This is a genomic window from Streptomyces sp. NPDC048636 (assembly GCF_040650655.1).
Taxonomy (GTDB): Bacteria; Actinomycetota; Actinomycetes; order Streptomycetales; family Streptomycetaceae; genus Streptomyces.
Map to the genome: position 1 here is coordinate 448745 of NZ_JBEZHR010000005.1, position 56509 is coordinate 505253.

The following is a 56509-nucleotide window of genomic DNA, read 5'->3' on the forward strand; positions in this document are numbered from 1 at the left end:
ACGTCTGGCTGGTCGAGCGGCGGCCGGAGGACTGACGATGACTGACAGCCATGCGGACAAAGACATGACCGTCGGGGCTTCCGGGCCACCACCGTTCCGGCGAGCGGGGCGGGAATCCGGCGGACGTCGGGCGGCCCTCGTGACCGGAGCGGGATCGGGTATCGGTCTCGCCGTCGCCCGGCGGCTCGTCTCGGACGGGTGGACCGTGCTCCTCGCCGACCGGGACGTCGCCGCCGCCGAGGCCGCGAACGCACACATCGGCGGTTCGGCGACCGAGTCCCGCGCGGTGGCACTCGACGTGTCCCGGCGGGCCGATTGGGACCGGGCCGTCCAGGACGTCCGTGACCGGGAGGCCAGGCTCGACCTCCTGGTGAACAACGCCGGCATCACCCGCGACCGGACGGTCGAGAAACTCACGGACGCGGACTGGCACCAGGTCATCGACGTGCATCTGACCGGAACGTGGCTGGGATGTCAGGCGTTCCTGCCGCTGTTGCGCGAGTCGAAGGGGGCGCTCGTCAACCTGTCCTCCATGGGCCGGCACGGATCCTTCGGCCAGGCCAACTACAGCGCGGCCAAGGCGGGTGTGGTCGGGCTGACCCGCACCATCGCTCTCGAGCAGGCCCGCCACGGTGTTCGCGCGAACGCCGTGGCACCTGGTGCGGTGGACACACCCATGCTCGCCGCGGTTCCCGAGAAGGTGGTGAACGGCTGGCTCGAAGAGATCCCCCTCCGCCGACTCGCTCAGCCCGCGGAAGTCGCCGCGGTGGTCGCCTTCCTGGGGTCCGCGGAGTCGTCCTACATCACCGGGCAGGTCATCGCCGCGGACGGCGGCGCGACACCTCCGTGAGGCGGGCGGCGGAGGCGAGCGGGGTTGCCGTGCGAGCCCTGCTGGGGCGCGCCACAAAGCTCATGTGCGACACGTCAGTGACCGTTGACCCCACCGACGAAGCGCCCCTGGTGCCCCACCCATGGGGACACCGGGGGCTTCGTCGGCGGGCCCGACTGCCTCTTTCGAACCGGACCGACTCGGCTCCTCTCAGCCCCCCGCCGTCAGATCGTTCCGCACGATCCGGCCGCCCTTCATCACGAAGCGCACGTCCGTGAAGGCTGATACGTCGGTGCTGGTTCCGCTCACGGCGATCAGGTCGGCGTACTTGCCCGGCGTGATCGAGCCGACCCGGTCCTCCCAGCCCATGCATTCGGCACTGCTGAGGGTGGCCGTCCGGATGGCCTGAAGCGGGGTCATGCCGTACGCGCACATGGTGGCGAGCTGCCGGGCCTGAAGGCCGTGCGGGAAGCATCCGGCGTCGGAGCCGAAGCCGATCTTGACTCCCGCCCGCACCGCCTTGGCGAACGCCTTGCGCTGTGCGTCGGTGGCGTGGTCGTTCTTGGCCCGGGCCTCGGCGTCGTACTCCGCGGCCTCCGCGTTCTCCCTCAGCCAGTCGCTCCACCAGATGTCGGCGGACAGATAGGTGCCGTGGTCCAGCATCAGCTGGATGCCCTCATCGTCGAGATAACAGCCGTGCTCGATGGAGCGCACACCGGCTCGGATCGCCATCTTGATGCCCTCGACGCCATGCGCGTGGGCGGCGACATGGGCCCCGTAGTGGGATGCCTCCTCCACCGCGGCCCGCATCTGTGCCTCGGTGAGCTCAGGGGCGCCGGGTATGGTGCCGGCGGCCATCACCGCGCCCGTGGCCATCAACTTGATCAGATCCGCACCGCCGTGCAGGATCTCCCGGACCCGTTCCCGCATATCGTCCACACCGCGCACCGATCCGAAGCGGTACGCGCGGGGCAGTTCGACGTCATGAGCCAAACCCGTGATCATGCCGCCGCCGGTGGAGGCGGTCACGAAGGCACCGGCGACAGCCATGCGGGGGCCGACGACAATGCCGGCGTTGATCGCGTTTCGCAGCGCGACATCCACGAACGCGCGGTACGCCCCGAGGTCCCTGACGGTGGTGAAACCGGCCCGCAACGTGTCGTGGGCATGTGTGATCGACGCGAACGCCTGCTGGGCGGCGTCCTCTTTGAGCTCCTGCACGGCGTCCCCGCACGCCGCGATCCCGATCAGATGGCTGTGCAGATCGATCAGGCCGGGACTGAGGGTCACCTCGCCCAGATCCAGCACCTCCATGCCCTCGGGGACGGGCGCGGCACCGGGCTGTACCGCGCCGATGCGCTCATCCTCAATCAGCACGGTGCGGTCGGTCAGTACCTCACCCGCCTCGACATCGATCAGCCGAGCGCAACGCAACGCGAGGGCCATCAGTTTCCTCTCCTTCTCAGGTGGTTGATCGGAGGCCGGTCGGTTCCCGGCACCGGGGGAGTGCCCCTCATTTCAGCCACATCCGGTCGTAGTAGCTGCCGGTCTCCCCGCGCGCCTGATAGTTGTGCAGGTGCGGTGAGCGCGCGGCGAGGAAGTTCATATTGCCGACGAAGATCGCGGCGGCGTCGTGGACGAGTTCTTCCTCGACTTCGGCGAGCAGTGAATTCGACGCTTCGAGGGCGGACGCCTTGCGCGCTTTGGCGGTGAGTTGGTCCACACGCGCGTTCTTGTAGCCGACGTAGTTGTAGGTAGCCGTCGAGGTGAAGTTGGAGGAGGCCAGTTCGTAGGCGCTGTTCAGACCGATGTACAGCCGCGACCCGTAGAGGTCGCCCTCGCCCTTGGACGTCGCGAGGTCGAACGCGGACTGACCCATGCCGTCCAGGGTGATGTCCACGTCCACTGCGGCCAGTTGCTGCTGGAGAACCTGTGCGAGAAGGGGCCAGGGGTCCTGACTGCCGTGCAGGAACCTCAGTCGGAGCCGTCCGACCCCTGCCTGCTTGAGGAGAGCGCGAGCGCGGTCCGGGTCGTAGGTGTAGGGACGTGCCGTCCGTCGGTACTGGTCGAGGCGCTTGGGAAACGGGCAGCCCCAGGGATCGGAGAGACCGAAGGTCAGACGCATCAGCTGTTCCCGGTCGATCGCCCAGTTCAGGGCCTGCCGCACGCGTCGGTCGCGAAGTTCCTTCCGCTTGAGGTTCATCGAGATCCACTGTGTGCCCCGGATCGGCACCGGCTTGACGAACCGCTCGCGCAGATCCGCGTCGGCGTTGAACCTGGCCGCCTGGCTGGCCACAAGTCCCTCGCCCAGTACGTCGACCCGGCCGCCGAGAAGCTGAAGCGACTGAAGCGGGTAGTCGATCCCCCAGCGGAACTCCAAGGTGTCGATGAGCGGAGTGCCGCGCCAGAAGTAGTCGTCGAACCGTTTGAAGACGGCTCGTTGGGCCGTGGCGTCGTAGCTGACGATACGCATCGGGCCATTGCCGACCGGGGTCCGACGGAACGCGGACCCCAAGCGTCGGATTTCCTCACCGGGCAGCGCGACCGTGTATGGCTGACACAGCACGGCGGTCAGCAGGACGTCAGGTTCCTTGAGCCGGATGACCAGAGTGTGGGGGTCCGGAGCTTCAAGTCCCCGGATATTCTTCGCCTTCTTCTTGTAGACGTCTTCGGCACCTTCGATCCCGAAGAGATAACTCGACGCCCAGGACGCCAACTCGGGGTCCATCAGGCGGGTCCATGAGTCGATGTAGTCCTGGGCGGTCACATGTCTGCCGTTGTGGAAGCGGACGTTTCGGCGCAGCGGGATCCTGTACACCGTGCCGCGCTCGGTCACCGTGGGCATGGCCGCCGCGGCGTTCGGGGCAGGGCCCCCGGACTGCCCGTCGAAGGCGTAGAGGGGGGAGTAGAGAACCGTGGAAATGGCCTCCCAGCTGTGCAGATCCCAACCGATCGCCGGGTCGTAGGACTGTGCCTCTTCCGCCCACGCCGTGATCACGTGTCCGCGACGGCGGGCCCCCCTCGGGTCGCCCGGGCCGGGCCCCCATTGGGATACGTGGGCCGGCGGGCCGGGATCTGGGGGTTGCCGACCTCGGGTACATCCGCTCAGCAGCACAGCCGCTCCCGCGGATCCGGTGAGGACTCGTCGCCGGGTGGGTGGGTGAATTCCTGTCATAACCGTCCTCTCGTGAAACTCGCTGCGCGAAATGGACCGGACGACAGGAAGATCCACGGCGCCGGAGGCGAGCGGGGCCGGGCGGCGCTCGTGTAGTGGCTGGTTCCGAACGGTAGGTCGCTACTGTCTGGCCAGTCAATAGGCTGCTGACTTTAAAATCAGCTCGCACCGGAACCCCGGGTGGACTAGGGAAATGCCCTGGGGTGGATGCCGCGCACTCGTCGGATTCTGGAACGGTGCTGGACCCGCACCCGGCCCGGCGGGTGCGCGCCGACAATGCGCCGACAGGGCTCCGCCTCCCGCGGGAACCGAGCCCAGCTGCGACGCCGTGCCCGCAACGGGGAGCACGTACGATGTCGAACAACCTGGCTGTGAGCGCCAGGGTGCGACGTCTTCGACGTGGTGGGCATCTCCGGCATGTATGCCGTTTGAGGATCTGCTGCCCTGTATCGCCATCCCATCCCCAGGGCACCGCTGCTCCGACGCGTCCATGAGAGGCCCTGTCCGGGCCAGCGGGCCTGTCCCGACATGTACGAAGGGCTTTCGATCATGCGACGGTACGTTCTCACCGGCACACCGGGCGCGGGTAAGACATCGATCTTGCGGGGCCTGGCCGCGCTCGGCTTCGGAGTCGTGGACGAGGCGGCGACCGCGGTCATCGCACGGGCGCAGGCCCGGGGCGAGGGTGAGCCGTGGACGCGCGCGTCCTTCATCGATGAGGTAGTGACTCTGCAACGACAGCGACAGCGGCAGTCGGAGGCTGCGACTGAGGGTGTCCAGGTATTCGACCGGTCGCCGGTCTGCACCCTCGCGCTCGCCACGTACCTGGGGTGGCCCGTGTCCCCGGCGCTCGCTTCGGAGCTCGAGCGGATCACCTCCGAGGGGATCTACGAGCGGCAGGTGCTCTTCGTTCGCAATCTGGGGTTCTGCGAGCCCACCCCGGCCCGGCGGATCAGCTTCGAGGAGTCGCTGGTCTTCGAAAGGATCCATGAACAGAGCTACCGCGCGTTCGGCTACGACCTCGTCGACATCCCTGCCGACGACGTCGCCCGTCGTGTCGAGAAGGCGAGCTCAGCCCTCGGAGGCTCCGCCGAGCACGGGCACGCAGGGCGAACACCGTGGCAGTACTAGGGCGAATTCCTGGTTCGCCGCGGAGGCTCGTTCGGGAGAGTGAGGACAGCTTCACCCAGCTCCAGGGAGTGACCAGATGCTCGTTCTCCGTTCCCCTTCGGCCCGGGGCGACGTCCGGTCAGTGGTCAGACCTCTTGCCGGTGACTTATGGCGGTGTTACGGTGCGGATCCGGCGAAGGCATGCCACTCCTGAGGTGCCCAACGGAGAGGAAGAAGCATGAGCGCTATACCCGAAACCGGCCTGACGCGCAGACGTCTGGTCCAGCTGCTGGGCGGGGCGTCCGCGACCGCGGCGCTCGCCGCGTGTGCGGGGCCGGGATCGAGCGGGCGGCCGACGGCTTCGGGCGGGCCCAAGCCGCCTGCCACGGGCAAGGCCGAAGGCGCCGTCTCCTTCACCCACTTCCGCGGCGAAGACAAGCAGGCATTCGCAGAGCTGATCAACAAGTTTGAGAGACAGCACAAGGGCGTCACCGTCAACCAGGTGATCTCGACCTCGCAGAACTATCTGGACACCGCCATTCAGAAGGTCCGTGACGGTAGGTCGGGGGACACGCTGCCCGCGGTCCGCGGTGCGCAGTTCCACAGCTTCGTCGAGGCTGGGATCTTCACCGACCTCAGCGACACCAAGGCGGCCCGCTCCTACGTTCCCGATCGCATCACCGTGGGGCGGTCGAAGGGAAAGCAGCTTGGCTTCCCCTACCAGATACTCCTCCTGATGCCGGTCATCAACGAGGACGCGTTCGACAAGGCCGGCGCGACCATCACACCGCGCGACTGGGACGCCTTCCTGGACGTCTGCGACAAGCTCAAGTCCCGGGGATACACCCCGATTGCCTTCCCGGGCGGCGACCTGGGCAACTCGGCCCAGCTGTTCAACTCGCTCGTTCTCGGCGATGCGCCCGTGGACGACATGTGCGCCCGCATCAACGACGGCCGCATGAAGGTGACCGACGACTGGTTCCTGAAGGTCCTTCAGAAGTACAAGGAGCTCGGCCCGTACTTCCAGTCGAACTTCACCGGGACCTCCTATGAGTCGGCGCAGCAGATTTTCGCCTCCGAGAAGGCGGCCATGCTTTCCACCGGCACATACAGCATGGCTACGGTCCGGTCGCTCGGAGCCAAGTATCCGCTCAACATGATATTCCCGAAGACGGGGCCCAAAGTGGCGAAGAAAACGGGGGTGTACAACGCCACCTTCATCCTCGGAGTCAACGCCGCCGGCCGCAACCAGCCTGCCGCCTACGAGTGGCTGGAGTTCTTGTCCGATCCGGAGAACGCGCAGTTCTACGCGAACAAGACCGCTCAGTTCTCGAGCGTCGCGGGGGTTTCGTACGAGAACGCGGATCTGGAGAAGACCGCTGGGTTGCTGGAGGGGGCGGTGCTCGCTCCGCGGTTCCAGATGCTGAACAACGACATCGGCAACGCGGTCTTCGAACTGGCGGTCAAAGCGGCGAACGGGGCGAACATCGAGAAGGCGGCCGAGGAGACCCAGAACACGATCGACCAGAAGCTATGAGCACGACTCTCGGACCGCGTGAAGGCGTCGGCGTGAAGACGGTGCGTCCTCCCCACAGGTCGGGGAAGCGGCGGAGAAGCCCGATGCGGGTGCACTGGGCCATGTATCTCTTCCCTCTTCCCGCGGTCGCGCTCTCGGTAGTGTTCTTTTTCCTGCCGCTGTTGCAGTCGTTCCAGTACGCCCTCACCGACTGGAACGGGTACTCGCCGTCGTTCAACTATGTGGGCTTTGACAACTTCGTCAAGGCGCTGACCGGGGACTCACTGTTCACCAACGCCTTGGAGAACAACCTCAAGTTCCTGATCGTGGTCGTCGTCGTTCAGACGTTCTTCGCGCTTCTGCTGGCCTTGCTGCTGGTCAGGAACACACGGGGGAGTGTGGTCCTGCGGGCGCTGTTCTTCTTCCCGGCGATTCTCTCGTCGATCGCGGTGGGCTTCATATGGAAGTTTGTCTACGACCCGTCTTTCGGGATGGCCAACACGACACTGGAGAAGGTCGGGCTCGGCAGTCTGCAAGGAAGTTACCTCGGTGACCCGGGCAGCGCGATGGTCTGGGTGGCGATCGTCCAGGTCTGGTTCCATGCCGGCCAACTCATGACGGTCTTCATCGCCGGTCTTCAGCTGATTCCGCGTGAGCTCTATGAGGCCGCCGAGTTGGACGGCGCCGGGAGGTGGCAGCAGTTCAAGTCGGTCACCTGGCCGATGATCGCTCCCGCCACGGCAATTGTCGTAGCCTATACGACCATCCAGTGCTTCATGGCGTTCGATCTCATCCTCGGTATGGTCGGAAATCCGCCGAGCAATGCGCAGGACATTCTCTCGACGCGCATCTACTCGACCTTCGCTAATTCCGCATACGGCTATGCGGCTGCTCAGTCGATCATCTTCATGCTGCTGATCGGGATCGTCGTGGTCGTACAGCGCCGGATGCTCCGACTGACGCAGAAGGACACCTAGGAGGACCACTATGGGAGCAAGGCTGGGGCGCCGGGCGATCCTGCTCGTCTACGCACTTCTTATTCTCCTGCCGCTCGTCGTGGTCGTCTTCGGCAGCTTCAAGACGAGCACGCAGCTCTTCGGATCGCCCTTCGCGCCGCCGTCCGCACCCACCCTGCGGAACTACCGGAGCCTGTTCTCGAGCGCGAACATCGGTGTGCCGTTCATGAACAGCGTCATCGTGACGCTGACCGCGCTGGTGCTGACCTTGCTGACCGGCAGCCTCGCGGCGTATGGCGTCGCACGTATTCCGGGCTGGCGCGGGTGGGCGATCTACGGGTTCCTCGTGCTGGGGATGTCCGTGCCGGTGCAGGCGTCGATCGTGCCGCTCTACGTCCTCTTTCAGAATCTCAACCTGACGAACAGTCTCACGGGCCTCATCCTGATCGAGGTGGTCCGCTCGATTCCGGTCGCGGTGTTCATTCTGGGCGGGTTCATGCGGACACTCCCACGGGAGATGTACGAGGCGTCGGCTGTCGATGGTTCGGGGCCGTGGCGGACCTACGCGTCGGTGGTGATGCCGTTGTCGGCGCCATCCGTCGCCGCGACGGCGATCTTCATCTTCGTGATCATGTGGAACGACCTGCTCTACCCGCTGATGCTGACCACCGACCCGTCGGTGCAGACGCTGCCGTTGGCGTTGCTCAGCTTCCAGGGGGAGTACCAGACGAACTATCCCACTCTGTTCTCGGCGGTGATCATCGCGTCGCTGCCGGTGGTGATCGCCTATGTGTTCTTGCAGCGCTACTTCGTCGCCGGCCTGACCGCCGGCGCGACCAAGGGGTGACCGATGGAGCCGACCGATGTCGACGCCGGCCAGACCTCCGCAGTGGCCACGGCTGATCACCTGATCGACGGCCGCCGGGAAGCGGGGGAGCGGCGCCGGGAGGTGCGTGACCCCGGAGACGGCAGCCTGGTGGGCACCGTCGCCTGGGGCGGGGCGAGCGAGGCGGTCCGGGCGGTGGAGGCGGCTGAGCGCGCCTTCGCGGGATGGTCGGGCCGATCCGGACGTGAGCGAGGCGACATCCTGCGGGAGGCGGCGGACCTGCTGCGCTCGCGTATCCCGGAGTTGGCGCCGCTGTTGGCCCGGGAGGCGGGCAAGCGTCTGCCGGAGGCCGAGGGAGAGCTGGCGTTTTCCGCCGAGTACCTGCGGTGGTTCGCCGAGGAGGCGCGGCGGGTGCCGGGGTCTGTTCTGACCCCGGAATCGCCGGGCCGTCGGCATCTGGTGCTCTCCCGTCCCGCGGGAGTGGCCGTGAGCCTGACACCGTGGAACTTCCCGGTCTCCATCCAGGCCAGGAAGATCGCGCCGATGCTCGCCGCCGGCTGCACCGTCGTCGCCCGTGTCGCGGAGGGCACGCCGCTGGCCGTGACGGGGCTGTTCCGGGCTCTTGCGGACGCGGGTGTTCCGGCAGGTGCCCTCAATCTTGTGCACGGGCCGGCGCGTGAGACCACCGAGGCGCTGCTGTCCCAGCCGGCGGTGCGTGTCGTCAGCTTCACCGGTTCCACTCCCGTCGGCTCCGCCATCATGACCGCCGCGGCCCGCAGGATCATACGGCCGCTGCTGGAGCTCGGCGGCAACGCCCCGTTCGTCGTCTTCGCCGACGCCGATCTGGATGCCGCGATCGACGGAGCACTGCTCGGCCGTCTCCGTAACACCGGGCAGTCCTGTGTCGCCGCCAACCGGTTCCTCGTCCACTCCGCGGTCGCCGACGAATTCGCCCACCGCCTGGCCGAGCGCTTCGACGCTCTGTCGGTCGGTCATGGTGTCCCGCAGGGCGGGCCGGTGCCCGACCTCGGCCCGATGATTTCCGGCGAACGTGTTGCCGCGGTGAAGGGGTTGGTCGAGGCCGCGGTCGCCGACGGCGGGCAGGTGCTGACGAAGCGGACGGTGAGCCTTCGGGGGGCGTATCTCGCTCCCGTACTGGTCGACCACGTACCGGTGACCTCTCGCCTGTTCACCGAGGAGGTGTTCGGTCCGGCCGCCGGCGTGACCCGCTTCGAGGAGGACCACCAGGCGCTCACACTCGCCCGTGCCGGCGACTACGGCCTTGCTTCCTATCTCTACACCCGCGACGCGGAGCGGGCCTGGCGGTTCGCCGAGCAACTCGACAGCGGCATCCTGGGTATCAACGACCCGCTCCCCTCAGTGACGTTCGCTCCCATGGGCGGCACCATGCTTTCCGGGCTCGGCCGCGAAGGCGGAGCCGCCGGCATGGCCGAGTTTCTCGAGACGCGACATGTGGCATGGAGGTAGTCACCGTAGGACTGGTCCTGGTGACCGTCCTCGTCGGCGCCGGGATGCAGCGCGTCACCGGCATGGGCTTCGCCCTCGTCGCATCGCCGTTCATCGTCCTGCTGCTCGGAGCCGTCCATGGAGTGATCCTCCTCAACGGATGCGGGGTGGCGGTGTCGGGCATCCTTGCCGTGCGCTCCTTCCGCGATGTCGAATTGCGCAAGTACTGCATTCTCGTCCTCTCGGCCGCTCTCGGTGTGCTTCCCGGGGCGCTCATCGTCACCGCGGTCTCGGAGTCGTGGCTCGAGGTTGTTGTCGGAATGCTGATCCTGGTCGGCATCGGCTCCTCGCTGGTCCTCACTTCCCGGGTGTCGCCGGACCGCGTGATCCCGCTCGGGATCGCCGGACTCTTCAGCGGGCTGATGAATGTCACCGCCGGGGTCGGCGGGCCGCCGCTGGGTGTCTACGGCGCGCTGACCCGCTGGGACCACCGCTCGTTCGCGGCGACGATGCAGCCGGTGTTCTTCACCGTCGGCTGTATCTCGCTCATCGTCAAACTGTCGCTCTCCGGGGCGCCCGGCGAGCCGTTCCCACCGCCGGTGTGGATCGGAGTGATCGCGGTCGCCGTGGTCGGGATGATGGCCGGCGGGGTGGTGGAAAGACGATTGACGCCCACCGCTGCCCGAGCGCTTCTCCTCGGGCTGGCGGTTCTCGGCGCGCTCACCGTCCTCATCCGCGGCGTATGGGAACTGGCGCTCCGATGACCGAGGGGACGGCTGTCTGCTTTCGCACAGAGGTCTGTGGTCAGACCTCTTGCCGCACTGATGTGCCCGATGTAGCGTCAAACCTGTTGACAGGTGAACGGAGTACCTGATGACCCGCCCCCTTCCCGATGGATCGCTCGCAGCGGTGCTCACCCCGCTCACCGCGTCCGGCACCGTCGACCGCGCCGCTCTGGACCGCCTCATCCGCTGGATCGCGGAGGGCGGTGTATCGGGGCTCGTCGTCCTGGGATCCTCCGGAGAGGTCGCGGCGCTCGATCCGGCTCAGCGCCGTGAAGTCGTCACCGTCGCCGTCGAGACCGCGCACACGCGGGGATTGCCGGTCATCGTCGGCGTGGCCAATCCGTGCCAGGCAGGCGCGCTGGAAGACATCACCGCCGCGGGAGCCCTCGGTGCCGACGCGGTACTCGTCGCCCCGCCGTACTACGCGCCCCTCGACCAGCTGTCGGTCCGCCGTTTCTACGACGCCGTCGGGGCCCGCGCCGAGCTCCCGGTGCTCGGATACCACATCCCCGCGTTCACCGGCGTACCGCTGGACCCTGCCACCGTCGCCGCGCTCGCGGCGGACGGCATCCTCGCAGGGGTGAAGGATTCCAACCGGGACCTGGAGTACTTCCAGCAGATGCTCGCGATCGGGGCGGGCCTCACCCGCCCCTGGAGTGTCTATACCGGCACCGACTCGTTGCTGCTGCCGGCGCTCACACTCGGCGCCACCGGAGGGATCACCCTCGCCGCGAACATCGTCCCCTCCTGGACGGCTCGGCTGGCCGTACTGGCACAGGCAGGCGAGATCGCGGCCGCGGCTGACGTGCAAACCCGCCTCACCGATCTCATCCTCACCCTCCGCCGCGGCCCGTTCCCGGCCGGAGGGAAAGCGGCCCTCAGCGTTCTGGGCCTCGCCGGACCCGGTCTCGTCGCGCCTGCTGCGGGACTCGACGAAAAGGAGACAGCAATCTTGGCGGCAGAACTGACCCGCATAGGCGTGACTCCTGACGCGGAGGTGGCCTCGTGACCGCCCCCGGACCGCGGGTGTCCACCCGGCCCGGCATGGTCGCCGCGTCGATCGCCGCCGTCGACGTCTACCCGGTGACCGTCCCGCGCCGCGGGGTCTACGCGTTGCAGCGGGGCAACTCCGCGGTGGACTCGTGGTTCGCCCTGGTGCGCGTCACCGCCGACGACGGCACCTACGGCTGGGGCGAATGCGTCACCCGCGTGAAGTCCATGCACCACATCGCCACCGACCACCTGCGGGGTCGGCTGATCGGGCACGACGTATGCGACATCGAGGGCTACCACCGCGTCGTGGACGAAGAGGAGATGCTCGCGATCGAGCGCCTCTGGCACTGGAACCCGATCCGCGCCGCGATCGAGATGGCGCTCTTCGACATCCAGGGCAAACTGCTCCGCGTCTCCCTCGGCGATCTGCTCGGCGGAGCACGGCGCACGCGCATACCGACGGTCAAGAACATCGGCATCGGCTCCCCCGAGTCGGCCGCCGACATAGCCCGCCGGTACACCGACGAGGGCTACACACTGGTCAAAGCCCGTGTCGGCGGTGACCCGGCCGTCGACGAGGCGCGGCTTGCCGCCATCCGCGACGCCATCCCCGACGACGTCCGCATCCGCATCGACGCCAACCAGGCATGGTCGTGGAAGGAAGCCCTGAGGCTCATCGGCCGCTACAGCGCCTACGGTCTGGAGGCCGTTGAGCAACCCTGTGACTTCTGGGACGTCTCCTCCAACGCGCGCGTCACCGCGGAATCACCGGTGCCGATCATCTCCGACGAGGGATTCGTCAGCGCTTCCGAGGCACAACTGCTGCTCACCGGAGGCGGTGCTGACGTGCTCCACGCCTACCTCGGCAAGTGCGGCGGTATCTCGCCGGTCATGGCGATCTCCACGCTCGCCTCCTCCTTCGGCGCCGTCCTGACGATGGGGGAGCGCGTGCCGCTCGGCGTCTCGGAGGCCGCGCATCTGCACGTCGCCTCGGTCCTCCCCAGCCTGGCGTACCCCTGCGCGCTCGCCTACGACCTCAACGAGGACGACCTCCTCATCGACAGCCCGGCGCGCTCCGGCGGTCACCTCGACGTCCCCCAGGGCCCCGGTCTCGGTGTGGACGTCGACCTCGACAAGGTCGCCTTCTACGCGAGAAAGGACTGACCATGGCCGTCCTCGAACGCATCGACGCCGTCATGGGCGCGACGAAACCGCTCTTCCAGCACATCGTGCGCGGCGACGACCTCTGGCTGTGGATCGACGCCGGGATCGCCGAAACCCCCGATCAGTGGATCCTCCCAGCCCTGGCCGACCGCGGTCTCACACCACCGGCCCGCAACCTCCTCGTCCTGACGCACGTGGACGTCGACCACTTCGGCGGCCTGTCCCGGCTGAGCGCCGCGCTCCCCAACCTCACCGTGATCGGCCACGCCGCCGACGCCCGACTGCTCCACGACCACGACGAGCTGATGCGCATCCGCTACGACGCCTTCGGCGAAGGCGGTCTGCCGCTGCCACACGAGCGAGTCGATCAGCTGCGCGACCGGGCGGGCGCCCCCGTCCCGGCCGACATCTCGCTCACCGAGGAGGCTCGGGTCCACGTCGGTGACGAGGAGTGGCACATCCTGCACCTCCCCGGCCACACGGCCGGGCACCTGGCGGTCTGGAACCCGGCTTCGCGGGTGTTGATCGCCGGAGACGCCGTGATGGGCCGGGGAGTACGAGACGGGGACGGTCGGTTGCAGCCGCCGCATGTCATCGACGCACCCGCTTACCGCGCCACCATCGAGCGCATCCGCGCTCTCGCCCCGGCCGAACTGCGGCTCAGCCACGAGGAAGTTCTCACCGGCCCGGCCGTGCGGACATTCCTCGACGACAGCCTCGCCGCACTCGAAGCCATAGGGCGGGCCGTCGCCGCCGCGCGCGCAGGGGGAGTGCGGCGCCTCGCCGACCTGTGCACGGCCGTGGCCTCCTCCACCGGAGGCTGGCCCGACGCCCCACCCGTGGCGTTCGCGCCCACCGTTGAGGCCCTGGTGTCGGAGGCGGACGGATGAGTCAACATCACCCCGTCGCCGCCGAGGAGTACCGGGACCACCGCGCGTTCGTCGGGCCGGACCGCCAGCTCTGGGAGAACAACGGCTGGAGCGTCCGTGGCCGGGACGACGGTACCGACTACCTGCTGTGGACCTCGCCCTATCTGATCCAGGGACTTGCTGGTCAGAGCTACCGCCCTGGACGGCTGGCGCTGAACCAGACGCTGTTGATCACCCATCCCGCCCAGGCGCCGGACGAGCTCGTCGACAACGACTTCCTCGCCGTCGGCTGGGATCCCGACGACTACCGCGCGTGGGACGACCTCGACGTCACGATCGAGGACGATACGGCCCGATGGTCGCTGGGCGGCCGGACCATGACGGCCGCTCCGCCCCAGTGGCGTATCGACGGCCGTCATGCCGGAGTCGAGACCGACCTCGCGCTGACGGCTCGCTCGGAACCGCAGTGGTTCACCGATCCACAGGAGGGTCTCGACCGCCGCGCCGACCGCTGGTGGATCGCGAACGGTGAGGTCGACGGTGTGATCCGGACGAGTGGCGGCACACTGACCGTCGTCGGCGCGCACGGCGTGCACGAACGGCACATTCACTGCGGCCTGGTGCACGACCCGATCAGTCTCCTGGAGGGCGAGGGGATCGTGTGGTTCACGGTCACCAGCCCGGAACTGTCGGGATACGTCATGGCCCGGCCCAGCCGTGGCGCGTCCTGGGCCCAGTTCGATGTCGACGGCCGCACGGTGGAGCGGGCCGGAGAAGGCATCTCCACCGCCACGACGCGAACGTGGACCGACCCGAAGACGCGCATGGTGGTCGGCCAGACATGGCACGTCGAGGTCGAGCACGACACCACGAGGCTCCAGCTCGACGTGCAAGCCCGCGCCCGCGCCTACTACAGCTGGGACTTCCTCAGCCAGGGACGCACCATCCTCTACTGGTGGCTCTGCACGGCGAACGTGACCATCGAGGACGAGCAAGGGGTACGAAAGCTGGCGGGACTGCCTGCCGAGGCGCATCTGAACAGGACGTACTACCGCAGACACGGAGCCTTCGATGGCTGAGACACCACTCGCCGGCCGTCCCTCCAAGCGCGCCCTGATCACCGGCGCCGCCGCAGGAGTCGGCAGGGCGACCGCGATCCGCCTCGCCGAAGACGGCTACTCGATCGCCCTCAACGATCTCGACGCCGCCCGGCTCACCGGGCTCGCCGACCAACTCCGGAGCTCCGGCACCCACGTCCTGGTCCTCCCGGCCGACCTCGCCGACGACACCATGGTCGCGGCCATGTTCGACACCCTCGCGGACCGCTGGGGAACACTCGACGTGCTGGTGAACAACGCGGCACGCTACGACCACCACGGGCCGGCCACCGACCTCACCGATGACCAGTGGCGCGACATCCTCGACGTCAACCTGCTCGGCACCGTCCGGGTCTCCCGCCGCGCCGTCCGGCTGATGCGCCGCCCCGGCACGGGACGCATCGTGAACCTCACCGCCCTCCAGCTCCACCAGCCGCTGTGGGGCTGGGGAGCGTATGCCGCCTCCAAAGCGGCACTGCAAACCCTGACCCGGTCGATGGCCATCGAACTCGGCTCCGACGGCATCCGGGTGAACGCCGTCGAACCCGGAGCCATCGCCACCGTCGGCTCCCCCGACTCCGCGCGGGGGACCGGCCACAGCCTCCTCGAACGCCTCGGCCGCCCCGAGGAAGTCGCCGACGTGATCGCGTTCCTGGCCTCCGACGCCGCCTCCTTCATCACCGGCACCACGATCCGGGTCGACGGAGGACGCTCCCTCCTTCCCCGGACGAACTTCCAGGCCACATGACAGGCGCGCACCCCGCAGCACGCCACCACGAAAGGAAACCCATGCCCGCCCCAACACTGCGAACCGCCGTCGTCGGCCTCCTCCAGGGCCTCGAGAACGTCTACTCCACCCTCCACCACCCCCGCTACACCCTCTCCGCGCTCTGCGACGTCAGCCGACGCCCGTGGGAATGGCTCACCGGTGAACGGAAGATCGAGGACGAGGGACCCGAGGCGGCGATCTTCCCCCATCACATCCAGTGGGTGAAGCGGTCAGCGGCCCATCCCGACTTCGCCGCCGTGGAGTTCACCTCCGACTACGACGCCCTGCTCACCCGGGAGGACATCGACGCCGTCATCCTGGTGCTCCCGGACGTGCTGCACCGCGAGTACGCCGTCAAGGCGCTCGAGGCGGGCAAGTTCGTACTCTCCACCAAGCCGATGGCCGCCACCGTCGAAGACGCCTTCGAGATCGCCGCCGCGGCCCGGAAGCACACCAACCACTTCATGCTCGGCTTCCAGCTCACCTACAGCCCGTTCACCACCACCGTGCTGGACATCATCGCGAGCGGTGAGATCGGCGCGCCCAGGGTCGTGCGCTTCGACTACCACCGGGGCCCGTGGCGCCCGGTCCACCGCCGGAAGTACGACGAGGTCGACGGCGCCATGCGTAAGGAAGGCGGCCACTGGCTGGACCTCTTCTACCGCCTGAGCGGGCAGCTGCCGTGGCGCGCGATCTCCGGGTTCGGCGCACTCGACAAGCCGGAGAACGACTTCGAGTTCGAGGACAACGGCATACTCGCCATCGACTACGACGGCTTCCGGGCCGCGCACTCCTTCACCTACTTCCGGGACCCGCTCGGCGAGAAGGAGGACTTCCTGCTGGTCGGCGAGAAGGGCCTGATCCGAGGCGACCTCGAGCGGTTCACCGTCGACACCGACGCTGGCGCCCGCGAGGTCGTCGTCCCGTCCAAGGCCCTCCCCGAGCTCTACCACACCGGCTACTACGAGATGCACGACGAGTTCGCGGCCATGGCGCTCGACGGCCGCGAGCCCTACACCAGTTGGCAGACCGGCCTGGAGAACACGCTCACCAGCTACGCCGCCCAGATCGCCGTCGCCGAGGGCCGGACGGTACAGCGCGGCGAGCTGGCCGACATCGACTGGCGCCAGCGCTTCTCCGACACCAAGGCGTGAAGGTGCCAGGCGATCACGCCATCGTCCCGGCCCGCTGGGGCAGCGTTCCCCGCGGGCCGGGCGACCGGCGGTGGCGGGCCGTGCGGAGCCGCCAGCTGCTGAACGCGCGCACGCCGATCCATCCCGTACACGCCACGTCCGTTCGCTTCGCCGACGACGGCGCCGCTCTGTGGGCGTTCTTCGACTGCGCGGCCACGGATCTGCGCGCGACGATGACGCGGTACAAGGACAAAGTGTGGACGGAGGGCGCGGTCGAGATATTCCTCCGTCCATCGGACGCGACGTGGCTGGCGGAATTCCAGCTCAGCCCCATCGGCACGCGGCGCGATCTACGCGTCGAGGATCCGGGCGGCGGGGCACAGACCTACGACGACACCTGGAGCTGTGCCGGCTTCGAGGGGTGGACCACTTTGCGTAGATCGGAGCGCGGCGACCTGACCGGGTGGCAGGCACTCATGCGCATCCCTTGGGACTCCGTATCGCCGGCTCCACGGTCCGACGGCTGGACGATCGGGGCGTTTCGCTGGGAGTACAGCCCGCTCGAATTCAGCGGTCTGGCAATGCATCCCGACCTGGATGCGCACGACGCTCACTTCCTCGTGCCGCTCTCACGCGAGGACGGAGGATGAGATGATCGCGGGTACAATACGGCGGGCCGTGGTTGCGGCCCGCGAGATCGAGCCGATCGAAGAGACAAAGGGGCGAGCCGTGGTGACCTGGCGCGAAGTGGGTGACAAGAGCAGCGTCCCCGAGCGCGTCGCGACGGAGATCCTCCGCTTCATCAATTCCAAGAGCCTCGTCCCGGGTGACCAGCTGCCTCCCGAGCGCACACTCGCGGAGCTGCTCGGGGTCTCCCGCCCGTCCGTGCGCGAGGGGGCGAAGTATCTCGAGGCCCGCGGCCACCTCGTCGTACGGCGTGGCCAAGGTGTGTTCATCCAGCGCCCACCCATCTATGAGGGTCTTCGGCACGGCATGGACGAGCGAAAGATCACCTTCCGCCACCTCTTCGACATGCGGGAGGTTCTGGAGGTTCCCGCGGCCGGATGGGCGGCGGATATCCAGGATCAGACAGCCCTTGACAAGGTCGAGACCGCGCTGGAAGAGCTGAACGCCGCCGCGGCCGCCGACGTGAAGGACTGGAATCTCATTCGCTATCTCGACTCCGAATTCCACATGCGAATCGTCGCCGCCGCCGGAAATCCTTTCCTCGATCAGACCCTGGGCGTGCTCAACGAACTGTTGCGCGGAGGCATGGAGACCACGATCAACCAGCCGGGGCGGCTGGCGAAATCGCGAGCGGAACACGCCAGAATTCTCACCGCCCTCCGATCCGGTGACCCGACAAAGGCGCGGTCCGCGTCCCGAAGCCACATTCGGGCGGCGTACCGGGCCGCCATGTCCGCGAAGTCACGCGAGGACGGCATGCCGTCCGCCTGATCTCGGACCGGACGCGCCGAAGTCCGACGCCTGGCCACCCGCCCTACCCGCAGCTGGCCACCGCCCACCGGGCATGCCCCGCACCGGCGACGACCGCGTCGGCATCGGCCCCCGGGGGCTTGCCGCCGTCCGAGGGCTGCCAAGAGGCGTGGGACCAGGGGGTTCGAGGAAAGGGCGGTCACTCCTCCCTGTCCAGGGTGCGGGCCAGGAGGGGGAGCAGGCGCTCCCAGTGGCGCTTCAGCCCGGAGGCACTGAAAGCGTCGGTGTCGGACATGGTGAAGCCGTGAATGGTGCCGGGGTAGATCTCGGAGGTGTAGCTGACACCTGCGACGTCCAGGGCCTGGTTGAGCTCGCCGAGTGCCTCGGGTGTCATGTCGCCTTCGGCGTGGCCGAGGTGGACCCGGGCGGTGAGCTTGGAGAACAGGTCGGGCCCGTCGACGCCCACGGGGCCGTGGAATGCGGCGGCGGCGGCCACCTGGTCGGGGTGGGCCGCGGCGGTGCGCATCGCGTAGAGGCCGCCTATGCAGTAGCCGGTCACCGCGACCGGACCGGCTCCGACCTCGGGCCGGGTGGTGAGGAACTCGAGGTAGGCGTCGGCGTCGCTCAGAACACGTTCGGTGGTGTGCGCCTCGATCAAGGGCATCAACTGGGCGAAGACCGCGGGCCGGACCTCTTCTCCGATGTGCTCGGGAAGCTCGACCACCGGTGCCGGGCCGTGCCGGTAGAAGAGGTTGGGGACGAGCACGTAGTACCCGTGCCCCGCCAGTTCGCGGGCCATCTCCCGCAGCACGGGCCGGATGCCGAAGCCGTCCGCGTACATCAGCACCCCCGGGTGCTGCTCGCCACGGTCGGGGAAGGCGGCGAATGCGTCGGCCTGGCCGTCCGCGGTGGGAATCTGCAACGTCTTGGTGGGCATGAATTCTCCTGTCGTGGTTGATGTGTTGAGCCTGTGATCAACACGACAGGGGCGGAGCTCGCGCAGCAGCGCCAAGTCCTCGCTCGAACAGCGGGCCCGCACTGGCCCGTACGGCGCTCAGAGGAGCACCGGGTCACCGATCCGTGTGTGGCGCGAGGCCGTCCCGGTATTCATGGTCGCGCAGCGTAGCCCACCGCACCAAGTAGACGCCAACACGCAAGTCCACAGTGCGGTTGGCGAGGATGATCTCGTTCCACGTCGATGCTGCTGGCCCGCTCCCGTCACGTGTCCGTACGGTCCCTGGAGCGGTACGCGCGTCCTGGCGTCGACGCGGTCGCCCAGCATGTCGCCGAGCGTGGCCCGGCCGTGGCTGATCCTGCACGTTCCGGCGGGGCCGCGCCGAGGGCCAGTTCGTTGGCGGGAGTCACGGCGGCGACCAGACCACCCGAGTACAGGGAGGCGCCGGGGAGGCTGAACCAGAGCGCCGAGTCGGTTCGCACCTGGGTCATCCGGAGAAACCCGCGGGCAGAGAGGAGGAAGCCGCCGCCCATGACGTATGCGCGGTCGCTGCGCTCGCGCGGAGTTCTGTGACAGCCGGCGGGTCGGCGTCCAGGTCCAGCGGGGCAGCGGCAGCGGTGGATAGCGGTGGCCAGGTCCAGATGCGACCAGAGGCAGCGGGCGGCAGCCGCCTTCAGTCCGTGCGGCGGCCGAAGGAACGGCGGTAGGCGGCAGGCGTCGTGTGCACCATGGCATGGAAACGTCTGCGGAGATTTGCGGCTGATGACAGGCCAACTCTGGTAGCGATCGCCTCCACAGGGAGGTCTGTCTCTTCCAGTAGGGCCCGGGCCGCCGTGACGCGCTGTTGGAGCAGCCATCGGCCGGGGGCGATGCCGATCTGGTCCACGAATCTGCGGGCGAGCGTTCGAGGGGAGACTCCGACCCGTGCGGCGATGTCGTCGACGGTGAGGGGCGTGTGCAGCCGTTCGATTGCCCAGTCAAGAACAGGAGCCAGGGACTCCGGCGGCATTTCGGCGCGGGCCGGAGCGGCGTACTGGAGTTGGCCACCTTCGCGGTGCGGGGGCATGACCATGTGCCGGGCGATCTGCGCGGCGTGGGCGGCCCCGTGGTCGGCACGGGCCAGGTGCAGGCACAGGTCGATGCCGGCAGCGGTGCCGGCGCTGGTGGCGATGTCGCCGAGGTCGATGTAGAGCAAGTCGGGCTCGACTTGGACATCGGGGAAGCGGGCGGCGAGGTCGGCGGCCATCCGCCAGTGGGTGGTCGCCCTGCGGTGATCCAACAGCCCCGCCTGGGCGAGGAGGAAGGTGCCCGAGCAGATCGCGACGATGCGGGTGCCCCGCCGGTGGGCTTTCCGTATCGCGTCGAGCACAACAGGCGATACGAGCCGTTCGGAGTGCTGCCAGCCCGGGATCACCACTGTGTCCGCGGTCTCGAGTGCGGCCAAGCCCTGCCGTACGAGGATGTCGTACCCCGCCAGGGTCGGAACGGTCCCCGGATGTTCCGTACACACGCCGAACTCGTAATGGGTGGGCAGTCCGGGCCTGCCCACGCCGAAGACCTCGGCGGCGCATGCCAGCTCGAACGTGGACTGCGGTGGCACGAGGAGGGCGATCACCCGATGGATGGTCATGGCAGGAATGTACCTGTGGGTGTCATTCCAGGCACTGCGCCGAGACGGGGCCCGCCGTGATGATGGCTTCATGACGCAAGAGCCGAATGATGTTCAGATCCTGCACGTTGACGAGGTCGAAGCGGTGGAGGTCGTCCCCGGGATCATCCGACGTCGTCTGCCGGCCACGGAGTGGGCGCGTGGGTGGATGTACGACTTCGCCCCTGGGGCCGAGTGGCCGGAGGTGGATGTGCACGAGGGAGAGGAACGCTATTACGTGATCGCGGGGGAGTTCCTCGACCGGGGGGAGCGGCTTGGGCCGGGCAGTTACGTGGTGTTCGCGCCCGGCAGCACACACCGCCCGCGCACCGAGACCGGAGCACGCATGCTCGGCATCAGCCTCCTCACCCGGTAACCGGCTCGCTGGGCGAGGTGACCGCCGGGCGGCGGCCGGCCCCCGCCGTTACTCGGCCCTGCACAGCCTCTGCGATTTCCAGGGGCCGTGGCGCCATTCGGTGGATGCCCTCAACGCCGCGCGACTCACGAGAGGAACGGTCCTCAACGCGGTGGTCGTACACACGGCCACACGGCCCGTACTTCTCGGGCGGCCCGTCCGTGAGATCTCCACGCGCCACGAACCAAGACCGTCTCACGCCCAGGATCCACTTTTGCCCACCCGCCCCGGCTCAGTGCGTCCTGGGAGTCATCGCCACCACTACGCCGGACCGGTGGGCGGGCGAACCGGTCCGCGTTGGAGATTTCACGTGCTGACCCCTGCGTGTGCGGCGGCGACCGCTTCGGCCGGCGACCCACGCCAGGGGGCACCGTGAGCGGGAAGGACCCACGACACATCGAGTTCACCGAGTCGTGCCAAGGACGACGCCGCCCCCTCGGGGTCCTGGGAGAAGGGCGCGGGTTGTGGGCCACGGCGTCCGGTGAGCAAGTGTCGGGTGACGAACGCATCGCCGACCATGACCGCGTCGGCGACGGGGACATGTATGGCGATGCTGCCGGGGGAGTGGCCCGGGAGCCCAATGATCTCGGGTTCGCCGGGGAGCGGTAGTACGTCTCCGTCCGCGACCTCCTCGACCTGTTGGACGTGTCTCGCGCGGAGGCCGTCCTTGCGGAGGGCGTAGGCGAAGAAGCCGAGGACCGGGCCGAGGCGTATGGGACCGGTGGTCGCCTTCGGCCTCTGACCTGTTCGAGCCTGGTCGGCGTCAGCCGCGTGTACATAGATCGGCACGCCGTGCTGGCTGCGCAGACGTTCCGCGAAGCCGATGTGATCGCAGTCCCCGTGAGTGAGGATCAGGCCCTTGATGTCGGAGATCCGCTTGCCGAGTTCCTTGATTTCCTTCTCGAGGTCGCGCCAGTGGCCGGGAAATCCGGCGTCGATGAGGGTGATCCCCTCCGGAGTGTCGATGAGATACGTCGCGACGATGTCGTTGCCGAGGCGGTGGAGGTGTGGTGCGAGTTGCATGGTGTGTTCTTCCTGTACCTGGGCCGTACGGACGTGGCCTGTTCTCACCGGCACGGTTTCAGGCGCGTGTGCTGCTCAGCTTGTACATCCGGTTGTTCATCGCCACCCGGGCGGCCCATGGGAGTCGGGTCATCACGTGGTCGACGAGGCTCGCGTCGACGCCGAGGTGGTTCTTGAACCGCGGTTTCGGCTTGTCGACGATTCGGCGGAGCTTGTGGGCGACCTTCTCGGGAGTGGCGAGCATGGGCAGATCCGCCGAGCTTGCGCTCATGCTCGCGTAGTGATCGAAGAGGTTCTGGTACCGCGCTCGGCCCTCTGCCGGCATCGCGTTCAGGGAAGCCGCCCCGGCCCCGGTGGTCTTCGCCAGAAGGGGTGTCTTGGTGAGGCCCGGTATGGCGAGGACCGTGTGGATGTCGAGGAGTCGCAGATCGTAGAACATGGACTCGGTGAGTCCCACCACTGCGAATTTCGAGGCGTTGTAGGGAGCAATGAACGGCGCTGCCATGAGACCCGCCCAAGATGCGACGTTCACCACCCGTGCTTTCACATGGTTGCCCTTGTTGTGCGCGACGAGCAGGGGAATGAACGTCTGGGTGAGGCGGTACGGGGCCATGACGTTGACCTCCATGACCTCTCGCATACGCCTCTCTTCCAGGAATTCGAATGGCGCCGAGTGGGTGATGCCAGCATTGTTGAGCACGGCGTAAAGTCCGTCTTCTCCGATTTCCGCCGCGATAGTCGCGTATGCCCGCTCAAGATCGCCGGCATCGGTCACATCCATATGAATCGGGTGGACGTTGTCGATGGAGGCGAGTTCGGCTCTGTGGACGTCGGATCGGTAGGTGGCGAACACCCGGTAGCCGTGTGCGGCGAACTCGGTGGTGGCCGCGCGTCCTATTCCGGAGGTGCTGCCCGTGATCAAGATGGACTTGTTCATGCTCGTCATCCGTCTCTTTGGTTTTTCAGGGATTGCAGATGAAGCGGATGGCCTGTCGCATCCTGTCGAGGTAGTCGGGCACTGAGGAAGCGATGCGCTTGAGCCCGGCCGAGGTGGCGTAGAGCACAATGGCGACGGATTCCGGGGTATCGCCGTTCCGCCGCCAAGGGCTTGAATCCGAGGTGCCCTCCAGGGCTCGCGTGAATTCGGCGATGATCTCCGCCTCCATTTCTGCGGCGAGGCGCCCTGTGAGTCGTTCTGCGGTTTCGAGGATTTCATCCAAGCGCGATACGAGTGTCCCCCCGGCCATCGACTCGAATGCGTTCAGGATCCGCTCCTCCAGCACGATCCCGGGCGCTTCCAGCGCGGTGCGCGACGAGGCGATGCTCGTTTCGAGCAGATAGTCGATCGTCGCGGAGAAGAGCGCGTCTTTGGTGGGAAAGTGCTGGTAGAGGCCCTGACGTGAGATGCCGGCAAGCCGTGCCACCTCATCCACGGACGCCTTCCGGAAGCCGTGCCGCAAAAGGGTCACGGCCGCCGCGTCAAGAATTCCCGTACGGCGATCCCGCCTCGCTCCGCGCGGCGGGCCGCCCTCGTTCGAGCTCATCATGTGTACAAACTTGACGACTCGCGCCAAGTTTGTCAACCACTCCTCCGTCGAGCTCACAGAGATCACCTCCGCCTGCACGGAGCAGGCGGAGGTGAGCCGGCGGATACGGAGGACGCATGTGCTGCGGGGGCGCTGGCGAAATAGCGGCCGCAGGGCCGCCCGAGCCATCCGTCCAACTCACCTGTCCACTGCCCGGTCAGCTGAGCGGCGGCCGCGCCGCGCTGCCCGAATCGCCATTGCAGTCGCTCGAAGGCCGGGAGGCCCTCCTCTCGTACCACCCATGCGCCATCGGGCCCCGCATCTACAGCGGCGCATCGGTCCGGTACACCACCGGCAAGGCCCTCACCCTGGACCACCGACGAACTGATCGGCTTGACCGCCCCGCGGCGACGGTCCGCGTCCCTGGGCACCATCAGCTACATCCTCCGTGAAGACACCTGGGGCAACGGCTACGCCACCGAAGCCGCCGGGCACGTCGTCACCTTCGCCTTCAGTGCCGCCGGCCTGGACCGCGTAGAGGTCGTGCACCACCTCGCCAACCCGGCCTCCGGACGCGTACTGGCCAAAGCCGGATTGACTCGCACCGGCACATCCGATCAGCACACCGAGGGCGGACACGCCGTGCCGTACGAGGTGTACGCATTGCAGAAGCCGTGAGTTCTGCCCCCAGCACAACGCGCCCGGCACCGCCTGTCTGCCCGGGGTACGGCCTGCTGTGCCCCACCAACAGGCATACGGGAGGCCCGCCCGGCCGGGAGCCGGACTTGCTCGCGAGGTCCCGCCTCCGGCCCCGCTCCTGGTTCCATCGAAGCTCACCCCTGGTGGCCTCACAATCCCAGGTCAGGACCGGCTCCATGGGCGCGCGAAACGCCGACACTTAGCCGGTTCGTCCTGGTCGAGCGCTGGGCCGGCCGCGCCGACTGGGAGGCTCACGATGCCGGTGACGCCATCCAGAAGATCTACATCCCGGAGATCATGCCGCGCATCGAACGCGAAGTGCATCCAAGCGTGCGCGTAGGCAGCGGGGCTACAGAGCAGGCTCACCCAGGCCGCAGCCGGTAAGGATCGAGCGTCCCAACTGCCGCCGCAAGCCGCTGGTCTACTCCCTCCCATGACCTCCACCACCTCGCCACCCGCGTTGGACGCCGTCGCCGTCGCCGTCGCCGTCGCCGTCGCCGTCGCCGTCGCGTCGATCGCCAGCCGGTCTGCGAGAAGTACGTCTTCCCCGATGCCCTGCGTGAGGGCGCCAATGTGCTGTTCGCGGCCCGGCTGCTGGAGGCTCATACAGCGGCGGCAGCGCGCCGTGCGTCGGTGCACCTCGGGGGCCGCCTACCTTGCGGGGCGGGGAACCGTGGAGGCGGGCGCTGGACGATGTCGCACCACGGCGGCGGTTCGCTGCGGGGTGTGGCTCCTGGGCCGTGGCGGTTCCTGCTGTTCTTCGTCTTGTCCTTCGTCGCCGGCGCCTACCGGCTCGCCGCGGGACGCATATTGCGGGCGTGCCGCTGGGATTCCTCGCGGTCGCCGTGCTCGTCACGCTGGTCGTGTGGCCACGGTGCCGTGCGGCGCTACGCGCACGGGAGCTGAAGGAGCGGCCGGCATCGGGCCGTTCATCGGTCTGGACGACAAGACCGAGACGCTGGGAGCGGCGAAGGGCGGAGTCAGGGACAGGGATTGGCGTCCTGCGGTGTCCACACTCATGTCCTCCAGCCGGCTCACCCGTGATGCGTTGCGGGGAGGGGGAGTCGCTGTTCTGGGAACTCCAGCAGCCGCAGGCGCTGTTGCGACCCGAGCAGTTCGTCATCGCCGGTGCCCGGCGACCAAGACCTGTACGAGCACTTCCGCAAGCGGGCGGCGCTGCTTCTGCCCCATCCGCTTCCCGGGTTCTCCTTCCGCCGGCCCGCACGTCAGCGGCTGGTGGCGGCTCTCCGTTTCTCGGCGGACTGGCGCCCGCGGGTCGTCTCGCTCCAGATGCCCCGGGCACTGCGCTTCTTCTCGCTGGAGTCATGTCTCGTCTTCCGACTCCTACCGGAATCACGGGATTTCCCCCATGGCCGCTTGGCCTTCTGGAGACGACGCGTACTGTTCTTCACCATCACTGCGGTCGCCCTCGCGGTCCTCGTCGAGCCGCTGGGCCCTGAGCTGGCGCGGGAGACGGTGGTGTCCTGGCTCGCTCTGGTGGGCGTTCCGCGTACCTTCCGTGTGAATCCCGTGTTCTGCGAAGGCCGACACGTCAACGAGGTCTTCGCCCCGCACAACGCCCTCGCGCTGCGTGGCCTTGCCTCCCTGTTTTTCTGTGCCCGTCAGGGCGTGAGCAGGTCGGCGAGCTCTGTTCGGGAGCTGATGCCGAGCTTGGGGAACGCGCGGTAGAGGTGGTGGCCGACGGTGCGTGGGCTCAGGAACAGGTGCGTGGCGATTTCGCGGTTGGTGGCGCCGGTGGCCGCGAGGCGGACGACTTCGCGCTCCTGGGCGCTCAGGCGGGTCAGAGGGGAGTCGGTGGCATCGGACGGGTCGTGGGTTTCGCCGGCTGCCTGGAGTTCCGTGCGAGCGCGGTGGGCCCAGGGCCGGGCGTTCAGCTGATCGAAGATTTTGAGTGCGGTGCGCAGTTGGTCGCGGGCGTCCATTTTGCGGCGCGAGCGACGCAGCCATTCGCCGTAGAGGAGTTGGGTACGCGCTCGATCGAAGTCGTTGCCGTCTGCGTGCAGGCCCAAGGAGGCCAGATAGTGCTGCTCGGCCTGTGCGTCCGGGCTGGTCAGGGCCGCGCAGCGGTGCGCTTGCGCCGTGAAGTGGAGCTGTCCGAGGTCGGCCGCCCATGTCATGAGCTGGTCCGCGGGTGCCCGGGCCCCCTCCGGATGTCCCGCGCGCACGGCCGCCTCGATCAGATCCGGCAACAGGTGCCGGGCCAGGATGGGGTGGCCCGCAGCCTGCCGTGCGGCCTCCAGATGGCGCAGCGCGTCCTGCGCCCGCCCGAGGCCGAGGTCGAGCAGCCCCAGCGCCCATAGCGCCTCCGCCGTGCCCCGTCCGACCTCGCGCGGGCGGGTGTACTCCAATGCCTGTTCGGCCATTCTCCGGGTCTGCTCCTCCTCCCCTTGGACGGCTGCCAGCACCGCCAACAGTGCGCGCAGATGGGTTGCTCGGTGGTCCAGGTCGTAGCCGTCGGCCAGCCGGAGCGCTTCGGTGGCGTGTGCGTGCGCGTCGTCGAGCCGGCCGAGCGCCAGCTCCACCTGGGCGCGCAGATGCAGTGTGGTGGGCAGCCATCCACCGATGCCCTGCTCGCGGCAGTGGGCGACCGCCGCGGCGGCCAGTTCGTGCGCGGTCGCGTGATCGGCCATCAGGTGGCAGTAGATCGCGGTCACCAACTGGTCCATGAGCCCGACGTCGACGAGGCGTCCGGCTCGTACGAGAGCGTCCAGGGCTCGGCGCGCGCCGGGCAGGTCGCCCGCCAGGAGGCGGGCGGGCACGGCCAGGATCGGCAGATGGGGTGTGCGGACGCCGATCTCCACCATGAGGGGTGCGTCGCCCGCGCAGAACGCCGCGTGGATGGCGTCGGTCAGCAGCGGCGCGAGCTTGTCGGGGCGGTCGGCCGAGATCGTGTCCGCGCAGTCGGCAAGGATGCGGGCGGCCCGGCGGGGGCTGCCATAGCCGAGCTCGACCACGGAGCGTACGCGGGCGAAGTCCGCCGCCATCCCTGGGTCCCGCAACGGCAGGGGCACCTGGTCGGTGAGAGCGCGGCACCGTTCGTCCTGGCCGGCCTCGCTCGCCTTCTGCGCGGCGGTGATCAGGCGGCGGGCGTGCCGGTGCGGATCGGCGGTCAGGCGGGCGGCCCGCTCGTACGCCGCGGACGCGGACGCCATCGCCTGCCTGCTTCCGGCCCACTCGGCGACCCGTTCCAACTCCGCGGCGACCTCTTCGTCCGGGCCGGTCGTCGCGGCGGCCAGGTGCCAGGCGCGCCGGTGCGCGTGCTGGACGCCGTCCAAGTCCGCCGCCAACGCCCGGTGCGCCGCGATCCGCCAGGCCAGCGGGGCCTGTTGGTAGGCGGCGAACCGGATGAGGGGGTGCCGGAATCGCAGTTTCTGCGCGGAGACGAAGACCAGTCCGGCACGCTCGGCGGGCTCCAGATCCCCGACCTCTCCGTCGAGTCGGCCCGCGGCTGCCAGCACGGTGGGAAGGTCCCCGGTGTCGTCGGCCGCGGCCACCGCGAGAGCGCGCTGGGTCGCGTCGGGAAGGCGGCGGATCTGCTGTGCGAACGCGTCCTGGAGCTGATGGGGCAGCTCGGGCCGCGCCTCGGCCGGCGCCAGCGGCCCCAGCTGTCCGGCGCGCTGCGCCGGGGTCAGCGCGGCGGCCAACTCTCTCAGCGCCAGCGGGTTTCCCTGCGCCTGGTCGAGGATGTGCTCGGCGACCGGGGGAGCGAGGCCGGGCAGCAGCGCCACGGCCGACCGCCGGTCGATGCCGGTGATGTGTACGCGCGGCAGCGCCCTCGATCCGCTCTCCGGCGAGGAGCCGCGGGTGGCGAAGAGCATGACGATGCCTTCGTCCCGCAGCCGCCGGGCGGCAAAGGTCAGCGCGTCCCCGGACGGCCGGTCGAGCCATTGCAGGTCGTCGACCAGGCACAGCAGGGGGTCCGTGGCCGCCTCGGACAGCAGCGACAGTGTGGCGAGCCCCAGGGTGAGACGGTCCCGTACGGGCTCGTCGCTCAGTCCGAAGACGGCGCGCAGAGCCCTGGCCTGCGGTCCCGGCAGCCGGTCGAGTAGATCGAGCACCGGCAGGAAGAGCTGATGGAGCCCTCCGAAAGCGAGCTCCATCTCCGACTCGATGCCCTCGACCCGCAGCACGCGCATGCCGTCGGCGTGGGCGGCCGCATGCTGAAGGAGAGTGGTCTTGCCGATGCCGGCCTCGCCGTGCAGCAGCAGTGAACTGCTCGCTCCGCGTCGAGAGTTGGCCAGCATCCGCTCAATGTGGCGTCGTTCTTCTGCGCGCCCCTGCACCGTCCGCCCCCCGCCAGCAACCGAGCATCATGATCGACACTGTACGTCGGGGGAGGGACGATGCCGCAACGGGCCGTCCTCAGCCGCCTTCGAGCACCGGCCAGATCTCGATGGTCTCCAAGGTGCCGAGCCCCTTGGCGAGTTCCACGGCTTCCTCTCGGTCGGCCACGTCGACGAGGAACCAGCCGCCCAGGGTCTCCTCGTCGGGGTGGGCGGGCCCGTCGGTCACCGTGGCGGGCGCTGCTTCGGTGGTCTTGCGCACGGTCGTCGCGGAGGCCGACTCGGTGTCCAGGGCATCGCCACTGATCAGTTTGCCTGCCGCCGCGATCTTGCCGATCCAGGTTTCGTACGCCGCGCGGTGAGCGGTCCGGTCGGCCCGGATCCGGTGGCGCGACTCATCGGTCTCGAAGATCACGAGTGCGTACTTCATGAGCGTTCCCTTTCGTTCCCTCGTTGTAGGTTGCTTCGCTGCGTGCGGACACGGACGTCGACGCGGGCGAGTGCGCCGATTTCCAGCGCTGTCCACAGAGCTCCGTCCGGGCCCAGGGCGATCCCGTGCGGCTCCGAGCCCGGGGTCGGCAGGTCGTGCACGGTGACAGTGCCGTCGGGGGTTACGGAGCCCACCCGGTTGCCGGCCCACTCGGTGAACCACAACGTGCCGTCGCTGCCGGGGGTGATGGCATGCGGCCGGGACGTGCGGTCGGGCAGCGGGTATTCGGTGATCTTGCCGTCGGGAGTGATCCGCCCGATCTGTCCTGCACCGATCTCGACGAACCAGACCGCCCCGTCGTGCCCGGCCGCGATGCCCACCGGGGCGGCGGACCTGGTCGGCAACGGGTGCAGCGTGACGGCTCCGTCCATGCCGATCCGCCCGATCGCGTCGGCCTGGTTCAGGGTGAACCACATCCCGTCGTCGGCGCCTGCGGTGATCGCGGAGGGGTAGGCCCCCGTGGCCGGCAGCGGGAACTCGGCCACCCGGCCGTCGGTGGTGATCCTGCCGATCCGGTCGGCGGCGGTCTCGGTGAACCACAGCGCTCCGTCCGGCCCTGCGGCGATTCCGAACGGACCGCACTCCGCAGTCGGCACGGTGAATTCCTCGACCTCACCGTCGAGGGCGATCCGGCCGATGCGGTGCGCCCGGTGCTCGGTGAACCACAAGGCGTCGTCCGGCCCGACAGTGATGATCGTCGGCCCGCAGTCCGGATCGAGTTGATGGTGCGTGTGTACCCCTCCGGGCACGAGACGCCCGATGCCCCCGCTGTGAACCAGTGTGAACCACAGCGCCCCATCCGGGCCCGTGGTGAGCGCGTAGGGACCGCCGTCGCTCCCGGCCAAGGTGAACTCTTCGACAAAAACCGGCATCAGACCGGCTCTCCTCTCTGCATACGGCTCATACGGCTCATATGGCTCTCTCCATACGGCGCGCCCGCTGCCGCCCTTCATCAACTGTCCGTCTCCCTCGGGCGCAGGGGCCTCCGTCGCTCCGCCCTACGCCACCGGAGCCGAATACAGCATGCGGATCTCCGAAGTCCGGTAGCCGGCACGGGCGAAGGCCGCGGCCAGGGGGGCGTTGCCGGTGTCCGTGGTGGCTGTGATCAGTTCGGCACCGGATTCCGCGTGGATGCGGGTGATCTCGGTGAGGAGGTCGTCCACGTACCCATGGCCGCGGAACTCGGGGACGACGCCCAGGTAGCCCACGTTGCGGGCATACGGTGTCGCGGAGGGGAGGGCGAGGCCCGCGACCTGCCCGTCCGGGGTGTGGGCCACGCGCCACCACTCACGCCGACCGGGGCAGCCGAGATAGAAGTCCATCTCGTCCCTGGCAGTGGCTTCGGCCCCCTTGACGGCGATGTTCCTGCGGGTCTCGTCGTCCAGGCTGCCGACGGCTATCCGGCGGAACAGCCGGAGGAACTCCTCGTCCGAAGCGGGGGCGAACGTCAGCCGGCTCCCGGACGCGGGGAGGCCGACGTCAGCCGTCCATTGCAGGCGCAGCCGTTCCACCTCGTGCGTGAGGCCCGCTGCCACGGCGGCCCGGCGCCGCCACTCCACGGCGGCCACTGCGTCCGGGGTGTCACGCCAGCCGACGGGCAGCGTCAGGTTGTACAGCGGGGTTTTGGGCGCTCCGGCGTCGGCGAACGCCCGCAGCGCGGTGGTCAGCAGCCCGGCCGCCACCTCCGCGCGGTCGGGGAGCGTCGGGTCGACATGCAGACAGTCCAGGGCGACGGGGTGAGCGCTGTCCTGCTGCCCCCACCACAAGGAACGGCCCACGATCCGCCCGTCGTCCTCGGCGATCCAGGTCCACTCCGGCCGGTACATCCCTTGTCTCAACTCGTCCAGGTAGCGGTCGGCGTCGATCCAGCCCACCGGTTCATCCACGATGACTGCTGCGACACGCTCTTGATCGGCCTCGGTCGTGGGGCGAAACAACACGTCTGCTCCTACTGCTTGGTGTATGTAGTGACGGTCACGCCGGTGGCGAAGACCCGGAAGTCGGTCAGCGTGAAGGCGGCAGGGTCGAATGCCGCGTGGAACAGCGGAACGCCGGCCCCGAACACCACCGGGTGGCGGTGGACCACGAGCTTGTCGACCTCGCGCAGCAAGCGCCCGGCCAGCACGGGGCCGCCGCACAGCCAGATGCCCATGCCCGGCCGCCGCTTCAGCCCGCGGACGAACTCCGCCGGGTCGTCGGCAACGACGTCGACGCCTGACACGGGCCGTTTCAGGGACGAGGAGACCACGTACTGCCGCAGCCAGGGATACGGGCTGTCGGCGCCGGCCGCCCGAGCGGATTCGTAGACCCCACGGCCCATGACGACCGTGTCGAACAATCTGTTCGCCGTACTGACGACGCCCAGCGGCCTGCGGGCATGGTCCGGAACGGTCTCGGGGTACTCGGCCAGAACGGCATCCTTGAGATCGCCGTCGAAGCAGAGGGGTTCGCACTGTCCGTCAGGACCGGCGGTGAAGCCGTCGACACTGCAGCCGACGAGGTACGTGAGCAGACGCATGCGGGTCCGATTCCGATCCGTTGCCACCAGGGACGAGATGACACTAGGCACTCCGATTCAGGAGGGCATCGGTCATCGCGACGTAACGTGACGCGCCTCGCCCGGGACGGCATCGGTACGGCATCGGTAGTCGTGTCGGGGTCGGTACCGGCGGGCCGAGGTGTCAGGGCCGCCCCTTCTCGCACGCCTCTCGATCCCCTGTGTACCGAGGGCGCTCCGCGACCATCGACCGGTGCCGTGGCCATGTCTGGGCCGTGCCACGGCCCAGCTGCCAGTGCACCGTGCTCCTGACCCGGGAGGCGCGGGTAGCGATGAAGTGGTCGCAGACCGTGTACGCACGGCGATCACGCGGCGGTCATGGCGGCCTCCCACGGGCGCGTCCTCACCGTGCCGGATCGGCGGCCGCGTCCTCGGCGCCGCCCGGAACGGTCCACGAGGTACGCGAGTTGACCTGCGCCACTGTCGCCCGGGTCAGCTCCTTGTAGTCGCTCGCCATCTCCGCGGCCTCCTCGACGGGCAGCGCCCCGCCGCGCTCCGCGGCCCGCGAGATGATCTTCTCCGGTCCCAGCTCGCGGTTGGCCAGGACGATCGCGTTGACCGTCGGCCGGCGCATCGTGTCGTAGCGGCGCAGCGCGGTCACGGGGTCGCGCTCCCGGGCCAGGCACCAGGCCAGTACCCGGGCGTCGATGACGGACTGCGATCCGCCGTTCATGCCCATCGGGAACATCGGGTGGGCCGCGTCGCCGAGCAGCGTGACCCGGCCGAAGCTCCAGCGCGGCAGGGGGTCGCGGTCGAGCATGGGGTACTCGAAGATCGCCGATGAGCGCTTCACCAGCTTCGCGAGGTCGACCCACGGCAGGTTCCAGTCCGTCACGCCTGTGAGTGCTTCCGCCGTCGTGATGCGGCGGTTCGAGCGGTCCAGCGGCGCGGCGCGCGTGCGGCGCCGCACTTCGAGCACCCAGTTCATCAGGGCGTCGCCGCCCTTCGCCACCCGGTCCTCGATCGGGTAGGCGACGAACTTCGCACCGGGGGTGCCGCCGGCCACCACGATTGACCGGCCGTCGAGGAGGTGAGGGTACGGTGCGACCCCGCGCCACATGTGAACGCCGTTCCCGCGCGAGGGGCCTTCGGCCGGGTACAGCTGGGCGCGTACCGCGGAGTCGATGCCGTCGCAAGCGATCAGCAGGCCGGTGTCCTCGGCCACGGGTGTGCCGCCGGTCCGGTCCAGGAAATGGGCCCGGACGCCGTGCGGCATCTGCTCGAAGCGCTGGAACAGCAGACCGGTGCGGATGCAGTCCGACCCCAGGCGCTTTCGTACCGCCGCCAGCAGCATCAGGTGTAGACGGCCGCGGTGTACGGAGTACTGCGGCCAGCGGTACCCTGCCGCGAGCCCCAGGGCCTCCTCCCACACCGGTTCGCCCGCCCGGTCGCGGTAGCTCAGCCGGTGCGGGGGCAGCGCGATGGCGGCCAGTTCGTCGGCCAGGCCGAGTTCCGTGAGTTCCCGTACCGCGTGCGGCAGCAGGTTGATGCCCACGCCGACCGCCTCGATGGTCCGTGCCGCCTCCCGTACCTGCGGACGGAAACCTGCGGCGTGCAGGCTCAGGGCACAGGTCAGCCCGGCGATGCCCCCTCCCACGACGGTGACTCGCATCGGCTGTCTCTCCGTTCTCCCGTGGTCGGGAATGGTGTTGGGAAGCACAACGCAGCTTCCGGCCGCCGGGTTCCGCGAGACGCCGACGGGGCGACGCCTGCACGTCACACCGTTCCGCGCCCGGACCGAGTCAGGCCGGAACGCCGCCCCTAGGGTCCAACTCCTCCCGCAGCGCGACCAGAGCCTGCGGCTCTACACGCAGGCCTCGAGGGGTGCGGGCCCGCTGCTGGCCGCGGTGTGGAGGTACGGCGGCGAATTCGTGCTGCGCGGCCGCGACGCGGAGGTCGCCACCTGCCGACGGCTGTCCGCCGAGCTGGGCATCGCCGCCGTCGCGCCCGACTACCGGCTCGCTCCGGAAAGCCCGTACCCCGCCTCGTTCGACGGCTGTTACGCCGCGCTGGGCTGGGCGGCGGACCAGGCAGGCGCCCTGGGGCTCGATGCGTCACGCCTGCCCGTGGGCGGGCACTGGCCCGGTGCCGCCCTGGCGACGGCCGTAACCGTCGCCGCCCGTGACCGGGAGGGTCCGCACATCAGGTACCCCCACCTGGGCTACCCCCTCCTCGATGACCGCCTGACGACCGCATCGGCGCGAGCGGACACGGACCCCACATTCTTCAACCGCCGTGGGAACAAGGCGAGGTGGGGGTGTACCTGCCACGGAGCGACCCGGGAAGCGGCTATGCCGTTCCGGTCCGCGCCGAGAACCTGCGGAGTCTGCCGCCCGCGTACCTCATGGTCGCAGGAGTCGATCCGGCACGGGACGAAGCGCTGGAATCCCGCCGCCCGGCCGGGCGTGGCGGGAAACTCTGTCGAGGTTCACCTCGTGCCCGGAGGACCGTACATGTCCGATGTGCTGGCCCCCACCGTGCGTGCGAGTCGTCGGGCCGCCCCCGGGAGCGCCCGGGTCCCTCGTCTGGGCGGTGGTGCCGGGGCGTGCGCGGCTGATCGAGATGGACACCGGCCACTGGCCGATGTTCTCCCAGCCAGGCGAACTGGCGCAGGTCCTCCTGGAGATAGCCGAGGGGTGACCGCAGGTCCATGCTTGTGGACCCCTTACCAGCGTTGTATCAACTGCGCTGATCACAGCGACTCGTTGATGGCCGCGACGAGGACGGTCGCCTCGTGGCGGACCGCGAGTCTGTCGTACGGAGTGGCCACGGCCCGGTGTCTGTTGAGGCGACCGATGCCGCACTCGACCGCGTGCCGAGCCTTGTAGTCCTGTGGGTCGAACTGCGGCAGCCGACCGCCGCGTGAGCCGCGTTTCTTGCGGTTGCGGGCCTGGCCGGCCTTATCCGGGATGGTGCGGCGGATCCCGCGCCGCCGCGGGTAAGCGCGGTTCTTCCGGGAGACGTACGCCTTGTCGGCGCGCACGCGATCTGGCCGGGTGCGCGGCCTGCCTGGCCCAAGACGCGGGACACGGACCTTGTTCAGGACAGGCTCGAACCGCGGGGAATCGCTCTGTTGCCCGGCCGTGATCACGATAGACATGGGTGCCCGGACGCCAGATACTCCGCCAGCAGCTCGTCGGTCCGCCCGAGTGGGTGGGACTTCACCGACGAGCCCCGGCTGACGGGCGGGGTCGGGGAGCGGTCGCCGGGGGCGGCCCGTCAGTCTTTCGGCCTCGCCGACACCTTGGCGCAGAGGTACGGACGCGCCAGCAGCAGGCCGGTGCCGGTCAGGGCGATGCCGAAGTAGACCGGCGCGAGGTGGATGAAGTCTGTGTAGCGGATCGCGCTGTGCACCACGACAGCCGGCAGGAATCCGGCGGCCGCCGCCGCGGCCAGGGTCCAGAACACCCAGGCCTCACCCCGCCGCCAGCCCCACGCGCTGAGCAGGACGATCGCTACCGCGGCGGCCATCAGGGCGCCGCCGAACCCCGCGCGGTCGTGGGCGACGAACGGCACAAGACGGGGATTGACAGTTTCCAGTGTTTGCGTGCTGGTGCCCAGGAAGGCCAGGTCGGTCGGCACGAAGACACCGGTCAGACCCACCACCGAGATCACCGCTCCGCCGACGAACAGCCCTGCGCCCGTGGCGATCAGCAGCAGTTGGCCGACCAGGGCCCGTCGGCGCTCCGGCTCCGGCCCCTCGGGTGCCAGGCGCCACCGCGACGCGTGCGGGGTCCGCCGGACCGCGGCCACGAACATCGGGAACAGCACGATGGCGGTGGCCGTGTGCAGGGGTTCCACGAAGCCGGTGGCCAGGAAGTAGAACAAGGTGGGGAAGGCGATCGCCCCCGAGAGCAGGTACACCTCGCGGGCCCAGCGCCAGCCGCGTCTGATCCCGCCCACGGCGAGGCCGGTGTAGAGGGCGCCGATCGCCACCATCGTGCCGGCCATGGTGATCCGGTCGTGCTGGAGGAAGTGCACCAGGTGGTGGTTGGAGGCGCGCAGCTCGTGCAGCGTCATGCCGAGGTAGCCGCGGTCGTACCAGAGCAGCACCGGCCCGAGCGTGATCGCCGCTGCGCCGAGTCCGGCGCCCGTCATACCGAGCCCGACGAGCAGCGCCCACCACCAGGCGGGCCAGCGGCGGGGATCGCGGCCGACATCCCGTAGCCCTGGGGCGGGCGCGGTGGGGGTGGCTGCCTCGGTGACCCGTGCGAACCAGCCGGGCCCGGCCTCAACGAGCACCCGCGGCCCGGCCAGCACGACGGTGCCCGGTTCCTCAAGCGCGGCGGCCGCGGCAGTGACCGACGGATCGGCGACATGGACTACGTGGGGGTCGTCGCCGTTGGTGAACCCGTCGACATGGGGCTCGAGCGCGGCCTCGGCCTCCGCGTCGGAGGCGTGGACAACCAGCGGGATCGAGCGGCCGGCAGCGGCCTCACGTACGGTCTCCACATCGGCCACCGAGACAGGCGCCACCTCGACGACACCGGCCCCGAGCGGGGCCAAGGCGCGTACCGCGTCGCGGGCAAGCGAGGGCGGGACGGATATGCCGAGGCGGACAGTGACGGGCGCGCCAGCGATCTCGCCGGCGAACCGCTCGGGCGGATGGCGGTGGCCGACCCCCCAGGCGATCAGGTGCGTGCCCGCGGGACGGGAGCAGATCGAGGCCAGCAGCCGCAGTGCGGTGCGCTGCGAACGGCGCCGGCCCAGGACGGCAGCGGCAGCACCGCGCAGCGGGTGATACGTCCAGTCCGGCATCAGTGGCTCTCACTCTCCGTCGCGGTCACCGGGGCACATGGCGTGGTCCAGCCGAGCACCGGTGTCATGGAACGCACAGGCGCCCGCGTCGGCGTCAGCCGGGCGGCCGTGTCGCGCAGCAGCACCGCCGGCGGCCACGACAGCTGGCCGACTACACCGAGCCGGGCGCTGCGGCGGGTGATGGCCCGGGTCCACAGGCGGCGCAGCAGGTCGAACGAGCACAGCGCGGCGGGCACGTCCGGGGTGTCGTCGAGGCAGTGGGCGAAGGTGACCGCGACCTCGAGCGCCTGGTACGCGCCCTGGCCCAGATTAGGTCATGGCATGGGCCGGTCGTCCAGCAGCGCGACCCGCCGCGGACGATGGAGGGCATCGACGAAAGGTCGTACGGGCCGTGTCACCTGGTGGTCGATGCCACCCATCGCCACCGGCAGATCCACAGGGGTCCATACGGCCTGGTAGTTGGCGAGGATGCGTAGCCGAACCCGACCAGGTACACACGGGCAGTTCGCGGGGTCGTAAGTCGCGCACACCGACGGGTATGACACGGCGATTCCCTCAGGTGCGGTGCCCGTCATGCGGTAGCGGCAGCGCGATCCACGTGACCTTGGCACCGTCACCGAGCTTGTGCATGCCCCATCGCCCGCTGGTGAGACTGTGCACGATATGCAGTCCACGTCCCTGCTCGGGCAGCAGGGCGCAGGAGGCGTGCAGGTTCCCGCCACAGTCGTGGGGCCCCGGCTCGGGAGGTGAGGCGGAGGGTGGGTTGGGGGCCTCGGGGAGTCGCGGATCGTGATCCAGAACTTCGCAGATGAACTCCGCGGCCGTGCGGCGCAGACGCAACTCGTACGGACCCACGGCGTGCTCGCTGGCGTTCGCAACGAGTTCCGACGTTGCCAGGACGCTGTCGCCGATGGTCTCCGCGGACAAGCCTGTCTGGTCCAGGGCCCGGCGCAGGGCACTGCGCGCCTCGGCAGTCGGGTTCGGGGTACCGCTGGTCCAGCGGTAGAGGTTCACGATGGAACCGCTCGAGATGGTGGTCATCGCTGTGCACCATCCCGGGGGGCCTGGTATTCCCACAGGACCCGGCGGTGCAGCCCTCGCGGACCGGCATCGACGTTTCTGAACAGCATCGAGCCGGTGAGCGTCGCACGCCTGCGGGAGGCATGGAACAGGAGGTCAGGCAACATGAAACGCCTCCGTATGTCATCCGGTGGGGGCAACCACGACGCTGTGGTGCTGCGGCAGGAGCGGCGCCGTCCTGCGACGGGCTCTCCGACTGCTGATGGGAGTTCGCCGACAGACAGGCTCTCGACGAGCCCGCGGCCCTGAGGCTCACCACCTCGAAGGGCCGGGGCGGGGGACCGGGCGGTGCGCGTGCCTGTGACGTCGGCTGACTCGCTGCGCACCGCCTGGCCCGCACAGCCCCGAGAGGTTATGCGAACGCGACAATCACCTCCAGCTCGACCGGCGCCCCCATGGGCAGCTCCGCCATGCCGATCGCCGAGCGGGCGTGCTTGCCCGCGTCCCCGAATACCTTCTCCAGCAAGGTCGATGCCCCGTTGATCACGGCTGGCTGGCCCGTGAACCCTTCGGCCGAGGCAACAAAACCCGTCACCTTGACCACGTCCACCACGGAGTCGATGCCGATCTCCTTGTCGATCACGGCGAGGGCGTTGAGTGCGCATGCCCGGGCGAGCTCCTGCCCGCGCAGGGGGTCCACCTCGCCCCCGAGCTTTCCGACGGTCTGGAGCCTGCCGTCCTCGTAGGGCATCTGTCCTGAGGTGAAGAGAAGGTTTCCCGCCCTCTTGGCCGGTACGTAGGCTGCCGTGGGAGGCACCACCGCCGGCAGTACGATCCCAAGGTCGATCAGGCGCTGACTCGCGGTCATGAAGACGTCTCCTTGTCGTTGATCACTTGGTCGTTGACCACTTGCTCGACCCATTCCGCGGCCGCGAGGACGCGTGGGTCACCGGCTCCGACGAGTTGCAGCCCGATCGGAAGTCCGGATGTCGGCAGGGGCAGGCTCAAGGCCGGGTGCCCCGTGAGGTTCATGGGACGGGTGTTACGGAGCAACAGCTCCCGAACCGGCCGCGGCCTACCGGTGTCCCCCACCAGACGCGCATCAAGAGCAGGGGCGGTGATGGGGACGGTCGGGAGGACGACGGCGTCCACGGTGTGCAAGAGCTCGTCCACCGCGGCAGCGATCATCGAGGCATGTGCGCGGGCCCTCGTATGTCGCCAGGGTGGAACCCTGGCTCCGGCGAGCAGTCGCTCAAGAACATCGGCCTGGTAGTCCCCGGGCTGACGGGTGAGGCTCTCCGCATGGATGGCATGTGCCTCAGGACCCTGTAGGTCCAATGCCGTTTCGTTCATCTCCGGCCAGTTGGGCAGAGCAATGTCCACGAGTGAGGCTCCGGCAGCGGCCAGTCGGTGGACGGCGGCGCGGTAGGCATCGGCGACCGTCGGGGCACACTCCCCGGGCTCCGGATTGGAAAGAACGCCCAGTGTCGGCGGCCCGGACAGCGACCACCCCGACAGATCGGCTCCGCCCAGCACCTCAATGGCGAGCCTGGCGTCGGCCACGGACCTGGTGAGCACACCGGCATGGTCCAAGCTGGGCGACAGCGGGAACACACCGTCCAACGGCAGGGTTCCGCGGGCCGGTTTCACACCGACGACACCGCACAGTGCGGCGGGGACGCGGACCGATCCTGCGGTATCGGAGCCAAGGGCCAGCGGAACCACGCCCGCCGCGACCGCGGCCGCCGAGCCGCTGCTGGAGCCGCCTGTCATACGCGCTGGATCGTCCGGGTGTCGACAGGGCCCCAGCCGGTTGGAAGTGCCGGTGCAGCCGTAGGCGAACTCGTGACTGTGGCTGAGCCCGATGATCACCGCTCCCGCTTCCCTGGCGCGCCGTACGATCGTGGCGTCGTGAACGCCCATCCTGTTGGCGAAGACCCGCGAGCCGCAGCGGTGGGGCATGTCCTGTACCTCGATGATCTCCTTGACCAGCACCGGCACACCTGCCAGACGGCCCTGGCGGCTGCTCGACACAGCCCGGGCGGCACGCCGAGCGCCGTCGGCGCCGAGATGAACGACCGCACCGAGGCTGCCGGCCAGCAGCGCCCGCTCGATCGCGTGCTCGGCCAGCTCCACAGGGTCGAGCTCACCGGCTCGCACACCACGGGCTATCGACTCCACTGACGCCCAGGCGCCACTCTCCCGCCCGCCCATCACACCGACACCGCCGGCTTGGCCCGGTGCGATCCGAAGTGCACCTTCTGGCGCGGGTCCACGAACACCATGGCGAGCATGCCCAGCACGCAGGCCAGCCCCGCCCCGATGAACATGGCGCCGTACCCATGCTCGGATACGAGGAGACCGGTCAGTGTCGGCGCGAGGATCGTCGCGACGTTGGCGAAGAAGTGCATGATGCCGCTGAAGGTGCCGGCGCGCGCTGCCGCGATATCGACGACCACCGCCCAGTACACGGTGTCGGGAAGGAAGTTCAGCGCATTCCCCACGGCCAGGAGCGTCAGCACGGCATACGGGCTGTCGACGAGCGGAATGCACAGAAAGACGGCACCGGTGAGCGCCAGGCTGACGAACGCGAGCCAGGACCGGGCGATCTTCAGGTTGCCGGTCCGGCGGGCCAGCCAGTCGGAGATCCTGCCGCCCAGCAGGATGGTGACGCACGCACCCGTCCAGGGCACCATGCCGAGGTACCACAGTGAGGACAGGCTGAAGCCGAACTCATCCTCGAGGTACTTCGGGGTCCAGGTCAGCAGCAGAAAGTTGACGTAGAGAAAGGCGAAGAACCCCACGGTGTTGGCCACGAGCGACCGACTGCCGAAGAAGGTGCGCCAAGTCTCAGCGCCCAGGCCGTTCCCGGCGGGCCGTGCGGCCACATCGGCCGCGCCCGCTTGCAGCAGTTCCCGCTCGGCCGGACCGACTTTGGGATGATCGGCCGGCCGGTCGGTGAACACGCGCTTCCACAGCGCCACCCAGAGGAGGCCCGCCAGACCGAGCACGACGAACATCACGCGCCAGCTCCCCAGAGCGAGCAGACCGACGGCGATGGGCGCCGTCAGGAGCGCTCCCAGGGGTGTGCCGAGAACTCCGAGTCCGATGGCGGTACCGCGCTCGGAGGGTGCCGCCCAGACCGCCAGGGACCGGTTGATCGTGACGAAGGCAGGCCCTTCGGCCAGTCCGAACAGCACACGGAAGACCGCGAAGCCCACCAACGCCGATCCGCCGAACAGAGCGACGCCGACGTCCCCAGCGAAGATCATGCCGATTTCCAGCACCGACCACGCGGTGCCCGAGAGCATCCACATCCATTTCGGCCCTTTGGTGTCGGCCAGCACGCCGCCCAGCAGGGCGCCCACCATGTACCCGTAACCGAAGTAGCCCAGGACCGAGCCCCAGGCGGCCTTGTCCAGGCCGAACTCGCTGGTGATCGGACCGGAGGCATAGGCGATGGCGCCCCGGTCCACGTAGTTGATGATCACCATCAATGCCATCAGGCTCATCACGACGTAGCGATAGTTACGCATGGCCATCCGATGCACCTCCCTTGGAAAGTTATGTGCAATCGATTGCATGCAATCGATTGCGTGAATAGCCGCCGCCGGCGGGGCCCGTGTGCAATCGATTGCAACCAACGTAGGTTCCTCATCCACCTGCGTCAATGGGTCTCCCTTAGAATGCTGGCGTGGACACATGGGGTGTACGGCGCGTGACGCTCAACGACATTGCCAGGGCTGCCGGGGTACACAAATCGACCGTTTCGCGAGCTCTGCGCTCGACCAGTCAGGATGCCCAGGTGCTCCGCATCAGAAGGCTGGCCGAGGAGCTGGGCTGGACCCCCGACCTCATCGCGGCCGGGCTGCGGAACCAGCGGATGCAGACCATAGGGGTCCTTGTTCCCCGCCTCACCGACCAGGTCCTCTCCACGATCTTCGAGGGCATCGACCACACGCTCTCGCAGCAGGGGTGGCAGGCCGTCGTTGCCAGCACCTGGGACGATCCCCAGCTCCAGCGCTCGCGGGCCAGGATGCTCCTCAGTCACCGTGTCGGTGGACTGATCATGGCCGACAACCGGGAGGATGATCCGTACGTCACCGAGATGGCCGGCCGGGGTGTCCCCATCCTCCTGGTGAACCGCTCCTTCTCCGGCTTCCCCTCGATCACCTGTGATGACGAGCTCGGTGGGCGGTTCGCGGCCGAGCACTTGATCGATCTGGGGCACCGGCGCCTCGGCGTGGTCGCGGGCATGGACTACGCGCGTAGTCTGAACAACCGGGTCCGGGGATTCCGCGACGCGGCCCGGGACCGCGGCATCGAGGTCACCGACGAACTGGTCGTCCACTCCACCATCTACCCGTCGGCGGGACGGGAGGCGGGTACCCAACTGCTCGAACTCCCGGACCCGCCCACCGCGTTCTTCGCCGTCAACGACGCCGCGGCGATCGGCCTCATGGGACTCCTGCGAGAACGCGGTCAGCGGGTTGGCGAGGACATCAGCGTCGTGGGATTCAACGACGTTCCCGAGGCAGCCGAGTTGCACGTTCCCCTGACAACGATCCGGTCCCCCCTGCGCGAGCTCGGCGCGGTGGCCGCGAACGAGGCCCTGCGCATGATCGGCGGGGAGAAGGTGGACGACCAGATCCTGCGCCCCGAACTGATCGTCCGCTCCAGCACGGGACCATCACCCACCCCATACCACCGCGGCCGGGGCCTTCGTTCCAGCCCGCGCCCCACCGACTTCGAGTGAGAGCCGCCCGGCAACTCGCGCACGAACCAGCGCGCCTGGAGCCGCTTACTCTGCGGCTGGCCCGCATGGCGTCGCAGAGGTCGCTTACGGCCTGACCGGGGGTGGCCTTCGCGGGGTACCACGGACGGCGTCGGGGCCATCCTCCCCCGGCCGGAGGACGATGACGATCAGGTCGAGGACGAGCCAGGCGTCTGCTGCGTGGGGAACGACGCACGACCCGCGTAGCGGCCCCCACTTCACACCTCAACGCCTGCACACCGACACGGCTGACGACGGGCCCCGACCCGCGAAGATGCGGGGCGATCCGGCGTGACGTCATGTCAATGGCCCGGCACACGAAGGCTCCTCACCTCTCCCGCTGGGGAGGCTTCGGCGCACTCCGATCACGTTTCGTCCCCTCCTTCCATGTGCCACCGGGGTGCCGGTGTGAACGTCGGCCGGGCTCCCGGCCTGCGCCGGTGTGCTCCACGGTGGTACAGGAACCAGGGACGTGGGCTGCGCGCTGCCCTGTTCGGGTTGTCTACCGGCGCTTTTCTTGTCACGTGATCGGAATTCCTGGATTACTCCGTGTAGACGCTGCTCGTATCGACGCCTGGATCCAACGATGGGCAGGCGGTGGCCCCGCCACGGGCTCGCCCACACGTCCGGTCGGTGTGCGGACCGCGTCTTTCGATCGCTGGCGCGGCCTCATGCCGCACTGACAGAAGTGAGGGCGACGTGAGAACCACTCGTGTGCTCCTGGCACCTGGATGTCTCGCTCTGATTGCTGGTGTTCTCAGCGGCCCCGCGCATGCCGCAACAGCCGTTCCCTGCTCGACACCGGCGCTGATCGCCGCGATCAGCACGGCGAACACCGGTGGTGGGGATACCTTGAACCTCGCCCCGGGCTGCACGTACAACCTCACCACCGTGGACAACACCGGTCCCAGCGGGGACGACAACGGCCTCCCCGTTGTCACACAGAACATCGTCATCAACGGAAACAACGCTGTCATTGCCCGCTCGTCGGTGGCCCTCACACCGCTGTTCCGCTTCTTTGAGGTCGGCGGCCCGGCCGGGCAACTCACGCTCAGACAACTCACGCTGCGCAATGGTCATTCGAACAGCAGGGGCGGCTCGGTCTACGTCGGATCCGGCCGCGCGCTGACTCTCGACAGAACGACCGTGACGGACAGCATCGCCGACAATGGCGGTGCCCTCTACTCCGACGGGGCCACCGTCACCGCGACCAGCAGCGCTCTGAGGAACAATCGCGCCGAGCTGAACGGCGGCGTCATCCGCAGCAGCGGCGGCGCCTTCACTGCCACTGGGAGTTCGTTCACGAACAACTCCGCCGCCGACTTCGGAGGTGTTGTCCGCAACGATGGCGGTACCTTCACCTCCACCAGCAGCACTTTCAGCCAGAACAGCGCCGACTACGGGGGTGTGGCCTACACAGCCGGCGGTGCCGTCAACATCACCGGTGGATCCTTCGCCAATAACGCCGCCGTCGTCGAAGGTGGCGTCATCCGCAACAGCGGAAGCGGTACCGTCACCGCCTCCGGTACCTCCTTCCGAAGCAACACCTCGGATACAGACGGCGGCGCTCTCTGGAACAACGGCGGCACCCTCACGCTCAGGAGCAGCAGCCTAATCAGCAACTCCGTCAGCGGGGGCCCGAACCCCTCGCGCGGTGGTGCCATCTTCAACGCCAACGGCACGCTGACCGTAGAAGGAAGCAGTGTGGTCAACAACAGGGCCACTGGCGACGAACCTCAGGGCGCAGGCATCCACAACGACAACGGCACTGTGACCCTGAACAGGAGCAGTGTCGCTGCCAACTCCGCGACTGCCGCACCAGGCGGAGTGTGGACCAGTGGAGGCTCCTTCACCCTCAACTCTTCGTCCATCATCTCCAACACCCCCACCAACTGTGCGGGAAGCCCCGATATCCCGGCTGGCTGCGTCAACTGACGAGGCTGTTGTTCGCCGCGATCCCCGGCTCGATCACCCCCGGTACTCCAGTGTCCAGAGACGCCCTGACGGGCTCGTGCACGGTAGGTGGTGAGGCGTCGAGGAGGTGGGTGGGCCGGGGAGGGGCCGAGGACGACGTCGCCGCCGCACACCGGACCAGCTCGTCGCCTATGTCATGGAGCTGACGCGGAACGACCGGTAGCCCCTCCCGGCCCTGGGCCGTTTCTTTCGGATTATCGCCAGCATGCTGCCGGGGCCCGTGCAAAAGAGGCCCTGGGAGGCGAGCCGGAGGATCATGCCCTCGGACACTCCCGCGGTGGACTGACCACCACTTTCATCTGGCCTCTGACAGCCGCTGCCGACCCTTGGCCTTCCTTCTCACCCCAGACCGGGCCGGGGATTCACCCGCCTTGCTAGCGTCGGGTGAGGTGGGTGAGAGTGACCCCGTTGGGGAAGGTGGTGCGTTCGGCGACGTCGAAGGCGGTGGGGTCGAAGGCGCCGTCGAATACCGAGATTCCCGTACCGGCAACGACCGGATAGGTCTTGATCAGCAGCTCGTCAATCGCGGGCACCAGGGTGCCCGCGAGCTTGCCGCCCCCGCAGAGCCAGATGTCCAGGCCGGTGGCCGCCTCGCTCTTGAGTTCGCGGACGAGGGCGAGCGGGTCTCCCGGCACAACGGTGACGGCTGGGTCGGTGTCCGGCTTGAGGGTGCTGGACACGACGTATTGGCGCAGGTGCGCGTACGGGCTGGCGATCCCGTTGTCGAGGGCTGGGCGATAGGTGCCGTGGCCCATGACGACGGTGTCGAAACGCCGGTTGGGCGTGTCGCTGACGCCGACGGCCGCGCGGTAGGCGGTGGGGATCGTCTCCGGGTACAGCGCGTTCACCCAGGTCGAGTAGGCGGCGGCCTGCTGCTCGTCGCCCTGTGGAAAGAAGTCGAACTCACCACTGGGGCCGGCGATGCGGCCGTCGAGCGAGATGCCGATGTAGTACACGAGCTTTCGCATAGTGTTCCCCCACGCGTAGTACTCTACTTGTAGTGGCTTGAACGTAGTACTACGTCTGGAGTGGTGTCAATGGCGAGACGGAACGACCAGCGGCGCGCGGCCCTCGTTGACGCGGCGATCGAGGTGCTGGCCCGAGAAGGCGCACGCGGCCTGACATTCCGGGCCGTGGATGCCGAGGCCACCGTTCCCGCCGGCACGGCGTCCAACTACTTCGCCAACCGCGACGACCTGTTCACTCAGACCGGCGCCCGGGTTTACGAGCGACTCCAGCCCGACGAGGCCACGATCGCCCGCCAGCGGGCGGCCGGCCGCGACCGAGAGACCTACGCGGAGCTGATGCGCGAGCTTGTCGACCGTGTCGCCTCTTTCCGCACCGGTTACCTCGCTCTGCTGGAGCTCCGCCTTGAGGCCACCCGCCGCCCCGAGCTGCGCAAGGTCCTCACCGAGCGGGTCCGAGCCGATGTCGACGCCAACGTCGCGTATCACGAGGCGTCCGGCCTCCCTGGTGACGCCACGGCCGTCAAGCTGCTCATGGTGACGCTGAACTGGCTGATCGTTGAACAGCTCACCCTGCCGGATGTTTTCACTGAGGCGGAGCGTGAACACCTGGTGGCGGCCGCAGTGGAGCGCATCGTGGCGGCGGAGTAGATGACTCGGCCCCAGGAGTGACGCCACCCCGGCGGCAGTTCACGATCGTGTGGGTTCACCCAGCGCGCGGGCGGGGTCCGTAAACCGGGCGGGCCGGGCCCGGGTGGCGGAGGGACGGACCAGAGGGCGAGCGTCCTCCTGGTTCACCGGCGGACCGGAGAGAGTCATCTGCGACGTGGATCAAGGATGGTTGAAGCGGTCCTGGGCCGCCAGCACCGCGTCCGCGTGGTCCGCGGCCCATGCGCCCAGGGCGCGGATCGGGGTGAGCAGGGCTGTGCCGGCGTGGGTGAGTGTGTAGTCGACGCGGGGCGGGGCTTCGGCGTAACGGCGGCGCTCCACCAGGCCGTTGTACTCCAGCCGCCGCAGGGCCTCGTTGAGCGCCTTGGGGCTGATCCCGCCGATCCGGGTCAGCAACGCGCGTGGCCGCATCGGGCCCCGTTCGCCGAGGACGAAGACGACCACGCTGTCCCAGCGATTGGCCAGCACCTCGAAGGCGATCCGTGCCCGGCAGTCCGCCGCGAAGGGGTCCCCGCCCAGATCGTCTCTCTCGTACGGCTCTCTCTGCTCTCCGAGCACTGTCATGTGGACATCCTGCCGTGCTGATGCGCACCAGGCGGTGTGTATCGGCCCGCCTACTGTCCCCGGCATGACATTCCACAGCTCGAAAGACCTGAACGACGCGGACGGGGTCAGGACGATGCGTATCGGCATCCTCGGAACGGGAGCCATGGCCAGGGCGCTGGGCGGGGCCTGGGTGCGGGCGGGGCACGACGTCATGGTGGGTGGCCGCGACACCGCGGCCGCCGCCAGGACAGCGGCCGCTGTCGGAGCCGGCGGCCACGGCGGTCTGGCGGAGGCGGCGCAGTACGGAGAGGCGGTACTGGTCGCCGTACCCGCGGACATCGCACCATCACTGGCGGCGGAACTGGCTCCGGCCCTGGCCGGGCGGACGGTGCTCGACTGCACGGTGCCGATGGCCCCCGCCGCCGACGGCCCCGCCCTGACCACGGTCGGCGGCACGGATTCGGTCGCCGTGCGCCTGGCGGCGGCGGCACCGGACGCGCATGTGGTCAAGGTTTTCGGCATCCCGCACGAGAGCATCTGGACCCTGCCGCGACCGGCCTTCGAGGCCGTGCCGCTGACGGTGCCCTTCTGCGCCGACGCCCCGCCCGCCACCGCGCTGACGACAGAGCTGATCACCTCGATGGGCTGTACCCCGCTGCCCTGCGGCGGTCTGCACCGTGCGGCGCTGCTGGAGGCGACGGCGGTGTTCGCCATCGGTGTGTGGTGGTCCGGCGGCGAGGCTCGCCACGCCTTCCCCGCCCCGGCACTGGCCCCCGGCGCCATCGGTGACGAGCCCTGAGTCGGGGGCGGCCACCCCACGACGAAGGCGACCACGAGGCGCGCGACCCAGACACGCGCGACCCAGACAAGGGAAGGGGCCAGTGGGACCGGGCCCACGACCTGTTCCGGCGCTGGCAGCGGATCTTTGAGCAGCTTCAAGCCGAAGCCGATGCGAATCGCCCGATCACATGGGACGGCCACGGCCTCGGGCGTTCGCGCGGTGGGCCGACAATGAAGCTTCACCTGGCGGTCGAGCAGGGGCAGAAGCCGCTGTCCCTTCTCGTCGCCGCCGGTCAGCGGCACGACAGCCCGCAGATCCAGCCGGTCCTGGAGGGCATCCGTTGCCCGGTACCGGCCCGGGGCGCGGCAGTCGCCCGTGCTGGCCTCGGCCATCAACGAATGGCTGCGCCCAGCGCCTTCACAACAGCCCTTGGACGAGGTTGTCGGTGACGCGCTGGAGCACGGAGACCGCAGTCGCGTACTCCTCCTCCGTGAGGTCGCCGAGGAGCTCCGTGCGCACCCGGCCCATGTGCTGCGGCGCATACGCCCCTGGAGGGGCATCAGCGTCATTCGCCGCGAGTACCCACAGCACCCGAGAGCACCCGCGTCGTGTGATCGGCCCGGAGACCGGTCGGTCGGAGCGCGTCAGTGGTGGCCGCGGGCGGAACTCGAAGCGCCGCCGAAGAGCCGCGCCACGGCGCGGAAGGGGAGCGTGACGACGGTGGCGACGGCGCCACCGATGGACCGGAAGACGTCTGCCAGTGCGCGGAACATCAAGGGGCCTCCGTTCTGGTTGGAACGTGTACTGGCGGTGACCTACGGTTGCGGGCCCCGCGGAGTCTGTCACTCCCCGTGTTCCCGCGGCGGGATCGTGGAAACGGGCCCCTCACTCATGTGGCCTCCGCTCCCTCGGAGCCCGCATTCCCTCGCCAGGTGGCGCTCAGAGCGTGAACACCCCTTCGTCCTGGCGTGATACGGCCTCGTGTCACACGGCGTCCGCGGAGAGTATTGAGTCGTCTTCGGCCCGGGCGCCCGGCAGCCGGTGGCGGGCCGCGATGAGAGCCGCGTCCAGGTCCCGGGTTCCGGTCGCCACGCACAGGGTGTACGAGACGTCATCCAGCCGCTGCTTTGCCCCCGGCCCGCCCTCGCTCGCATGCAGGGCTTGCAACGTCTCGTACTGGGTGATGAGGTCACTCAGCACTGCGGGATGAGCCATCAGCATGGGTTTCCTTCCAACGGGCCGTCACCTGACGACCTCCGAGTTCCCCCACGGCAGCAACCCATGCTCCGAATCGGCAACCAGCCGTCACCGATTCGGACACATTGGCCAGCCGGATGTTCCGGCGCCGGGAGCCGGTGGGCACCCGTGGCGGTCCACCGGCATGGAACGGGTGCCGGACACCTGTGAGCCAGGGAAGGCACGCTGAGGACATGGGCCATGGCGGCAACGTCATCGAGGAACTGACCACGGACCACCGCGAGGTCGAAGAACTGTTCAGCCAGATCCGCAATGCGCCGTCAGCCGATGAACGCAAGGAGATCGCCGATCACGCGGAGGTGGAGGAACTACTCAAGTCACTTGAGCGCCAGACGGCGGACAACCAGGAGCTCGGGGACGAGGAAGCCCACCTCTTCGTCCAACTGAACGGTGTCTGTTCCCCGAATGTCCTCGAGGACCTGGGGGAGAAGATCCGTACGGCGAAGAAGGTGGCTCCGACCCGGCCCCACCCCAGCGCTCCCAGCACCCCGCCCGGCAACAAGCCTCTCGCCCCCGGCGCTGGCCTGGTCGACCGCGCTCGGGACTTCGTTTCCGGACGTGGCAAGTAATCCGCTGGCACGGCGAGTGCCAGCGAGGACGACTCGATGAAGCGTGGGCGCCCAGGGCGAAGCCCTCACGGAGCGTGTGCAATCGGACCAGGGCTCGTTCCCTCGGCGCGGCACCGCGTCGCACCGGCGGACGGAGCACCCTCGGTCGTAGGGGTGCCCATATCGACGGCCCGTCGCCCGCCGGGACGGGGACGGAACGGTGCTCCCCATTACGGCGAGTCGAGCGTGTACAGCGTGTGCCGGGCGAGCCTGAGGGCCGAGACGCCGAGCCCCGATGTAGACGTAACCGTGTCGAAGGAGGAGGAGCATGACGGTTCATCAGCGCTGCCTCTCGGACACTGTCGTGGTCGGTGCCGGACTTCTCGGCCTTGCCCGCGCCCTGGCTCTGTGCCGGGCCGGACATCGTGTTGCCCTGCTCGAGGCGTCCGACGGTGTGGGCGGGCGGATGCGCAGGGACCGGCGGGACGGATTTCTGCCGGACCGAGGATTCCAGGTGTGCAACACCTCCTGTCCCCAGGTCAGGCGGCGCCTTGAGCTGCGAGCGTTGCGATCGCGTCCGTTCACCCCGCACGTCGTGGTGCCCACCGGGGCCGCGCCGGTCCTCCTCGCCGACCCGACCCGGCGGCCAGGGTCGGCCGGTTCCCTCCTGCCGGGCCGGGTTCCTTCGGCTCGTGACCTGGCCGCGCCGACGGCGCTCACCGTCCGGGACACCCTGCTGCCCGCGGGCTCTTTGCAGCATCGTCCCGACGGCTCCGTGGGTTTCGGCATGGCCGGTGAGACCGGTGGCGAGGTCGCGGAGCATCTCGTGGCGGTCAACTTCCTCGCGCCCGCCGCGTTCTTCCGTGCCGCGCTCCGCGTCCTGCGACCCGGCTCGGTGATCGCGGCCGTGACCGGCGTCGTGTCGGAGCGCCCGCGGCCCGGGATGTCCGACTACAGCGCGTCCAAGAGGGCGCTGAGTGCCTGGCCAGGTGCTGTACGACGCGAGGCGCGGGTGGCGGGCGGCCGGGCGCTGGACATCCGCCCCCGCCACCTGGACACCTGTTTCTCCGACCGGCCCGTCGCGGGCACGGCCCCGCCGTTGTCTGCGCAGGGCGACCATCGTCAGGTGGTCATGGCGGTCGTGGACGCGGCGGCAACGGACGCCGAGCTCCTGCGCACCGCCCCCGACGGAACACCCGTTGTCGAACGGCGAGCCAGGTGAACCGACGCACAGAAGCTCCAGCAGACACATCGGACGTGGTCATCGTGGGCGGCGGCGCGGCCGGACTCAGCCTCGCGCACCGGCTGACGCGGACCGGCACGGCCACCGTGACCGTTGTGGAGCCGCCGGCCGGGCGGCTACGGCCGCCCGAGCGGACCTGGTGCTATTGGGACCGGGGCGATGGCGACTTCGACGAAGCGGTCGGAGCCTCATGGTCCCGGCTGCGGATCCATGGTGCCGACGGCCGCGATGTCACTGTCGACCCGGCTCCGCTGCGGTACCGCATGCTGCGGTCCACACCGTTCGAGCGGCTGGTGCACTCCCGCCTTGAGCGCAGCCCTGGCGCGCGCGTACTGCGGGCGACGGCGGAGGCGGTGCGCAATGTGGCTCTCGGGGCGGAAGCCGGGGCGGAAGTCCGCTGCTCGGCCCCCGACGGAGGGGAGCTGACGCTGCGTGCCCGCCATGTGTTCGACTCCCGCCCCCTGCGCACGCTGCCGCCGGCGCGGACGCTGCTCCTGCAGCACTTCCGCGGCTGGTTCGTGCGCACGGACACAAACCGCTTCGATCCCGCGGTCGCGGACCTGATGGACTTCCGGGTGCCGCAGCCCCGCCACGGGCTCGCCTTCGGCTACGTTCTCCCGCTGGCGCCGGACCAAGCGCTCGTCGAGTACACCGAGTTCTCCCGGACACCGCTGACCACCGTGGCCTACGACGTGGCGCTGGACCACTACAGCCGCAACGTCCTCGGCCTCGGCGCCTTCACCGTGGAGGCGGCGGAGCAGGGCGTCATTCCCATGACCGACGCACGCTTCCCGTGCCGGATCGGGCCCGCCGTCTTCCGTATCGGGACCGCGGGCGGTGCCACCCGCCCGGCGACCGGCTACACCTTCGCCGCCGTGCAGCGGCAGAGCCGCGCCATCGCCGACGCCCTGCGCACCGGGAGCGGGCTCGTATGCCCGCCCCACGGGCGACGCGCGCTGGCCATGGACGCGGTGCTGCTGCGAGCATTGGACAGCGGGCGGATCGACGGCCCCGACTTCTTCACCGCCCTCTTCCGCCGCACACCGCCCGAACGTCTGCTGCGCTTCCTCGACGGTGCCACCTCCCCATGGGAGGAGTGGGGCATCGGCCTGCGCACCCCCGTCGGCCCGATGCTCCGGACCGCCGTCGAACTTCCCTTCCTGCGTCGACGTTCCCACCCCGCCTTCCCGTTCGGAGTGAGCCGCGGATGACACTGCTGCGCGACCGCGACCTGGCGCGTGCCTTCGACCACGCTTCACACTCCTACGACCGCCTCACCTCACTGAACCCCGGCTACCGCACCGACCTCACGCGCTCGGCACGCCGACTCCGGCTGCCGCGGGCGGGCGCCGGGCTGCACGTACTCGACCTCGGATGCGGCACCGGGACGTCCACCCGGGCGCTGCTGCGGGCCGCACCCCGCGCCCGGATCACAGCCGTCGACGCCTCCGCCGGGATGCTGCGGCGCGCGCGTGCCAAACCCTGGCCCGCCCGTGTCCGCTTTCTGCACCTGACCGCCGAAGAAGTGGCCCTGGCCGGGGAAGGCCCCTTCGACGCGGTCTTCGCCGCCTATCTCTTGCGCAACGTCACCGACCCGGACCAGGTCCTCGCGAACATCCGGGCCCTGCTGCGCCCCGGCGGACGACTCGGCGTACACGAGTACAGCCTCAGCGGCTCGGTCGCCCACCGCGCCCTGTGGAACGCCGTCTGCTGGGGGGTGATCATCCCGGCAGGCACCCTCAGCGGCGACCACGCCCTGTACCACCACTTGTGGCGCAGCGTCCTCGCCTTCGACGATGCCCCGGCTTTCACGGACCGGCTGACGCACGCGGGTTTCACGGGTGTGCGGGCCGCCCCCGTCGCCGGGTGGCAGACCGGCATCGCGCAGACCTTCCTCGCCCGCAACGGCTCCACCACGGCAGCGGAGTACGCCCGGTGAGCGCCCTCCCACACCGCACCGCCCGGCGGGGCCGCGACCGCAGAGCCGAGGTTCTGATGCCCGCGTCCGGCCGGGACCGGTTCGAGCGGGCGGACGCGCCGTCCCTCGCCGTCATCGGCGGCGGGATCGCCGGCCTCGCCGCAGCAACCCTGCTGGCCGAACGCGGCGCCCGCGTGACCCTCTACGAAGGGGAGGAAGGGCTCGGCGGCCGTCTCGCCGGCCATCGCACCCGTCTGTCCGACGGCTCCACGGTGACCATGAGCCGAGGGTTCCACGCCTTCTTCCGCCAGTACTACAACCTGCGCGGACTGCTGCGGCGCACCGACCCCGCCCTGACCCGGCTCACCGCCCTGCCCGACTACCCCCTGCGGCACAGCGTTGGCCTGACCGACAGTTTCGCCCGCGTCCCCCGCACACCACCGCTCAGCGCGCTCGGATTCGTCGCCCTGAGCCCCACCTTCGGCTGGCGCGACCTCGCTGCCATGGACGCCCGTGCCGCCCTGCCGCTTCTCGATGTCCGTGTGCCCGAGGTCTACGAACGCTTCGACGACCTCAGCGCGACGTCCTTCCTGGAACGGGTCCGCTTCCCCGAAGCCGCGCGGCACCTGGCGTTCGAGGTGTTCTCCCGCAGCTTCTTCGCCGACCCCCGCGAACTGTCCGCCGCGGAACTCCTGCTGATGTTCCACATCTACTTTCTGGGCTCGGCCGAGGGGTTGCTCTTCGACGTACCGAACGAACCCTTCCCGCAGGCGCTCTGGGAGCCGCTCGGCGACTACCTACAGCGTCTCGGGGCGGACGTCCGCACCGGCACCCCGGTCCACAGCCTCCGACCCGGCGAAGACGGAGGAGCGGAGGTGTGGACCGACACCGCCGTGGACCGCCACGAGGCGGCCGTTCTCGCCCTCGACCCCGGATCCCTGCGCCAGGTCGTCGCCGCGTCACCGGGCCTGGGCACCGCCGCCTGGCGTGACGACATCGCCGCCCTTCACACCGCCCCGCCGTTCCTCGTCTCCCGGCTCTGGCTCGACCGGCCGCTCCGCGCGGACCGCCCCGGGTTCCTCGGCACCAGCGGGTACGGCGACCTCGACAACGTCAGCGTCTTGGAACGCTATGAGGGCGAGGCCGCCCGCTGGGCCGCCAGGAACGGAGGCTCGGTGGTAGAACTGCACGCCTACGCCGTTGCCGCCGACGAGGAAGCGGAGAAGGTGCAGTGCGGGCTCATCGACCGTCTGCGCCAGGTGTATCCGGAGACCCGCGAGGCGCGGATCGTCGACGCGCGACACGAGTGGCGCTCGGACTGCCCGCTTTTCCCGGTCGGCACGTACCACCGGCGTCCCGCTGTGCGGACCCCTCACTCATGGCTGACGCTGGCCGGTGACGCGATCCGCTGCGACCTCCCCGTCGCCCTGATGGAACGCGCCGCCACCACAGGCTTCCTGGCGGCAGGCGCCCTGCTTGCCGACCGGGGCATTCGGGGCCAGGTGCTGTGGACCGTCCCTCGAGCGGGCCGATCCGTCATGCTGCGGGCACTTGGAGCCCTCGCGGCGCGCTGAGCCGACCCGGCACCGTGGCTTCCAGCCTCACCCCGGGAGCCGTCCGGTGCTGCGCAGCGCCCAGCGTCGTTCGGCGTAGGCCAGGTCGTCGTGCCACAAGCGGCCGGCCGACCGGCGCATCAACGGGCGCAGGGCGGGCGCGGCGGCGCGTGCCAGCCCGAAGCCCCGCCGGTCCGACGCGGCGACGACCGCCTCCACCACGGCGGTCCTCGGCCGCTCGTCGCCCGCACCGGTCAGCGGCGTGGCATGCGTCTCGACAACGGAGGTGGTGCCCTCGCCCTCTGTGATGCGCATGACGACTGTGCGCGGCTCGGGCGCGGTGAACTCGGCCCGTACCGGTACCACCAGACGACCGGCTACCCGAAAGGAGACGTCGACGACGAAGGCGTCCGCCTCCGCCTGCGGCTGCTGCGTCACGGTCAGGTCGACGAAGGAGTGCGAATGGAACCACGCGCCGTGCCACGGGTCGAGCCGGTTGGCGACCACATCCTGCGGTTCGCACCGCCCCACGGCGGTGAACACGGCGTCCACCCCGCTGCCCGCCACGGGACGCACGGGAACCACCGGGTGCTCCGAACCGTCCTCGCCGCCGACCGTGTCCAGCCGTACCCACACCAGGATGCCGTCGTCGTGGACCGGGTACGGATCCCAGCCGGCGAATGGAGTTCCGTCCAGAGCCAAGCCGTGCCAGTGGCAGACCAGGGTGCCGCACACCACGCGGCTCTGGCGCAGGGGAGCGCCGAGGTGCGGGCAAGCGCCCGGGCCGGCATGCAGGGCACCCTTGTCCGAGCGCCACAGTACGACCTCCACGCCGCCTACCGTCCTGCCGTGCGGGCGGCCGTCGGCGCGGATGTCCCGGGAGGCGCCGACGACGAACCAGTTGCCGGAGCGACGTGCCGAGGCCCGCTTGAGGGCATCGGCGATGATCGTCGGCCGTGCCTCCTGCCAGGTCGGTGTCTGCGCTGCCCAGTCCGGGCCGCGGCGCCGTCGCAGCGGTGCTGTCCAGCGGACTCGGTCATTCACCGCACGGGTCCCTTCCACTCCAATGTCCTGCCGGTCGCCGAAGGCGCCGGGCGCGTGGCGCGGGCGCGCAACCGCGCCCCGACCACCTGGACGGCTCCGGCGGCGGTTGCGGCGGTACGGCGACCGCGCGACACCACCGCGCGGTGGTGCAGCACGGTGTAGTCGTGGTGCGCGATCGCGTCGAGAATTCCGCTGTAAAGGGTGTACGCGGTGCGGATGCAGGGGCGCACCCGGGGGTCGAGCATGCCGATGCCCGGTTCCGCCTGCCGGTACGCGTCCCGCGCCATGGCCTCGGCGGCGACGAGCGCCGCGCGGATCCGGGCATCCCGGCGCCCCGTGCGGCGGCTCCACTCCAGCAACGGCCGGTCCACGCCGTGACTGGCGAGCAGGTCCGCCGGCAGGTAGACACGGCCGCGGTCCAGGTCTTCGCCCACGTCCCGGAGGAAGTTGGTGAGCTGGAAGGCCACACCGAGCGCCGCCGCGTGCGGCGCCGCCTCCTCACGGGGGACAACCGTCCCCAGCACCGGAAGCATCTGGAGCCCGATCACCGCGGCCGAGCCGTGCATATAGGACCGCAGATCCGCGTAGGTCGGATAGTCCGTGACGCTCAGGTCGCTGCGCATGGAGGCCATGAAGTCGGCGAACAGCATGGGGTCGATGTCGTAACGGTCGGCGGTGTCGGCCAGGGCCCGGACCACGGGCTCGTGACCTCCGGAACCGGTGAGCAGCCCGTGTGCCAGGTCGCGCTCCAGGCGTCGCAGCAGCTGGTCACGCTCGCCGGGTGTCCGGCGCCGATGGAAGTCGTCCACGATGTCGTCCGCCCAGCGGGCGAAGCCGTACAGCGCGTGCACGGCGGCGCGGTGCTCCACCGGCAGCAGGCGGGTGGCCAGGAAGTAGGTCTTTCCGTGGCGGGCGTTGAGTCGCCGGCACTGGGTATAGGCGGCGCGGAGCGAGGGATCGGTGATCCCGGCGGCGTCCAGCTCACGACGGGTCATCGGCACCTGCCACCGTCGAGGCAGGCGCTCCGCGCGCGGCTCGGAGGCCGAACGCCGCCCATGATGCGGGCGGCGGCGAGCTTTCCGCTGATGAGCACCGTCGGCACGCCGACCCCGGGAGTGGTCCCGCAGCCGGCCAATACGACGTTGTCCAGCCCGCGTACCAGGTTGCGCGGCCGGAAGGGACCGGTCTGGGCGAAGCTGTGGGAGACCGAGAAGGGACTGCCCGCGCCATGGCCTTGTGCCGTCCAGTCCAGCGGGGTCACCAAGATTTCCTCCTGGATGCTGTCCGCGAGCCCGTCGAGGCCCCGGCGCTCCAGCTCGGCGACCACGCTGTCGCGATAGCGCGGGCCCAGGTCGCGCCAGGCGGCGGCGGAGGGGCCGACGTCGGTGTTCGGACAGGGAGCCAGAACGTAGTGGAGATGTCGGCCGTGCGGCGCGAGGGCGGGATCGTGTGCCGTCGGACGGGTGATCAGCAGCGAAGGGTCGCTCATCAGCCTGCCGGAGCGCGTCAGTTCCTCAAATGTACGTTCCCACGCTGTGCCGAAGGAGAGCGTGTGGTGGGCGAGACCGGGCCAGGTACGGTCCGTTCCGGCGTGAAGGATCACAGCCGACGGCGAGTGACGCAGCCGCACCGGACGCCGGGGGGCACGCCCCAGAAGCCGGTGCGCGGCAGTCAGTTCACAGGTCAAGACCAGCGCGTCGCAGGGAATCCGTTCGC

53 protein-coding genes and 5 pseudogenes (2 of these 58 cut by a window edge) are annotated in these 56509 nt (G+C 69.2%); 30 read left to right on the forward strand and 28 right to left on the reverse strand.

The window, feature by feature from the left end; all coding sequences use genetic code 11:
* Together AB0C66_RS17335 and fabG are read left to right on the forward strand one after the other, a co-directional pair.
* Positions 1-35, forward strand: partial view of a MaoC/PaaZ C-terminal domain-containing protein gene (locus AB0C66_RS17335; protein ID WP_362438499.1) — the final stretch only. The gene continues 427 nt to the left of window position 1, outside the view; 35 of the gene's 462 nt are visible here — the last part of the coding sequence; its start codon lies off the left edge, out of view; its stop codon occupies positions 33-35.
* Between the two features lie 104 nt (positions 36-139).
* The gene (gene fabG / locus AB0C66_RS17340) at positions 140-850 is read left to right on the forward strand and encodes a 3-oxoacyl-ACP reductase FabG (RefSeq protein ID WP_362438502.1); all 711 of its coding nucleotides are present in this window, start codon (positions 140-142) and stop codon (positions 848-850) included.
* A gap of 189 nt (positions 851-1039) precedes the next feature.
* Here fabG and AB0C66_RS17345 read toward each other — a convergent pair whose 3' ends face one another.
* Both AB0C66_RS17345 and AB0C66_RS17350 read right to left on the reverse strand, forming a co-directional pair.
* Positions 1040-2275: an amidohydrolase family protein gene (locus AB0C66_RS17345; protein WP_362438505.1), complete on the reverse strand. Its 1236-nt coding sequence runs from the start codon at positions 2273-2275 to the stop codon at positions 1040-1042.
* Between the two features lie 67 nt (positions 2276-2342).
* Entirely contained in the window at positions 2343-3827 is a 1485-nt protein-coding gene (locus AB0C66_RS17350; protein WP_362438508.1) for an ABC transporter substrate-binding protein, read from the reverse strand.
* A gap of 726 nt (positions 3828-4553) precedes the next feature.
* Between AB0C66_RS17350 and AB0C66_RS17355 the strand changes: the two genes are divergently transcribed.
* The 14 genes from AB0C66_RS17355 (at position 4554) to AB0C66_RS17420 (ending at position 18147) form a co-directional block, all read left to right on the forward strand.
* Complete coding sequence (locus AB0C66_RS17355; RefSeq protein WP_362438511.1) at positions 4554-5135, forward strand: AAA family ATPase; 582 nt, start codon at positions 4554-4556, stop codon at positions 5133-5135.
* A 217-nt stretch (positions 5136-5352) separates the two neighbouring features.
* On the forward strand, positions 5353-6651 hold the full coding sequence (locus AB0C66_RS17360) for an extracellular solute-binding protein (RefSeq protein ID WP_362438514.1): 1299 nt from the start codon (positions 5353-5355) through the stop codon (positions 6649-6651).
* Positions 6648-7607, forward strand: coding sequence for a sugar ABC transporter permease (locus tag AB0C66_RS17365; RefSeq protein ID WP_362438517.1), 960 nt, complete (start codon positions 6648-6650; stop codon positions 7605-7607). The genes AB0C66_RS17360 and AB0C66_RS17365 overlap by 4 nt, the downstream gene beginning before the upstream one ends.
* A gap of 10 nt (positions 7608-7617) precedes the next feature.
* Entirely contained in the window at positions 7618-8433 is an 816-nt protein-coding gene (locus tag AB0C66_RS17370; protein ID WP_362438520.1) for a carbohydrate ABC transporter permease, read from the forward strand.
* A gap of 3 nt (positions 8434-8436) precedes the next feature.
* Positions 8437-9900 (forward strand): aldehyde dehydrogenase family protein, encoded by a 1464-nt coding sequence (locus tag AB0C66_RS17375; RefSeq protein WP_362438523.1) that lies wholly within the window; start codon positions 8437-8439, stop codon positions 9898-9900.
* Positions 9891-10643 (forward strand): sulfite exporter TauE/SafE family protein, encoded by a 753-nt coding sequence (locus AB0C66_RS17380; RefSeq protein WP_362438526.1) that lies wholly within the window; start codon positions 9891-9893, stop codon positions 10641-10643. The genes AB0C66_RS17375 and AB0C66_RS17380 overlap by 10 nt, the downstream gene beginning before the upstream one ends.
* Positions 10644-10752: 109 nt before the next feature.
* Positions 10753-11673, forward strand: a complete 921-nt coding sequence (locus AB0C66_RS17385; RefSeq protein ID WP_362438528.1) for a dihydrodipicolinate synthase family protein — start codon at positions 10753-10755, stop codon at positions 11671-11673.
* Entirely contained in the window at positions 11670-12821 is a 1152-nt protein-coding gene (locus AB0C66_RS17390; protein ID WP_362438531.1) for a mandelate racemase/muconate lactonizing enzyme family protein, read from the forward strand. The genes AB0C66_RS17385 and AB0C66_RS17390 overlap by 4 nt, the downstream gene beginning before the upstream one ends.
* 2 nt (positions 12822-12823) lie before the next feature.
* Positions 12824-13711, forward strand: a complete 888-nt coding sequence (locus AB0C66_RS17395; protein WP_362438534.1) for an MBL fold metallo-hydrolase — start codon at positions 12824-12826, stop codon at positions 13709-13711.
* Complete coding sequence (locus AB0C66_RS17400; RefSeq protein WP_362438537.1) at positions 13708-14769, forward strand: hypothetical protein; 1062 nt, start codon at positions 13708-13710, stop codon at positions 14767-14769. Before AB0C66_RS17395 ends, AB0C66_RS17400 begins: the two co-directional genes overlap by 4 nt.
* Positions 14762-15535: an SDR family NAD(P)-dependent oxidoreductase gene (locus AB0C66_RS17405; protein WP_362438539.1), complete on the forward strand. Its 774-nt coding sequence runs from the start codon at positions 14762-14764 to the stop codon at positions 15533-15535. Before AB0C66_RS17400 ends, AB0C66_RS17405 begins: the two co-directional genes overlap by 8 nt.
* Before the next feature lie 41 nt (positions 15536-15576).
* Positions 15577-16710, forward strand: coding sequence for a Gfo/Idh/MocA family oxidoreductase (locus tag AB0C66_RS17410; RefSeq protein WP_362438541.1), 1134 nt, complete (start codon positions 15577-15579; stop codon positions 16708-16710).
* Positions 16711-16790: 80 nt separating this feature from the next.
* The gene (locus AB0C66_RS17415; protein ID WP_362438544.1) at positions 16791-17339 is read left to right on the forward strand and encodes a hypothetical protein; all 549 of its coding nucleotides are present in this window, start codon (positions 16791-16793) and stop codon (positions 17337-17339) included.
* A gap of 1 nt (position 17340) precedes the next feature.
* Positions 17341-18147: an FCD domain-containing protein gene (locus AB0C66_RS17420; RefSeq protein WP_362438547.1), complete on the forward strand. Its 807-nt coding sequence runs from the start codon at positions 17341-17343 to the stop codon at positions 18145-18147.
* Between the two features lie 178 nt (positions 18148-18325).
* On the opposite strand, the gene AB0C66_RS17425 is transcribed toward AB0C66_RS17420, so the two are convergent.
* On the reverse strand, positions 18326-19063 hold the full coding sequence (locus AB0C66_RS17425) for a dienelactone hydrolase family protein (protein ID WP_362438550.1): 738 nt from the start codon (positions 19061-19063) through the stop codon (positions 18326-18328).
* A 691-nt stretch (positions 19064-19754) separates the two neighbouring features.
* A complete protein-coding gene (locus AB0C66_RS17430; protein ID WP_362438551.1) occupies positions 19755-20711 on the reverse strand; it encodes a helix-turn-helix domain-containing protein in 957 nt (318 codons plus the stop codon).
* Between the two features lie 70 nt (positions 20712-20781).
* Here AB0C66_RS17430 and AB0C66_RS17435 point away from each other — a divergent pair, with 70 nt between their 5' ends.
* Positions 20782-21105, forward strand: a complete 324-nt coding sequence (locus tag AB0C66_RS17435; protein ID WP_362438825.1) for a cupin domain-containing protein — start codon at positions 20782-20784, stop codon at positions 21103-21105.
* 345 nt (positions 21106-21450) lie between these two features.
* Here AB0C66_RS17435 and AB0C66_RS17440 read toward each other — a convergent pair whose 3' ends face one another.
* From AB0C66_RS17440 to AB0C66_RS17450, 3 genes are read right to left on the reverse strand one after another with little or no spacing between them, the layout of a single operon-like run.
* Positions 21451-22167 carry an MBL fold metallo-hydrolase gene (locus AB0C66_RS17440; RefSeq protein WP_362438554.1) on the reverse strand — a complete coding sequence of 239 codons (717 nt, stop codon included), beginning with the start codon at positions 22165-22167 and terminating at the stop codon, positions 21451-21453.
* Positions 22168-22225: 58 nt separating this feature from the next.
* Positions 22226-23104 carry an SDR family NAD(P)-dependent oxidoreductase gene (locus AB0C66_RS17445; protein ID WP_362438557.1) on the reverse strand — a complete coding sequence of 293 codons (879 nt, stop codon included), beginning with the start codon at positions 23102-23104 and terminating at the stop codon, positions 22226-22228.
* Positions 23105-23129: 25 nt separating this feature from the next.
* The gene (locus tag AB0C66_RS17450; RefSeq protein ID WP_362438560.1) at positions 23130-23714 is read right to left on the reverse strand and encodes a TetR/AcrR family transcriptional regulator; all 585 of its coding nucleotides are present in this window, start codon (positions 23712-23714) and stop codon (positions 23130-23132) included.
* 372 nt (positions 23715-24086) lie between these two features.
* Here AB0C66_RS17450 and AB0C66_RS17455 point away from each other — a divergent pair, with 372 nt between their 5' ends.
* Positions 24087-24371, forward strand: a complete 285-nt coding sequence (locus tag AB0C66_RS17455) for a GNAT family N-acetyltransferase (protein WP_362438563.1) — start codon at positions 24087-24089, stop codon at positions 24369-24371.
* Positions 24372-26014: 1643 nt separating this feature from the next.
* Here the strand turns inward: AB0C66_RS17455 and AB0C66_RS17460 are convergent.
* The 6 genes from AB0C66_RS17460 to AB0C66_RS17485 all read right to left on the reverse strand — a co-directional run bounded on the left by AB0C66_RS17460 (position 26015) and on the right by AB0C66_RS17485 (position 33355).
* Positions 26015-28696, reverse strand: coding sequence for an AAA family ATPase (locus AB0C66_RS17460; protein WP_362438566.1), 2682 nt, complete (start codon positions 28694-28696; stop codon positions 26015-26017).
* A 79-nt stretch (positions 28697-28775) separates the two neighbouring features.
* Complete coding sequence (locus tag AB0C66_RS17465; RefSeq protein ID WP_362438569.1) at positions 28776-29126, reverse strand: YciI family protein; 351 nt, start codon at positions 29124-29126, stop codon at positions 28776-28778.
* The gene (locus AB0C66_RS17470; protein ID WP_362438828.1) at positions 29123-30058 is read right to left on the reverse strand and encodes a virginiamycin B lyase; all 936 of its coding nucleotides are present in this window, start codon (positions 30056-30058) and stop codon (positions 29123-29125) included. The genes AB0C66_RS17465 and AB0C66_RS17470 overlap by 4 nt, the downstream gene beginning before the upstream one ends.
* A 126-nt stretch (positions 30059-30184) precedes the next feature.
* A complete protein-coding gene (locus tag AB0C66_RS17475; RefSeq protein ID WP_362438572.1) occupies positions 30185-31072 on the reverse strand; it encodes a GNAT family N-acetyltransferase in 888 nt (295 codons plus the stop codon).
* 62 nt (positions 31073-31134) lie between these two features.
* Positions 31135-31731 (reverse strand): dihydrofolate reductase family protein, encoded by a 597-nt coding sequence (locus tag AB0C66_RS17480; protein ID WP_362438575.1) that lies wholly within the window; start codon positions 31729-31731, stop codon positions 31135-31137.
* A gap of 355 nt (positions 31732-32086) precedes the next feature.
* Positions 32087-33355 (reverse strand): FAD-dependent monooxygenase, encoded by a 1269-nt coding sequence (locus AB0C66_RS17485; protein ID WP_362438577.1) that lies wholly within the window; start codon positions 33353-33355, stop codon positions 32087-32089.
* Positions 33356-33386: 31 nt separating this feature from the next.
* Between AB0C66_RS17485 and AB0C66_RS17490 the strand changes: the two are divergent.
* Positions 33387-34016: pseudogene (locus tag AB0C66_RS17490) on the forward strand (alpha/beta hydrolase fold domain-containing protein); the annotation flags it as partial.
* A 271-nt stretch (positions 34017-34287) separates the two neighbouring features.
* Positions 34288-34383: pseudogene (locus AB0C66_RS17495) on the forward strand (alpha/beta hydrolase); the annotation flags it as partial.
* A 52-nt stretch (positions 34384-34435) separates the two neighbouring features.
* On the opposite strand, the gene AB0C66_RS17500 reads toward AB0C66_RS17495, so the two are convergent.
* The 8 genes and pseudogenes from AB0C66_RS17500 to AB0C66_RS17535 all read right to left on the reverse strand — a co-directional run bounded on the left by AB0C66_RS17500 (position 34436) and on the right by AB0C66_RS17535 (position 41063).
* A complete protein-coding gene (locus AB0C66_RS17500) occupies positions 34436-34843 on the reverse strand; it encodes a transposase (RefSeq protein ID WP_362438580.1) in 408 nt (135 codons plus the stop codon).
* A gap of 119 nt (positions 34844-34962) precedes the next feature.
* Positions 34963-36501, reverse strand: a complete 1539-nt coding sequence (locus AB0C66_RS17505; RefSeq protein ID WP_362438582.1) for a hypothetical protein — start codon at positions 36499-36501, stop codon at positions 34963-34965.
* Positions 36501-36737 carry a hypothetical protein gene (locus AB0C66_RS17510; protein ID WP_362438585.1) on the reverse strand — a complete coding sequence of 79 codons (237 nt, stop codon included), beginning with the start codon at positions 36735-36737 and terminating at the stop codon, positions 36501-36503. The genes AB0C66_RS17505 and AB0C66_RS17510 overlap by 1 nt, the downstream gene beginning before the upstream one ends.
* Before the next feature lie 156 nt (positions 36738-36893).
* Positions 36894-37041: pseudogene (locus AB0C66_RS17515) on the reverse strand (GNAT family N-acetyltransferase); the annotation flags it as partial.
* 15 nt (positions 37042-37056) lie between these two features.
* Positions 37057-37542: an ATP-binding protein gene (locus AB0C66_RS17520; RefSeq protein ID WP_362438588.1), complete on the reverse strand. Its 486-nt coding sequence runs from the start codon at positions 37540-37542 to the stop codon at positions 37057-37059.
* A 391-nt stretch (positions 37543-37933) separates the two neighbouring features.
* Entirely contained in the window at positions 37934-38389 is a 456-nt protein-coding gene (locus tag AB0C66_RS17525) for a RidA family protein (RefSeq protein WP_362438591.1), read from the reverse strand.
* Positions 38386-39657, reverse strand: a complete 1272-nt coding sequence (locus AB0C66_RS17530) for an amidase (protein WP_362438594.1) — start codon at positions 39655-39657, stop codon at positions 38386-38388. Before AB0C66_RS17530 ends, AB0C66_RS17525 begins: the two co-directional genes overlap by 4 nt.
* A 77-nt stretch (positions 39658-39734) precedes the next feature.
* Positions 39735-41063 (reverse strand): MFS transporter, encoded by a 1329-nt coding sequence (locus AB0C66_RS17535; protein WP_362438597.1) that lies wholly within the window; start codon positions 41061-41063, stop codon positions 39735-39737.
* 176 nt (positions 41064-41239) lie between these two features.
* On the opposite strand from AB0C66_RS17535, the gene AB0C66_RS17540 reads away from it, so the two are divergent.
* From AB0C66_RS17540 to AB0C66_RS17550, 3 genes and pseudogenes are all read left to right on the forward strand, one after another.
* Positions 41240-42277 carry a substrate-binding domain-containing protein gene (locus AB0C66_RS17540; RefSeq protein ID WP_362438831.1) on the forward strand — a complete coding sequence of 346 codons (1038 nt, stop codon included), beginning with the start codon at positions 41240-41242 and terminating at the stop codon, positions 42275-42277.
* A gap of 717 nt (positions 42278-42994) precedes the next feature.
* Positions 42995-44230, forward strand: coding sequence for a hypothetical protein (locus AB0C66_RS17545; protein ID WP_362438600.1), 1236 nt, complete (start codon positions 42995-42997; stop codon positions 44228-44230).
* A 240-nt stretch (positions 44231-44470) separates the two neighbouring features.
* Positions 44471-44640: pseudogene (locus tag AB0C66_RS17550) on the forward strand (IS5/IS1182 family transposase); the annotation flags it as partial.
* A 3-nt stretch (positions 44641-44643) separates the two neighbouring features.
* Here the strand turns inward: AB0C66_RS17550 and AB0C66_RS17555 are convergent.
* On the reverse strand, positions 44644-45237 hold the full coding sequence (locus tag AB0C66_RS17555) for a dihydrofolate reductase family protein (RefSeq protein WP_362438602.1): 594 nt from the start codon (positions 45235-45237) through the stop codon (positions 44644-44646).
* A gap of 69 nt (positions 45238-45306) precedes the next feature.
* On the opposite strand from AB0C66_RS17555, the gene AB0C66_RS17560 reads away from it, so the two are divergent.
* Entirely contained in the window at positions 45307-45885 is a 579-nt protein-coding gene (locus tag AB0C66_RS17560; protein ID WP_362438604.1) for a TetR family transcriptional regulator, read from the forward strand.
* Between the two features lie 180 nt (positions 45886-46065).
* Here AB0C66_RS17560 and AB0C66_RS17565 read toward each other — a convergent pair whose 3' ends face one another.
* Entirely contained in the window at positions 46066-46467 is a 402-nt protein-coding gene (locus tag AB0C66_RS17565) for a helix-turn-helix domain-containing protein (RefSeq protein ID WP_362438606.1), read from the reverse strand.
* A 64-nt stretch (positions 46468-46531) separates the two neighbouring features.
* On the opposite strand from AB0C66_RS17565, the gene AB0C66_RS17570 reads away from it, so the two are divergent.
* Positions 46532-47248: an NAD(P)-binding domain-containing protein gene (locus AB0C66_RS17570; RefSeq protein ID WP_362438609.1), complete on the forward strand. Its 717-nt coding sequence runs from the start codon at positions 46532-46534 to the stop codon at positions 47246-47248.
* 626 nt (positions 47249-47874) lie between these two features.
* Here AB0C66_RS17570 and AB0C66_RS17575 read toward each other — a convergent pair.
* Positions 47875-48003 carry an LPFR motif small protein gene (locus AB0C66_RS17575; protein WP_362438612.1) on the reverse strand — a complete coding sequence of 43 codons (129 nt, stop codon included), beginning with the start codon at positions 48001-48003 and terminating at the stop codon, positions 47875-47877.
* A 211-nt stretch (positions 48004-48214) separates the two neighbouring features.
* A complete protein-coding gene (locus tag AB0C66_RS17580; RefSeq protein WP_362438614.1) occupies positions 48215-48451 on the reverse strand; it encodes a DUF5133 domain-containing protein in 237 nt (78 codons plus the stop codon).
* Positions 48452-48660: 209 nt separating this feature from the next.
* Here AB0C66_RS17580 and AB0C66_RS17585 point away from each other — a divergent pair, with 209 nt between their 5' ends.
* The 5 genes and pseudogenes from AB0C66_RS17585 (at position 48661) to AB0C66_RS17605 (ending at position 53770) form a co-directional block, all read left to right on the forward strand.
* Positions 48661-49056, forward strand: coding sequence for a hemerythrin domain-containing protein (locus tag AB0C66_RS17585; protein ID WP_362438617.1), 396 nt, complete (start codon positions 48661-48663; stop codon positions 49054-49056).
* Positions 49057-49363: 307 nt separating this feature from the next.
* Positions 49364-49777, forward strand: a pseudogene (locus tag AB0C66_RS17590) (FAD-dependent oxidoreductase); the annotation flags it as partial.
* Positions 49778-50292: 515 nt separating this feature from the next.
* Positions 50293-51489, forward strand: coding sequence for a lycopene cyclase family protein (locus AB0C66_RS17595; protein WP_362438620.1), 1197 nt, complete (start codon positions 50293-50295; stop codon positions 51487-51489).
* On the forward strand, positions 51486-52217 hold the full coding sequence (locus AB0C66_RS17600) for a methyltransferase domain-containing protein (RefSeq protein ID WP_362438623.1): 732 nt from the start codon (positions 51486-51488) through the stop codon (positions 52215-52217). The genes AB0C66_RS17595 and AB0C66_RS17600 overlap by 4 nt, the downstream gene beginning before the upstream one ends.
* A 56-nt stretch (positions 52218-52273) precedes the next feature.
* Positions 52274-53770: an FAD-dependent oxidoreductase gene (locus tag AB0C66_RS17605; RefSeq protein ID WP_362438834.1), complete on the forward strand. Its 1497-nt coding sequence runs from the start codon at positions 52274-52276 to the stop codon at positions 53768-53770.
* A 27-nt stretch (positions 53771-53797) separates the two neighbouring features.
* Here AB0C66_RS17605 and AB0C66_RS17610 read toward each other — a convergent pair whose 3' ends face one another.
* The 3 genes in view from AB0C66_RS17610 to crtI are tightly spaced (each overlapping or abutting the next) and all read right to left on the reverse strand, a layout consistent with a single transcriptional unit that may run on beyond the window.
* On the reverse strand, positions 53798-54793 hold the full coding sequence (locus AB0C66_RS17610) for a DUF5914 domain-containing protein (RefSeq protein WP_362438626.1): 996 nt from the start codon (positions 54791-54793) through the stop codon (positions 53798-53800).
* Positions 54790-55788, reverse strand: a complete 999-nt coding sequence (locus tag AB0C66_RS17615; protein WP_362438629.1) for a phytoene/squalene synthase family protein — start codon at positions 55786-55788, stop codon at positions 54790-54792. The genes AB0C66_RS17610 and AB0C66_RS17615 overlap by 4 nt, the downstream gene beginning before the upstream one ends.
* Positions 55785-56509 carry the 3' portion of a phytoene desaturase family protein gene (gene crtI, locus AB0C66_RS17620; RefSeq protein WP_362438632.1) on the reverse strand. Its footprint extends 811 nt past the window's final position, so 725 of the gene's 1536 nt are visible here — the last part of the coding sequence; its start codon lies beyond the right edge, outside the window; the stop codon is at positions 55785-55787. Before crtI ends, AB0C66_RS17615 begins: the two co-directional genes overlap by 4 nt.

Bases quoted from the DNA above. Each gene is read 5' to 3' on its own strand.
- AB0C66_RS17345 (WP_362438505.1), bottom strand. From the start codon at position 2,275: ATGGCCCTCGCGTTGCGTTGCGCTCGGCTGATCGATGTCGAGGCGGGT.
- AB0C66_RS17355 (WP_362438511.1), top strand. From the start codon at position 4,554: ATGCGACGGTACGTTCTCACCGGCACACCGGGCGCGGGTAAGACATCG.
- AB0C66_RS17360 (WP_362438514.1), top strand. From the start codon at position 5,353: ATGAGCGCTATACCCGAAACCGGCCTGACGCGCAGACGTCTGGTCCAG.
- AB0C66_RS17365 (WP_362438517.1), top strand. From the start codon at position 6,648: ATGAGCACGACTCTCGGACCGCGTGAAGGCGTCGGCGTGAAGACGGTG.
- AB0C66_RS17370 (WP_362438520.1), top strand. From the start codon at position 7,618: ATGGGAGCAAGGCTGGGGCGCCGGGCGATCCTGCTCGTCTACGCACTT.
- AB0C66_RS17375 (WP_362438523.1), top strand. From the start codon at position 8,437: ATGGAGCCGACCGATGTCGACGCCGGCCAGACCTCCGCAGTGGCCACG.
- AB0C66_RS17380 (WP_362438526.1), top strand. From the start codon at position 9,891: ATGGAGGTAGTCACCGTAGGACTGGTCCTGGTGACCGTCCTCGTCGGC.
- AB0C66_RS17385 (WP_362438528.1), top strand. From the start codon at position 10,753: ATGACCCGCCCCCTTCCCGATGGATCGCTCGCAGCGGTGCTCACCCCG.
- AB0C66_RS17395 (WP_362438534.1), top strand. From the start codon at position 12,824: ATGGCCGTCCTCGAACGCATCGACGCCGTCATGGGCGCGACGAAACCG.
- AB0C66_RS17400 (WP_362438537.1), top strand. From the start codon at position 13,708: ATGAGTCAACATCACCCCGTCGCCGCCGAGGAGTACCGGGACCACCGC.
- AB0C66_RS17405 (WP_362438539.1), top strand. From the start codon at position 14,762: ATGGCTGAGACACCACTCGCCGGCCGTCCCTCCAAGCGCGCCCTGATC.
- AB0C66_RS17410 (WP_362438541.1), top strand. From the start codon at position 15,577: ATGCCCGCCCCAACACTGCGAACCGCCGTCGTCGGCCTCCTCCAGGGC.
- AB0C66_RS17420 (WP_362438547.1), top strand. From the start codon at position 17,341: ATGATCGCGGGTACAATACGGCGGGCCGTGGTTGCGGCCCGCGAGATC.
- AB0C66_RS17425 (WP_362438550.1), bottom strand. From the start codon at position 19,063: ATGCCCACCAAGACGTTGCAGATTCCCACCGCGGACGGCCAGGCCGAC.
- AB0C66_RS17430 (WP_362438551.1), bottom strand. From the start codon at position 20,711: ATGACCATCCATCGGGTGATCGCCCTCCTCGTGCCACCGCAGTCCACG.
- AB0C66_RS17435 (WP_362438825.1), top strand. From the start codon at position 20,782: ATGACGCAAGAGCCGAATGATGTTCAGATCCTGCACGTTGACGAGGTC.
- AB0C66_RS17440 (WP_362438554.1), bottom strand. From the start codon at position 22,167: ATGCAACTCGCACCACACCTCCACCGCCTCGGCAACGACATCGTCGCG.
- AB0C66_RS17445 (WP_362438557.1), bottom strand. From the start codon at position 23,104: ATGAACAAGTCCATCTTGATCACGGGCAGCACCTCCGGAATAGGACGC.
- AB0C66_RS17450 (WP_362438560.1), bottom strand. From the start codon at position 23,714: ATGATGAGCTCGAACGAGGGCGGCCCGCCGCGCGGAGCGAGGCGGGAT.
- AB0C66_RS17465 (WP_362438569.1), bottom strand. From the start codon at position 29,126: ATGAAGTACGCACTCGTGATCTTCGAGACCGATGAGTCGCGCCACCGG.
- AB0C66_RS17470 (WP_362438828.1), bottom strand. From the start codon at position 30,058: ATGCCGGTTTTTGTCGAAGAGTTCACCTTGGCCGGGAGCGACGGCGGT.
- AB0C66_RS17485 (WP_362438577.1), bottom strand. From the start codon at position 33,355: ATGCGAGTCACCGTCGTGGGAGGGGGCATCGCCGGGCTGACCTGTGCC.
- AB0C66_RS17500 (WP_362438580.1), bottom strand. From the start codon at position 34,843: ATGTCTATCGTGATCACGGCCGGGCAACAGAGCGATTCCCCGCGGTTC.
- AB0C66_RS17505 (WP_362438582.1), bottom strand. From the start codon at position 36,501: ATGCCGGACTGGACGTATCACCCGCTGCGCGGTGCTGCCGCTGCCGTC.
- AB0C66_RS17520 (WP_362438588.1), bottom strand. From the start codon at position 37,542: ATGACCACCATCTCGAGCGGTTCCATCGTGAACCTCTACCGCTGGACC.
- AB0C66_RS17525 (WP_362438591.1), bottom strand. From the start codon at position 38,389: ATGACCGCGAGTCAGCGCCTGATCGACCTTGGGATCGTACTGCCGGCG.
- AB0C66_RS17535 (WP_362438597.1), bottom strand. From the start codon at position 41,063: ATGGCCATGCGTAACTATCGCTACGTCGTGATGAGCCTGATGGCATTG.
- AB0C66_RS17555 (WP_362438602.1), bottom strand. From the start codon at position 45,237: ATGCGAAAGCTCGTGTACTACATCGGCATCTCGCTCGACGGCCGCATC.
- AB0C66_RS17560 (WP_362438604.1), top strand. From the start codon at position 45,307: ATGGCGAGACGGAACGACCAGCGGCGCGCGGCCCTCGTTGACGCGGCG.
- AB0C66_RS17565 (WP_362438606.1), bottom strand. From the start codon at position 46,467: ATGACAGTGCTCGGAGAGCAGAGAGAGCCGTACGAGAGAGACGATCTG.
- AB0C66_RS17570 (WP_362438609.1), top strand. From the start codon at position 46,532: ATGACATTCCACAGCTCGAAAGACCTGAACGACGCGGACGGGGTCAGG.
- AB0C66_RS17575 (WP_362438612.1), bottom strand. From the start codon at position 48,003: ATGTTCCGCGCACTGGCAGACGTCTTCCGGTCCATCGGTGGCGCCGTC.
- AB0C66_RS17580 (WP_362438614.1), bottom strand. From the start codon at position 48,451: ATGCTGATGGCTCATCCCGCAGTGCTGAGTGACCTCATCACCCAGTAC.
- AB0C66_RS17585 (WP_362438617.1), top strand. From the start codon at position 48,661: ATGGGCCATGGCGGCAACGTCATCGAGGAACTGACCACGGACCACCGC.
- AB0C66_RS17600 (WP_362438623.1), top strand. From the start codon at position 51,486: ATGACACTGCTGCGCGACCGCGACCTGGCGCGTGCCTTCGACCACGCT.
- AB0C66_RS17605 (WP_362438834.1), top strand. From the start codon at position 52,274: ATGCCCGCGTCCGGCCGGGACCGGTTCGAGCGGGCGGACGCGCCGTCC.
- AB0C66_RS17615 (WP_362438629.1), bottom strand. From the start codon at position 55,788: ATGACCCGTCGTGAGCTGGACGCCGCCGGGATCACCGATCCCTCGCTC.